The sequence below is a fragment of the Bradyrhizobium sp. LB13.1 genome (assembly GCF_054056815.1).
The window spans coordinates 3826338-3883457 of record NZ_JBSRYQ010000001.1; the positions used below are offsets into that span (position 1 = coordinate 3826338).

Annotated in this window: 46 protein-coding genes and 10 pseudogenes (1 of these 56 cut by a window edge); 27 read left to right on the forward strand and 29 right to left on the reverse strand. The window is 64.2% G+C overall.

Annotated features, from left to right (window positions below; translation table 11 throughout):
* From fabG to gmk, 6 genes and pseudogenes are all read left to right on the forward strand, one after another.
* Positions 1 to 65, forward strand: the 3' portion of a protein-coding gene (gene fabG, locus ACVWYI_RS18000) for a 3-oxoacyl-[acyl-carrier-protein] reductase (RefSeq protein ID WP_247346302.1). The gene continues 673 nt to the left of window position 1, outside the view; only the last 65 of its 738 coding nucleotides appear in the window; its start codon lies beyond the left edge, outside the window; the stop codon is at positions 63 to 65.
* 311 nt (positions 66 to 376) lie between these two features.
* On the forward strand, positions 377 to 616 hold the full coding sequence (locus ACVWYI_RS18005; protein WP_006020277.1) for an acyl carrier protein: 240 nt from the start codon (positions 377 to 379) through the stop codon (positions 614 to 616).
* A 108-nt stretch (positions 617 to 724) separates the two neighbouring features.
* The gene (fabF, locus tag ACVWYI_RS18010; protein WP_354103636.1) at positions 725 to 1990 is read left to right on the forward strand and encodes a beta-ketoacyl-ACP synthase II; all 1266 of its coding nucleotides are present in this window, start codon (positions 725 to 727) and stop codon (positions 1988 to 1990) included.
* Between the two features lie 126 nt (positions 1991 to 2116).
* Positions 2117 to 3392: pseudogene (gene mltG / locus ACVWYI_RS18015) on the forward strand (endolytic transglycosylase MltG).
* A gap of 117 nt (positions 3393 to 3509) precedes the next feature.
* Positions 3510 to 4397, forward strand: coding sequence for a YicC/YloC family endoribonuclease (locus tag ACVWYI_RS18020; RefSeq protein ID WP_247346310.1), 888 nt, complete (start codon positions 3510 to 3512; stop codon positions 4395 to 4397).
* A 3-nt stretch (positions 4398 to 4400) separates the two neighbouring features.
* Entirely contained in the window at positions 4401 to 5060 is a 660-nt protein-coding gene (gene gmk / locus ACVWYI_RS18025; RefSeq protein WP_247346312.1) for a guanylate kinase, read from the forward strand.
* Here the strand turns inward: gmk and ACVWYI_RS18030 are convergent.
* From ACVWYI_RS18030 to ACVWYI_RS18040, 3 genes are all read right to left on the reverse strand, one after another.
* A complete protein-coding gene (locus ACVWYI_RS18030) occupies positions 4993 to 6186 on the reverse strand; it encodes a hypothetical protein (protein ID WP_456662782.1) in 1194 nt (397 codons plus the stop codon). The two genes, gmk and ACVWYI_RS18030, sit on opposite strands and share 68 nt — an antisense overlap.
* 938 nt (positions 6187 to 7124) lie before the next feature.
* The gene (locus ACVWYI_RS18035; RefSeq protein WP_456662783.1) at positions 7125 to 7736 is read right to left on the reverse strand and encodes a dioxygenase family protein; all 612 of its coding nucleotides are present in this window, start codon (positions 7734 to 7736) and stop codon (positions 7125 to 7127) included.
* Positions 7736 to 8716, reverse strand: coding sequence for a Bug family tripartite tricarboxylate transporter substrate binding protein (locus tag ACVWYI_RS18040; RefSeq protein WP_456662784.1), 981 nt, complete (start codon positions 8714 to 8716; stop codon positions 7736 to 7738). The genes ACVWYI_RS18035 and ACVWYI_RS18040 overlap by 1 nt, the downstream gene beginning before the upstream one ends.
* Positions 8717 to 8829: 113 nt before the next feature.
* Here ACVWYI_RS18040 and ACVWYI_RS18045 point away from each other — a divergent pair, with 113 nt between their 5' ends.
* Positions 8830 to 9798 (forward strand): LysR family transcriptional regulator, encoded by a 969-nt coding sequence (locus ACVWYI_RS18045; RefSeq protein WP_456662785.1) that lies wholly within the window; start codon positions 8830 to 8832, stop codon positions 9796 to 9798.
* Between the two features lie 95 nt (positions 9799 to 9893).
* Positions 9894 to 10058 carry a low affinity iron permease family protein gene (locus ACVWYI_RS18050; RefSeq protein ID WP_247346323.1) on the forward strand — a complete coding sequence of 55 codons (165 nt, stop codon included), beginning with the start codon at positions 9894 to 9896 and terminating at the stop codon, positions 10056 to 10058.
* 29 nt (positions 10059 to 10087) lie between these two features.
* Here the strand turns inward: ACVWYI_RS18050 and ACVWYI_RS18055 are convergent, their stop codons facing one another.
* Positions 10088 to 10351, reverse strand: coding sequence for a helix-turn-helix domain-containing protein (locus tag ACVWYI_RS18055; RefSeq protein WP_456662786.1), 264 nt, complete (start codon positions 10349 to 10351; stop codon positions 10088 to 10090).
* 166 nt (positions 10352 to 10517) lie between these two features.
* Between ACVWYI_RS18055 and ACVWYI_RS18060 the strand changes: the two genes are divergently transcribed.
* Together ACVWYI_RS18060 and ACVWYI_RS18065 are read left to right on the forward strand one after the other, a co-directional pair.
* Complete coding sequence (locus ACVWYI_RS18060) at positions 10518 to 10661, forward strand: hypothetical protein (RefSeq protein WP_456662787.1); 144 nt, start codon at positions 10518 to 10520, stop codon at positions 10659 to 10661.
* Positions 10662 to 10831: 170 nt separating this feature from the next.
* A complete protein-coding gene (locus ACVWYI_RS18065) occupies positions 10832 to 11569 on the forward strand; it encodes a Crp/Fnr family transcriptional regulator (protein WP_456662788.1) in 738 nt (245 codons plus the stop codon).
* Here the strand turns inward: ACVWYI_RS18065 and ACVWYI_RS18070 are convergent.
* The 10 genes and pseudogenes from ACVWYI_RS18070 to lptF all read right to left on the reverse strand — a co-directional run bounded on the left by ACVWYI_RS18070 (position 11548) and on the right by lptF (position 21975).
* Positions 11548 to 12300 (reverse strand): Crp/Fnr family transcriptional regulator, encoded by a 753-nt coding sequence (locus ACVWYI_RS18070; protein WP_456662789.1) that lies wholly within the window; start codon positions 12298 to 12300, stop codon positions 11548 to 11550. The genes ACVWYI_RS18065 and ACVWYI_RS18070 overlap by 22 nt on opposite strands.
* Positions 12301 to 12634: 334 nt before the next feature.
* On the reverse strand, positions 12635 to 12871 hold the full coding sequence (locus tag ACVWYI_RS18075; protein WP_456662790.1) for a hypothetical protein: 237 nt from the start codon (positions 12869 to 12871) through the stop codon (positions 12635 to 12637).
* A gap of 75 nt (positions 12872 to 12946) precedes the next feature.
* Positions 12947 to 13108, reverse strand: coding sequence for a Flp family type IVb pilin (locus ACVWYI_RS18080; RefSeq protein ID WP_456664539.1), 162 nt, complete (start codon positions 13106 to 13108; stop codon positions 12947 to 12949).
* Positions 13109 to 13276: 168 nt separating this feature from the next.
* The gene (locus ACVWYI_RS18085) at positions 13277 to 14335 is read right to left on the reverse strand and encodes an alcohol dehydrogenase (RefSeq protein WP_456662791.1); all 1059 of its coding nucleotides are present in this window, start codon (positions 14333 to 14335) and stop codon (positions 13277 to 13279) included.
* Positions 14336 to 14359: 24 nt separating this feature from the next.
* Complete coding sequence (gene rsmA / locus ACVWYI_RS18090) at positions 14360 to 15214, reverse strand: 16S rRNA (adenine(1518)-N(6)/adenine(1519)-N(6))-dimethyltransferase RsmA (RefSeq protein WP_456650298.1); 855 nt, start codon at positions 15212 to 15214, stop codon at positions 14360 to 14362.
* On the reverse strand, positions 15211 to 16227 hold the full coding sequence (gene pdxA / locus ACVWYI_RS18095; protein WP_456662792.1) for a 4-hydroxythreonine-4-phosphate dehydrogenase PdxA: 1017 nt from the start codon (positions 16225 to 16227) through the stop codon (positions 15211 to 15213). The genes rsmA and pdxA overlap by 4 nt, the downstream gene beginning before the upstream one ends.
* The gene (locus tag ACVWYI_RS18100; RefSeq protein ID WP_456662793.1) at positions 16227 to 17153 is read right to left on the reverse strand and encodes a peptidylprolyl isomerase; all 927 of its coding nucleotides are present in this window, start codon (positions 17151 to 17153) and stop codon (positions 16227 to 16229) included. Before ACVWYI_RS18100 ends, pdxA begins: the two co-directional genes overlap by 1 nt.
* A 68-nt stretch (positions 17154 to 17221) precedes the next feature.
* A pseudogene (locus ACVWYI_RS18105) lies at positions 17222 to 19712 on the reverse strand (LPS-assembly protein LptD).
* Complete coding sequence (lptG, locus tag ACVWYI_RS18110; RefSeq protein WP_247443439.1) at positions 19712 to 20809, reverse strand: LPS export ABC transporter permease LptG; 1098 nt, start codon at positions 20807 to 20809, stop codon at positions 19712 to 19714. The pseudogene ACVWYI_RS18105 and the gene lptG overlap by 1 nt, the downstream one beginning before the upstream one ends.
* Positions 20806 to 21975 carry an LPS export ABC transporter permease LptF gene (gene lptF / locus ACVWYI_RS18115; protein ID WP_247346345.1) on the reverse strand — a complete coding sequence of 390 codons (1170 nt, stop codon included), beginning with the start codon at positions 21973 to 21975 and terminating at the stop codon, positions 20806 to 20808. The genes lptG and lptF overlap by 4 nt, the downstream gene beginning before the upstream one ends.
* A 339-nt stretch (positions 21976 to 22314) precedes the next feature.
* On the opposite strand from lptF, the gene ACVWYI_RS18120 reads away from it, so the two are divergent.
* The 3 genes from ACVWYI_RS18120 (at position 22315) to ACVWYI_RS18130 (ending at position 24931) form a co-directional block, all read left to right on the forward strand.
* Positions 22315 to 23814 (forward strand): leucyl aminopeptidase, encoded by a 1500-nt coding sequence (locus ACVWYI_RS18120; protein WP_456662794.1) that lies wholly within the window; start codon positions 22315 to 22317, stop codon positions 23812 to 23814.
* A gap of 6 nt (positions 23815 to 23820) precedes the next feature.
* A complete protein-coding gene (locus ACVWYI_RS18125) occupies positions 23821 to 24273 on the forward strand; it encodes a DNA polymerase III subunit chi (protein ID WP_456662795.1) in 453 nt (150 codons plus the stop codon).
* A 166-nt stretch (positions 24274 to 24439) separates the two neighbouring features.
* Positions 24440 to 24931 (forward strand): hypothetical protein, encoded by a 492-nt coding sequence (locus tag ACVWYI_RS18130; RefSeq protein WP_247443507.1) that lies wholly within the window; start codon positions 24440 to 24442, stop codon positions 24929 to 24931.
* Positions 24932 to 25339: 408 nt separating this feature from the next.
* Here ACVWYI_RS18130 and ACVWYI_RS18135 read toward each other — a convergent pair.
* Positions 25340 to 25651: pseudogene (locus ACVWYI_RS18135) on the reverse strand (class I SAM-dependent methyltransferase); the annotation flags it as partial.
* A gap of 198 nt (positions 25652 to 25849) precedes the next feature.
* Here ACVWYI_RS18135 and ACVWYI_RS18140 point away from each other — a divergent pair.
* From ACVWYI_RS18140 to ACVWYI_RS18150, 3 genes and pseudogenes are all read left to right on the forward strand, one after another.
* Positions 25850 to 28699 (forward strand): beta strand repeat-containing protein, encoded by a 2850-nt coding sequence (locus ACVWYI_RS18140; protein ID WP_456662796.1) that lies wholly within the window; start codon positions 25850 to 25852, stop codon positions 28697 to 28699.
* Between the two features lie 29 nt (positions 28700 to 28728).
* A pseudogene (locus ACVWYI_RS18145) lies at positions 28729 to 30862 on the forward strand (type I secretion system permease/ATPase).
* On the forward strand, positions 30849 to 32303 hold the full coding sequence (locus ACVWYI_RS18150; protein ID WP_456662797.1) for an HlyD family type I secretion periplasmic adaptor subunit: 1455 nt from the start codon (positions 30849 to 30851) through the stop codon (positions 32301 to 32303). Before ACVWYI_RS18145 ends, ACVWYI_RS18150 begins: the two are co-directional and overlap by 14 nt.
* A 100-nt stretch (positions 32304 to 32403) precedes the next feature.
* Here the strand turns inward: ACVWYI_RS18150 and ACVWYI_RS18155 are convergent, their stop codons facing one another.
* The 3 genes from ACVWYI_RS18155 to ACVWYI_RS18165 form a co-directional block, all read right to left on the reverse strand.
* Positions 32404 to 34269, reverse strand: coding sequence for an ABC-F family ATP-binding cassette domain-containing protein (locus ACVWYI_RS18155; RefSeq protein ID WP_456662798.1), 1866 nt, complete (start codon positions 34267 to 34269; stop codon positions 32404 to 32406).
* Positions 34270 to 34326: 57 nt separating this feature from the next.
* Positions 34327 to 34500, reverse strand: a complete 174-nt coding sequence (locus tag ACVWYI_RS18160) for a hypothetical protein (RefSeq protein WP_354103624.1) — start codon at positions 34498 to 34500, stop codon at positions 34327 to 34329.
* A 220-nt stretch (positions 34501 to 34720) separates the two neighbouring features.
* The gene (locus ACVWYI_RS18165; RefSeq protein WP_247443447.1) at positions 34721 to 34975 is read right to left on the reverse strand and encodes a sulfur globule protein precursor; all 255 of its coding nucleotides are present in this window, start codon (positions 34973 to 34975) and stop codon (positions 34721 to 34723) included.
* Between the two features lie 310 nt (positions 34976 to 35285).
* Between ACVWYI_RS18165 and ndk the strand changes: the two genes are divergently transcribed.
* Positions 35286 to 35708 (forward strand): nucleoside-diphosphate kinase, encoded by a 423-nt coding sequence (gene ndk, locus ACVWYI_RS18170; protein ID WP_106943663.1) that lies wholly within the window; start codon positions 35286 to 35288, stop codon positions 35706 to 35708.
* 44 nt (positions 35709 to 35752) lie between these two features.
* Positions 35753 to 36613 (forward strand): TerC family protein, encoded by an 861-nt coding sequence (locus tag ACVWYI_RS18175; RefSeq protein ID WP_456662799.1) that lies wholly within the window; start codon positions 35753 to 35755, stop codon positions 36611 to 36613.
* A 42-nt stretch (positions 36614 to 36655) separates the two neighbouring features.
* Here ACVWYI_RS18175 and ppx read toward each other — a convergent pair whose 3' ends face one another.
* The 4 genes from ppx to ACVWYI_RS18195 form a co-directional block, all read right to left on the reverse strand.
* Positions 36656 to 38158: an exopolyphosphatase gene (gene ppx / locus ACVWYI_RS18180; RefSeq protein WP_456662800.1), complete on the reverse strand. Its 1503-nt coding sequence runs from the start codon at positions 38156 to 38158 to the stop codon at positions 36656 to 36658.
* Between the two features lie 15 nt (positions 38159 to 38173).
* On the reverse strand, positions 38174 to 40366 hold the full coding sequence (locus ACVWYI_RS18185; protein ID WP_456664540.1) for an RNA degradosome polyphosphate kinase: 2193 nt from the start codon (positions 40364 to 40366) through the stop codon (positions 38174 to 38176).
* Between the two features lie 129 nt (positions 40367 to 40495).
* The gene (locus ACVWYI_RS18190) at positions 40496 to 41173 is read right to left on the reverse strand and encodes a P-loop NTPase family protein (RefSeq protein ID WP_247346372.1); all 678 of its coding nucleotides are present in this window, start codon (positions 41171 to 41173) and stop codon (positions 40496 to 40498) included.
* A 92-nt stretch (positions 41174 to 41265) separates the two neighbouring features.
* Positions 41266 to 41808 carry a CDP-alcohol phosphatidyltransferase family protein gene (locus tag ACVWYI_RS18195; RefSeq protein ID WP_247346374.1) on the reverse strand — a complete coding sequence of 181 codons (543 nt, stop codon included), beginning with the start codon at positions 41806 to 41808 and terminating at the stop codon, positions 41266 to 41268.
* A 155-nt stretch (positions 41809 to 41963) separates the two neighbouring features.
* On the opposite strand from ACVWYI_RS18195, the gene purM reads away from it, so the two are divergent.
* Both purM and purN read left to right on the forward strand, forming a co-directional pair.
* A complete protein-coding gene (gene purM / locus ACVWYI_RS18200) occupies positions 41964 to 43037 on the forward strand; it encodes a phosphoribosylformylglycinamidine cyclo-ligase (protein ID WP_456662801.1) in 1074 nt (357 codons plus the stop codon).
* Positions 43037 to 43691 (forward strand): annotated as a pseudogene (purN, locus tag ACVWYI_RS18205) (phosphoribosylglycinamide formyltransferase). Before purM ends, purN begins: the two are co-directional and overlap by 1 nt.
* Before the next feature lie 87 nt (positions 43692 to 43778).
* On the opposite strand, the gene ACVWYI_RS18210 reads toward purN, so the two are convergent.
* Complete coding sequence (locus ACVWYI_RS18210) at positions 43779 to 43985, reverse strand: cold-shock protein (RefSeq protein WP_148752975.1); 207 nt, start codon at positions 43983 to 43985, stop codon at positions 43779 to 43781.
* Positions 43986 to 44363: 378 nt separating this feature from the next.
* On the opposite strand from ACVWYI_RS18210, the pseudogene ACVWYI_RS18215 reads away from it, so the two are divergent.
* A pseudogene (locus ACVWYI_RS18215) lies at positions 44364 to 45517 on the forward strand (autotransporter outer membrane beta-barrel domain-containing protein).
* A gap of 77 nt (positions 45518 to 45594) precedes the next feature.
* On the opposite strand, the gene ACVWYI_RS18220 reads toward ACVWYI_RS18215, so the two are convergent.
* Positions 45595 to 46635: a LysR family transcriptional regulator gene (locus ACVWYI_RS18220; RefSeq protein ID WP_456662802.1), complete on the reverse strand. Its 1041-nt coding sequence runs from the start codon at positions 46633 to 46635 to the stop codon at positions 45595 to 45597.
* 71 nt (positions 46636 to 46706) lie between these two features.
* On the opposite strand from ACVWYI_RS18220, the pseudogene ACVWYI_RS18225 reads away from it, so the two are divergent.
* The 5 genes and pseudogenes from ACVWYI_RS18225 (at position 46707) to ACVWYI_RS18245 (ending at position 50280) form a co-directional block, all read left to right on the forward strand.
* Positions 46707 to 47328: pseudogene (locus ACVWYI_RS18225) on the forward strand (hypothetical protein).
* A complete protein-coding gene (locus tag ACVWYI_RS18230; RefSeq protein ID WP_247443457.1) occupies positions 47315 to 47935 on the forward strand; it encodes a GNAT family N-acetyltransferase in 621 nt (206 codons plus the stop codon). The pseudogene ACVWYI_RS18225 and the gene ACVWYI_RS18230 overlap by 14 nt, the downstream one beginning before the upstream one ends.
* A gap of 25 nt (positions 47936 to 47960) precedes the next feature.
* Complete coding sequence (locus ACVWYI_RS18235; protein WP_456662803.1) at positions 47961 to 48524, forward strand: isochorismatase family protein; 564 nt, start codon at positions 47961 to 47963, stop codon at positions 48522 to 48524.
* Between the two features lie 30 nt (positions 48525 to 48554).
* On the forward strand, positions 48555 to 48725 hold the full coding sequence (locus ACVWYI_RS18240) for a hypothetical protein (RefSeq protein WP_247346393.1): 171 nt from the start codon (positions 48555 to 48557) through the stop codon (positions 48723 to 48725).
* Positions 48726 to 48897: 172 nt separating this feature from the next.
* Positions 48898 to 50280, forward strand: a complete 1383-nt coding sequence (locus tag ACVWYI_RS18245) for an aspartate aminotransferase family protein (protein WP_247346405.1) — start codon at positions 48898 to 48900, stop codon at positions 50278 to 50280.
* A gap of 175 nt (positions 50281 to 50455) precedes the next feature.
* Here the strand turns inward: ACVWYI_RS18245 and rnd are convergent.
* The 4 genes and pseudogenes from rnd to ACVWYI_RS18265 all read right to left on the reverse strand — a co-directional run bounded on the left by rnd (position 50456) and on the right by ACVWYI_RS18265 (position 54439).
* Positions 50456 to 51609, reverse strand: a pseudogene (gene rnd / locus ACVWYI_RS18250) (ribonuclease D).
* Positions 51610 to 51975: 366 nt separating this feature from the next.
* A pseudogene (locus tag ACVWYI_RS18255) lies at positions 51976 to 52086 on the reverse strand (LysR family transcriptional regulator); the annotation flags it as partial.
* Positions 52087 to 52131: 45 nt separating this feature from the next.
* Positions 52132 to 52883: pseudogene (locus ACVWYI_RS18260) on the reverse strand (IS5 family transposase).
* Between the two features lie 80 nt (positions 52884 to 52963).
* Positions 52964 to 54439 (reverse strand): protein adenylyltransferase SelO, encoded by a 1476-nt coding sequence (locus tag ACVWYI_RS18265; protein ID WP_456662804.1) that lies wholly within the window; start codon positions 54437 to 54439, stop codon positions 52964 to 52966.
* Positions 54440 to 54635: 196 nt separating this feature from the next.
* Here ACVWYI_RS18265 and aspS point away from each other — a divergent pair, with 196 nt between their 5' ends.
* Positions 54636 to 56408 (forward strand): aspartate--tRNA ligase, encoded by a 1773-nt coding sequence (gene aspS / locus ACVWYI_RS18270; protein WP_247443463.1) that lies wholly within the window; start codon positions 54636 to 54638, stop codon positions 56406 to 56408.
* A gap of 43 nt (positions 56409 to 56451) precedes the next feature.
* Here aspS and ACVWYI_RS18275 read toward each other — a convergent pair whose 3' ends face one another.
* Entirely contained in the window at positions 56452 to 57075 is a 624-nt protein-coding gene (locus ACVWYI_RS18275) for a hypothetical protein (RefSeq protein ID WP_456662805.1), read from the reverse strand.
* Positions 57076 to 57120 lie beyond the last annotated feature (45 nt).

Genomic DNA, 57120 nt, shown 5'->3' on the forward strand with positions numbered 1-57120 from the left:
CGAACGAAGCGGCCTACGTGACCGGCCAAACCATCCACGTCAACGGCGGCATGGCCATGATCTGACGCCTGATGCCGCTCCGCCCCCCTCAGGCGGCGCCGGATACGGCAAACGGCCGTTTCCGGAGCGAAATGAGGCTTGTAGTCAAGGCAATTGAAGTATGATAACCGGACCTTCAACGGATGGGCAAAGAACGCCATTGCAGGTTTTTGAAACCCTGTATATTGGCGATGCGGAGCCTTGGCCGTCATTCGCCGGGCCTGCATCGGTTAGGATGGGGCCAAATCAAAGTTTGTAAGCGAAGGCAGTCAACGACCACGACGGCTCGTATCGTCCCGGGGGGTCGGGTCTACAGGGAACAACACGAGGTTATGCAATGAGTGAGATTGGCGAGCGGGTTAAGAAGATCGTGGTCGAACACCTTGGTGTTGAACCCGAGAAGGTTGTCGACGCTGCGAGCTTCATCGACGACCTCGGCGCCGACAGTCTGGACACCGTCGAGCTGGTGATGGCATTCGAAGAAGAATTCGGCTGCGAGATTCCGGACGACGCCGCGGAGACGATTCTCACCGTCGGCGACGCCACGAAGTTTCTCGAGAAGAACGCGAAGAGCTAAGGCTCTTCATTTTCGCGGGGAAAACATTGAAACCGGACGGGCCGCCCAACAGCGGTCAGCCGGTTTCTTGTTATTGGCCGTGAATGTTTCGATGCGGAGTTTTCGGATATGAGGCGGGTTGTCGTCACGGGTCTTGGCATGGTTTCGCCACTCGGCTGCGGTGTCGAGCCGACCTGGAAGCGCATCCTCAACGGCGAAAGCGGCGCACGCAGGATCGAGAGCTTCGATGTCTCCGATCTTCAGACCAAATACGCCTGCACCGTCGTGCGCGGCGACGGGACGAACGACACTTTCGATCCCGATATCTGGATGGAGCCGAAGGACCAGCGCAAGGTCGACGACTTCATCATCTTCGGCATGGCCGCGGCCGGCCAGGCGCTCGACGATGCCAATTGGCATCCCGCGACCGAAGAGGACAAATGCGCGACCGGCACAATGATCGGTTCCGGCATCGGCGGCCTCAACGGCATCGCGGACACCGCGATCCTCCTGAAGGAACGCGGGCCGCGCCGGGTGTCGCCGTTCTTCATTCCGGGCCGCCTGATCAATCTCGCCTCCGGCTATGTCTCGATCAAGCACGGGCTGAAGGGGCCGAACCACTCGGTGGTCACGGCCTGCTCGACTGGTGCACATGCGGTCGGCGATGCCGCCCGCCTGATTGCGCTCGGCGATGCCGACGTCATGGTCGCCGGCGGTGCCGAATCGCCGATCGGCCGCATCGGCATTGCTGGCTTCAACGCCGCGCGTGCGCTCTCCACCGGCTTCAACGAGACGCCCGAGAAGGCCTCGCGTCCCTATGACAAGGACCGCGACGGCTTTGTGATGGGCGAGGGTGCCGGCGTTCTGGTCCTGGAAGAGCTCGAGCACGCCCGGCGCCGCGGCGCGAAGATCTATGCCGAGGTGGTCGGCTACGGTCTCTCCGGCGATGCCTATCATATCACCTCGCCATCGCCCGATGGCGATGGCGGCTTCCGCAGCATGGCGGCAGCGCTCAAGCGCGCCGGCCTCACGCCGTCCGATCTCGATTACATCAACGCGCACGGCACCTCGACACCGCTCGGCGACGAGATCGAGCTCGGTGCGGTGGAGCGCCTGCTCGGCAACGCCGCCTCCAAGGTCGCGATGTCCTCGACCAAATCGTCGACCGGCCATCTTCTCGGTGCAGCCGGCGCGATCGAGGCGATCTTCGCCATTCTCGCGATTCGCGATAATGTCGTGCCGCCGACCATCAATCTGGACAATCCATCGGTCGAGACTGCGATTGATCTCGTGCCGCATAAGTCGAAGAAGCGCGAGGTCAACGTCGCGTTGTCGAATTCTTTCGGTTTTGGCGGTACCAACGCGTCGGTAATCTTTCGGCGTCCGGTCCACTAGTTTGTGTTTTCGACGAATCCACCGATTTGCCGTATTCGGCGATAGTCATACAAGTGGGCGCGTGTACTTGGCCGGACAAGCGATTGTCAGGCCGCATTTGAAACCGGCAGGATTCAGGTTGCTTCGATGAGTGAAAGGCCGCCCATTTCGCCCCGGAGTCCGCGGGCAGCGCTTGAGCCCGAGCAGGTCCCGCCGCCGCCGAAGCGATCGGACCGCGCGCGCAATCCCTTCGTGATCGTCGGCAACGGCATCATCACCCTGCTGCTGATCGCGATGATCGGCGCGGGCGGCGTGTACTATTACGGCCGGCAGGTGCTCGAGGCGCCGGGACCGCTGAAGGACGACAAGATCGTCAACATCCCGCAGCGCGCCGGCAAGCGCGACATCGCCGAGACGTTGAACCGGGAAGGCGTGACCGACGTCAATCCGTGGGTATTCATCGCCAGTGTCGCTGCGCTGAAGGCGAGTTCGGATCTCAAGCCCGGTGAGTATTCGTTCCAGAAAAACGCATCCTTGCGCGACGTCGTCGCCACCATCGTCGAAGGCAAAGTGGTGCAGCATGCCGTGACGGTACCGGAGGGCCTGACCTCCGAGCAAATCGTGGCGCGGCTGTCCGACAACGACATCTTCACCGGCAGCGTGCGTGAGCTGCCGCGCGAAGGCACGCTGTTGCCAGAGACCTACAAATTCCCGCGCGGGACGCCACGTGATCAGGTGGTCCAGCGTATGCAGCAGGCGCACAAGCGCGTGCTGACCGAGATCTGGGAGCGCCGCAATCAGGACATTCCGGTCAAGAGTCCGGAGCAACTGGTGACGCTGGCCTCGATCGTCGAAAAGGAAACGGGCAAGCCCGACGAGCGCAGCCGCGTCGCCGCGGTGTTCGTCAACCGCCTGAAGCAGCGGATCAAGCTGCAGTCCGATCCCACGATCATCTATGGCCTCGTCGGCGGCAAGGGCACGCTCGGCCGTCCGATCAAGCGCAGCGAGATCACGCAGCCCTCGCCCTACAACACCTATGTGATAGAGGGCCTGCCGCCGGGGCCGATCTCCAATCCCGGCCGAGCCTCGCTCGAGGCCGCCGCCAACCCGGCCCGCACCCGCGGACCTCTATTTCGTCGCCGACGGGACCGGCGGGCATGCGTTCACCGAGACCTACGACGCGCATCAGAAAAACGTCGCCAAGTTGCGCGCGATGGAAAAGCAGATCCAGAACGACACGGTCGAGCCGGCCGAGGACGCGCAGCCGCCGGCCGCCGCCGCGCCCGGCGCCGCCGATACGCCGACGGCGACCACGCCAGCCCGCCCCAACCAGCAGAAAAAGCCGCCGGCCGCTCGCCCCGCAGGACCGGCGCCGGCCCGGCAAGGCGCGGTGCAGCCCTCGCCCCCGGTGGTCCAGCGCTAGACCTGCGCGCAGACCTGCCTACGGGACTTTGCGCATTCCACTTTCCTGCAAAATAGTCTTAAGATTCGCGCGGCTTGATGGCCCCGCGAATCCCGTGCTTCTGGAGAAATTGACCTGATGGCGTTGTCGTCCATGACCGGCTTTGCCCGAAGCCACGGCGCGAGCGGGCCGTATACGTTCGAATGGGAATTGAAGTCGGTCAACGCCAAGGGCTTTGACCTGCGCGTGCGGCTGCCGCAGGGGTTTGACGAGCTGGAGGCCCACGCCAAGAAACGCGCCGCCGAGCTGCTCTCGCGCGGCACCGTCTACGCCAATCTGACCGTCAAGCGCGCCAATGCCGCCACCACGGTCCGCGTCAACGACGACGTGCTGAACGCCGTCCTGAAGGCCGCCGCCGTGATCGCCGGCAAGGTCGATGCAGTCGCACCAAGCGTCGACGGGCTTTTGTCCATCAAGGGTGTCATTGAGGTCGCCGAGCCCGAGGGCGACGAGGAGGAGGACAAGGCCGCGCGCGCCGCGGCCGCCGACGCCTTCGACAAGGCGCTCGCCGAACTCGTCGGGATGCGCAAGCGCGAAGGGACTTCGCTGGGGCAGATACTGATCCAGCGGGTGGACGAGGTCGAGCAGCTTGCGAAAAAGGCCGAGGCCGCGCCCGGCCGCAAGCCCGAGGCGATCAAGGCCAGGCTCGCCGAGCAGATCGCGACGCTGCTCGACACTTCAGACCGTTTCGATTCCGACCGCCTGATGCAGGAGGCGATCCTGATCGCGACCAGGGCCGACATCCGCGAGGAGCTCGACCGCATCGCCTCGCACATCGCGCAGGCGCGCGAGCTGATCGGCAAGGGCGGCCCGGTGGGGCGCAAGCTCGACTTCCTGGCGCAGGAGTTTCACCGCGAGGTCAACACCTGCTGCTCGAAGTCGAACGACATCGAGCTGACCAATACGGGGCTCGCCATGAAGAACGTGGTCGAGCAGTTCCGCGAGCAGGTCCAGAATCTGGAGTGATCGATGACGATTGGCGGTCACGGAACTGACGGTGTCGAGCGGCGTGGATTGATGTTCGTGCTGTCCTCGCCGTCGGGCGCGGGCAAGACGACGCTGTCGCGCATGCTGATTGCGGAGACTCCAGGTCTCCAGATGTCGGTGTCCGCGACAACACGGCCGATGCGGCCGGGCGAGGTCGATGGGAAGGACTATTTCTTCGTCGATCAAAAACGCTTCGAAACGATGGTGCAGGCTGGTGAGCTACTGGAATCGGCTCACGTCTTCGGGAATCGTTATGGCACACCGCGAGGTCCGGTCGATGCTGCGCTAGCGTCTGGGAACGATGTGTTGTTTGACATCGATTGGCAAGGGACCCAGCAACTCCGCGATCGTTCAGGAAAGGATGTCGTTAGCGTTTTTATCCTTCCGCCGTCGGTTGCTGCACTTGAGCAGCGCCTGCATACGCGTGCGCAGGATTCAGATGAGGTCATCCGCGGCCGCATGAAAAAAGCGGGCGACGAAATGAGCCACTTCGACGCTTACGACTATATCGTTGTCAACGACAACATTGGCCTCGCATTCGAGGCTGTGCGTTCGATCCTTCGCGCCGAGCAGCTTAAGCGCGAACGCCAGGTCGGACTTGAAGGCTTCGTGCGGGGTCTACGTAATCAGCTCGAGAAATAGCTGGTTGCCTCAGCCGCGGCCCTTCCTGCGCCAGCCGTTCCAGCATCGCCGTGATCACGTCGACGTCGACAGCGTCCTCGATTTGCACACCATCATCGCGAACGGCCGGCTCTTCGTCAGTGACGTCGTTGGCCGCGAGCCGCGGCGTTGCGGCCTCGATCTCGAATTCTCCGTTGAACATGTCGGCGTCGTCGAACGCTGCGGCCTCGTCGCGGGCCTGCGGTGCTCGTGCGTGGATCACATCGATCTCGCGATCGATCGCGGCGAGCTGTGCCGTCTTGAGCGGCCCGGCCTGCGGACGCACGGCATCGAAATCGACCGGGCGCGGCTGCTGCGCGCGCGGCGCGCCGGCCGGCGCTGCGTTGAGCCAGGGCGCGCGGCCGTCGTCGTGATCGTGCGGCTCAAAATTGTCCCAGTTGACGCGGCGATGGTCGGCGGCCTGGACGCGTCCGCGTCCGCCGGCGAACCGATAGATGATGCTGGCGAGGATGCCGGCAAGTGCCAGCGCGCCGCCGATCGCGAGCAGCAGCATCTGGAGTGAGCCGGTCGGCTTGTCGGCGGAGCTGTCGGCCGCAGCCAGAGCCATCGGAGCAGGGGATTTCGCCGGCTTCGCGCTCGGCTGCGCGGCAGCCGCGACAGGGGCGGGCGATGGCTGCACTGCGGGCGTGACGGACGCCGCGGAGGCATCGGGCCAGCGCGCGTCGACGGCGGGCTGCTGCGCGTTGGTGTCAGCGGAGGGGCTCGCAGCTTGTTGCATCGGCGCCGCCGGCGTCTTCGGCGCGGCAATGCTCTGCGGGGTCAGATATTCGGCGCGCGCATCCTGCACCGGGTGTTGCTGCGGCGCGGCTGAATCTGCTGTCGGCGTATCGGCCGCAACCCGTGCGGTTTGTGTGGCCTTGCCGCCTTCGGCGCGCAGATACCAGCACTGCCGCTTGGTCCCGCGCTCGAGGCGATAGTGCCAATGCTGGCCCTGCGGCGCGGCGCCCTTTGGCGAGGCAAGGCAGTCGCTCGCGGCATTTGCCGTGCTCGGTGCCGTCGGTGCATTCTGCGATACGGCGGCCAAAGGCGCGCCGGCAATGATGCTGCCCGCGAGGGCGGATATGAACTTTGCGGTGCGGTTGCCCATCCTGGTCTCCCGATTACGCCTGACGCAACTCGTTACCTTCCCTTTGTCGTCAAAGACTTGGGTGGCAATGAGCCGCGAATCCGGAGAGGATGTGGCTTGAATCGGGCCTGCGCGGCATTCGTTCCGCCGCGGAATCAGGTTTTTTCGCTGCGACTGCTTGCTCAAGGTCTCGGTTCCGCCGCAGCCGTCCGAGCGGCGGAAGGTTCCGGAGCCGCCGCAGGCACCGAGGGGCGGGAGCCGGGAAGGGAGCATGGTTGCGTGTTCCCGCGGCAGGTTTTGCCCGAGTCTTGCTTTTGTTCATCGCCCAATGGAGGCCAAAGGGCGCAGGGAAGGCCGGGCGCCGGCGGCACCCGTTGGTCCGTGCGCGACAAGAGTGCACACGGGGTGGACCGATGGGGTGGCCGATCGCCCGGCCTTCCCTGCGCGGATGGTTTTAACGGTGTCCTTCGTGCTCTCCCCGGGGAGCGATGCACTATTGCCCCCGTCGTCCCGCCGATGACTGATGCGCACGCCCGGTCGGGCCGCCACATCACCGCTGGGACTTGACGCACAGACCCCGGGCGTCAGGACCACACGACTTCTCCGTCCGCGGACGGACCCGCCTGATCATCAGGGGCTCGCGTGTGCTCACCCCTGACAACCGACCAGCCCGCTCTCCAGCGCCGTGTCGTACCGCGTCGCGTGAGGACTCACGGTTGCCCGCCCTGTCATCACGCTGCCCGCGCCGTCGCTGCCGCGTCCACCGCCACCCGGCCCGCATGTCGTGACGATCGCGAACGCCCCTTTGGCAGGGCCAGGATGACCGTCGTATGCCATAAATCCGAAATTCGGAAAAGTGAAATCTTTTTGAAGTGAGGGCTTGACGGGGTGTTTTGCCCGACGCGTCAGCCCGGTCGCGAATGACCCAAATCGGGCTTGGAGCCACCTGAAACCGCTTGTCATCCGCTGGCAAGAACAATGTCAAAATGCGCGACCAACGCATGCCTCTCAAGGCGTGATGGCGAATCTTGCAGAGTAACGATCAACCTTTCCGGATGCGGAGCCGCATTGAGCCAGCGGTCGGTCACGTTTTCTCCTTCGCCAGCGAAATACAGCTGGGTTACCAGGCAATCGAACCGCCCCTCGACGGCGAGGTGAATGTGCGGTGGCCTGACGTCGCCTTCTGCCGTCGGATAGCGACCCGGTTTGACCGTACGAAAGCTGTAGTGCCCGGCCGCATCCGTTGTGAGACGCGCGAAGCCTTTGAAATTGGGATCGAGCGGCGCTGGGTTGATGTCACTCGGATGACGATATTTCCCCGCTGCGTTGGCTTGCCAGATGTCGATGCGTACATGCGGCACCGGCGCTCCCCGACGCGTGAGCACACGTCCGCTGACATGGATGAGCTGGCCCAGTGCCTCAGCGGTGCTGCCGCTTGGACGCGCCAGATCGGTTGCCAGATCGGGGCACTGCGAGACCGGATAGAACGGGCCGACAATCTGCGGCGGCGTGATCGCCAATGCTGCTGCATCGCGGCCACTCGTTTGGGTTTTGGATGTGGTCTGGCTCATCAAGGTAGCTTGATATCCGCATCCTTCACGACCTTGGCCCAGTGGGCGATGTCAGTCCGGATTCCCTCACCAAATTCTGCAGCGGTGCCACCCACGGCCACGGCTCCTATTTTGTCGAGCGCGGCGTGGATCTTCGGTTCGACAAGGACCTTGTTAATTGCCTTGTTGAGCTGCGACGTTATTTCTGCAGCCGTACCACGCTTGGCTGCAAAGCCGATCCAATCGGCTGTCACCAGATCGGGAAGGCCTGCCTCGACCACAGTGGGAACGTTGCCCAGGGCAGCGATCCTGGTGGGGGCTGTGACGGCAAGCGCTCGCAACTTGCCGGTCGCAATGAGGTCAATAACTGGAAGCGTGGTGACAAACATGTATTGGACGTTGCCGCTCATCAGATCGGTGATTGCTTGGGAGAACTGCTGGTAGGGCACGTGGGTGGCGTGCACGCCCGCCTGCAATGCAAACATTTCGCCGATGAGATGCGACGGAGTGCCGAAGCCGGCGGAACAGAAATTGAGCTTCCCCGGCTTGCTCTTGAGCAGCGCCACCAGATCGGACAGCGAGCCGACCGGCAAGGAAGGCGTTGTAACGAGCACAGTGTAGGATTTCGATATCTTGATCACCGGATCGAAATCCACATCCGGCCGTACATCCGCCTTCGGAAGCAGAGACGGAGTGACTGTCATCGGAAGGCTCATGGTCAGCAGTGCATAACCGTCCGCCGGACGGCCGCTCACGTCGTTCATGGCAATGGTCTGCAACCCACCCGGGCGATCTTCCACCACAAGCCGCCAGCCTTCATTGGCCGCGAGCCCGTCGGCGACCATGCGGCTGATAATGTCGGGCGGTGTGCCCGCACCGGTAGGGACGACAATCCGTATGAGATTGGACGGATAAGGTTGCGCGACGACCTTCCCGGGCAGCAACAATCCCGCGAGGCTTCCGAGCAAGAAGGTGCGACGGGCTACATAAATGTTCGACATGGCTGCTCCAATCCTTGGCGGTGGAGGTGACCGCGGATTGGAGCTTGTCCTGCAGACCTATATATGAAAAGTTCTATTTTCCGATACTTCTATTCCATTTTAGAAAGGATAGCATGCTCAATGCATCCCAGATTAGCCATCGGATCAAGCTGCGGCAGCTGAACGTGTTTATCGCCGTCGTGGAATACGGGAGCATGGCGAAAGCGGCCGAGCACCTTGCCATTTCACAGCCTGTCATATCCAAGATGATCGCGAGCCTGGAGCAAACGATCGGCCTTCCGCTCCTAGAGCGCAGCCGGCTCGGTGTTGAGCCCACGCTTTATGGCAAGGCCTTACTCAAGCGTAGCATTGCGTTGTGCAACGATTTGCGGAGCGGCGTGGACGAGCTGCAATCGCTCGCTGATCCCGCGATGGGTGAATTGCGCATTGGCAGCACCGAGCCCGTGATGGCTGGATTACTGCCCGCCATTATTGACCGGCTGTCCCGGCAATACCCGAGGCTCGCGCTTCACATCATCGAGGGCGAACCGCCTGAGCTTCAGGATCGCCATCTGCGCAATCACGACATCGACCTCATGATAGGGCGCCTGCCGAGCTCGACGCCGGCTGCCGATACCGATGTTGAGGTGCTGTTGCACGAAAGCGGTGTCGTTGTTGCAGGCTTGCACAGTCCGTGGGTGCGGCGGCGCAAGATCCGCCTCGACGAGCTGGTCAACGAGCGTTGGTGCCTGCCGCCGCGCGAAAGTTTTCCGGGCGGCTGGATTGCCAACGCATTTCACGCCTCCGGACTGGAGGTGCCACGTGCCAGCGTAACCGTGTATTCGATCCTTATGCAGTCGGCGTTGCTTTCGTCGGAACGATTCCTGAGTTTCCTTCCGGCATCGATGTTGCACTTCAGCGCGAAGCGGCTGTCGATGAAGGTCTTACCCGTCGAAATGCCTATTCAGATGTGGCCGGTAGGGATCGTTGCGCTTAATGGCAGAACGCCAAACCCTGCTCAGCGGCTGCTCGTCGAGTGCGCTCGAGAGGTAGCGAAGCCGCTCGCAGGTAAGCGAAACGCCTCGCCCAATCGACGAAATTGACCGATTGTTCTTCTGCTTCTGCCACATCGCGTCGCCTGGGCGCGCTGGGCAACGGGCTTGAATGGCACTCGTTCGCGACGCTGGCGACATGGGGCATGACGCTGGTGATCCAGCGGACCGAGCACCGCGATACCCAGGCGACTCACGCCAAGCTCGACGAGCTGCTCAAGGCCAGCGGCCGCGCCGATCTGATGAAGGTCGATGACAAAGACGCCGAGCGGGTCGAGAAGGAGCGGGAGGAGATTCGACGGAGCGGGTAGCGCGTGCGGCGCCCCAGCTGGCGGCGCATTCACCCGCCTCGGTCAGGCCAGATAATCCGGCGTGAAATCCGCGAGCGTGCGGAGTTGGTCGGGTTGCAGCAGCTCGATCTCGCTTCCTCCCAGGCAATCAATCGGCGCTGTCTCAGTTCCTGGATGGTACGATTGACGTGGACGATCGACAATCCGCTGGCATCGGCAACGTGCCGCTGCTTCATCGGCATCTGGAAGCAGCCTTCCGCCGCACGCCCAACCGTCTCCAGTCGTGTCGCCAGCTCGCAGATCAGGTGCGCCACCCTGGAGAGCGCCGCCTGCCCACCGAGACGCGCGACCCACTGCCGCGCGCTCGCCGTCAGAGAGGTCCGCGATCGCCTGGAGCCGCTGGATGAATTTGGCGTGGGGTGTGTTGGCCGTGGGTGCAGTCATTCGTCCTTCGATGCTGGCGCGGAACGGAACTCGCGGATGGCGCGGGCCAATTCCCAGTCCGACATCGGCCGGCTCGGCTCCTCGTGCGCGGCCTCCCGCGAGATGTTCCTGATCCTGCCCGAAGCTTTGCTTGGGCCCCAGCTCAGCAATCCGCAAATGCGCTCCAGTACGGTCGTGTAACTCATGAGAGGAGGCGGCCCATTCCGCATTCGGGATTGATGAGAGTCAGGATCCAGACCGTTGCCGACGCACTTAGCAACCAGTCCCGTCGATGCGAGTTCTAGTCCGCGAGATTCTTGCCAGATGTATCAATTGATACAGTGGGCACCTTTTTTTCGCGGACCCTGTGCATGGAAAAAGCATATGACGTGCTGATCCGGAACCTGTGCGAGCACACCGCGCTCGCGCTGGAGGACATCGCCGAGATCCGCGCGCTCACCTTCATGCTGCGCGAGGTCGCGCCGAACGAAGATTTCATCCGTCAGGGCGATGAGCCCGAACATTCGGCACTGGTCGTCACAGGCATGATCGCGCGCTACCATCTGCTCGGCAGCGGGCGGCGGCAATATCTTGCGTTCCATCTGGCCGGCGACCTGCCCGATGCGCAGGGTCTGTTCATCGACCAGATGGATCACGGCTTGAGTGCGTTGGGGCCAGCCTCGATCGCCTTTATTCCGCATCGCCAATTGTTCGCTGCCTTCCGGCGGCGGCCGACCTTTGCTCTGGCGGTCTGGCGCGAAACGCTGCGCGATGCCTCGATATTTCGCGAGGCCATCACCAACAACAGTGCGCGGCCGATGCAGGCGCGCATGGCGCACCTGTTCTGCGAGCTGTTCTACCGCGCCCGCGCGGCGCAGCTCGTCCGCGGCAATCGCTGCCGTCTGCCGATCAGCTTGGCGCAGCTCGGCGAGACGTTGGGCATGGCGATCGCGACGGTGAACCGGACGCTCGCCGACCTCAGGCGGAGTGGGACCATGGACTTGCGCGACAGCGAGCTGATCGTCCTGAAATGGCGCGAATTGCAGCGGCTCGGAGACTTCAGTCCGATCTATCTACACCTCAAGCGTCAGTCGCCGCCGCCAGCGTGAGGCCGCAAAGTGTCAGCCGTCGGCAGATGGCGCCCGCCCAGCACTTCGTCGAAATGCTTCTTCACCCAATCGTTGCAACGGCAGGCTCTGGCTTCGAGCGCCGGCGCGTCGAGGATCAGGATGGCGCCACGGCGGGTCGCGAGGATCCGCCTCGCCTTGAACATCTGGATGACGCGGCTGGCATAGCTGCGGGACACGCCGAGCATGCCGGCGAGCTGCTCGTGGGTGAGGGGGATCTGGGGGCCGCCGATGTGCTCCTGTGCCGAGATGATCCACTTGGCGGCACGCTGCTCGATCGAATGGGCGGCGTTGCAGGCCGCGGTCTGGAGCAGCTGCGCGAACTGGCAGTCGGCATAGCGCGAGAACACCTGATGGAGCGTGGCCGACCTCTGCTGGGTCTGCTCGAGCGAGCGCAGCGGCAGCCGCATCAGGGTGCCGCCCAGTTTCACGACGATGCGCGAATAGGCGAGCGAGGCGCTGCGGCCGGCGGCAATGCCCACCGCGCCCTCGTGCCCCACCAGCAGGCTTTCGACCTCGCGATCGTCCTCGACCGGCACCGCGAACGACACCAGAGTGGAGCCGCAAGGAAAATGAACCGCCGTCATCTCGTCGCCGGCGTGATGCAGGATGTGGCTTGCCTCGAGTTCGACCGGCTGGAGGTGAGGCGCGAGCAGCTCGAAATCCGGATAACTGAGCCGCTGGAGAAGATCGTTCTGGGGCCGACCGGTCACATGACTTGCTCTGGCCGGGAATCGGCACCAGCCAGAACCCTACGTTTCCGTGACAGGGCCGACGGTTCCAAAGTGCACACAAGGCGTTTTTCGGGCGTTGAAAAGTTGGCCTCTGGCTTGCGGAATCCGGAAGTCGGCGGGGCCGCGTGGCGCGGCCGAACCGGAGGCATTCAACTTCATGAACTCTTGTGCAGGAGTGCACACAGCAGGCACGCGGATCGGCGTAGCGTCCTCGCTGCGGAGCGACGCACCCCGCGCGCTCCGCCCGACGGACCGCCGGCCTATACCTGTACGCCGCCGGGGCCGGCAACCCCGAGGGCGGCGGCGACGTTCGTCACCCGAAGCGGGCTTCGCAGTCGTGCGCGGACCGGCCTTTGGCTGCATGCGCGCGATAGGCATCGATCGCCTTGTTGGCGAGCATCAACTGGCGGCGTTCGCCAGTCCTGAGCTGGGCTTCGATGGCGTCGAGAAGGACGTTCGCGGACTCGTCCGGAGGGCCGAGCTCTCCGCTCTGCTCCAGGAAGCTCCAGGCGATGAAGAATGCGCTTTCGACGGTGCAACGAATGGACATGCGCTGCCAACGCAAGGCGGCCGCCGACGTTCCGCGCCCAAGGCGAGGTGCCGCGAACTAACGCGGGTGTCCGCGTTAGTTCAGCGAGGTGCGGATCGCGCTGAACTTCTTGTTCAGTGTCGAGCCGAGGTTGTTGACGACGGCGATGATCGCGAGCGCGATGCCGGCGGCGATCAGGCCGTACTCGATCGCGGTGGCGCCGGATTCGCCGGCGAGGAGGCGGCGAATGGTCTGCATGGTCTTGCGAGAATTGTCTTGCGAGAATTCCAGGAAAGAGCTGGCGAGGACCATATCCGCGGGCGGTGGGTTCCCCAATTCGGAACCGCACCTTGCGTCAATCGCGATCATCAAAGCGGGGCGCCGGGAGATCGATCCCGCCGCCACGGCCGCTCGATCCTTGCGTCGCTAATTCTTCAGCACGATGCGGCCGACCACCTTGCCGGCGCGCAATTCGTCGATCCATGTCTGGACGTCGCCCATCGGCTCCTCGCGCATCGGCGTCGGCTTGATCTTGCCGGCGCGGGCGAGCGCCATCAGCTCCTGGGCCTCGGTGAGCGTGCCGACCATGAAGCCCTCGATGGTCATGCGCTTGTAGACCCACTGCACCATCGGCAGCGTGAATTGGCCGCCCATCAGGCCGGAGACCACGATCTTGCCGCCGCGCGCGACGACGGCGACCGCGAAGGCCATCGACTTCTCGTTGCCGGCGAAATCGACGATCTCGTCGAAGCCGCCCTCGGTCTCCTTGAGGATGCGCTTGACCACATCGGGCTCGGCCGGATCGTAAGCCACCGCCGCGCCGTTCTTCAACGCGGTCTCGCGCGCGGCGCTGCTGAGGTCGGCGACCGTGATCGGCTGCTTGAACATGGCCTCTGCAAAGGAAAGGCCCATCATGCCGACACCGCCGAGGCCGATCAACAGGAGGTTGCGCTGGCGCGGACGGTCGACCAGGCGCTTGAGCGCACCGTAGGCGGTGACGCCGGAGCACATCAGGGTCGCAGCCTGGTTGACGGGCAGGGGGTCGTAGTCGAGCAGATATTTCGCGTCGGGCACCAGCACATGGGTGGCGAAGCCACCGTCGATGGAGACGCCGAGAAAGCGTTGCTTGGCGCAGAGGTTCTCGTCGCCATTGGCGCAGTCGCGGCACTGGCCGCAGCCGATCCACGGAAACACCGCCTTCTTGTGACCTAGGAGGCCGGTCGCTACCTCCGGACCAACTTCGTCGACCACGCCGGCGATCTCGTGGCCGAGCGTGAAGGGCAGCGTCATGCCGCGCGTGGTGTCGAGCTTCTTGCCGCCGCCGAGATCGGCATAACCGTCCTGGATGTGCAGATCGGAGTGGCAGAGGCCGCAGCGCTCGATGCGCACCAGCACCTCGCGCCCTGTCGGCTTTGGCGTGTCAACGATGGTCTCGCACAGCGGCGCATCGAACTTGACCAGGGACTGCCGACGCATCAACGCCATATTTCTTCCTCCAGAATTTCTGTCTTAGTTTTCGTTTCGTATATCCGCCAATTCACGCGCCATGGCAACAAAGCCGGAAATCGGAATGGTCTCCGCGCGCCGCGTCGCATCGACGCCGGCCGCTGCGGCGAGCCGCGCGGGATCGGCGCCGAGCGACTTCAGGCTCTGGCGCAGCATCTTGCGGCGTTGGCCGAAGGCGGCGGCCGCGACCTGTTCGAGCAGCTTGCGGTCGCAGGCGAGAGGCTGTTCGCGCGGTGTCAGCCGCACGACCGAAGACGTGACCTTCGGCGGCGGCACGAAGGCGGACGGCGCGATGTCGAACAGGATCTTGGTCTCGCAGCGCCAGTTGGCGAGCACGCCGAGGCGGCCAAAGGCCTCCTCGTCCTCGCGCGCCACGATGCGTTCGCCGACCTCGCGCTGGAACATCAAGACCATCATGTCGTACCAGGGCGGCCAGGGCTCGGTGGTGAGCCAGCCGATCAGAAGGTGGGTCGCGATGTTGTAGGGCAGGTTGGCGACGATCTTTGCTCGTTCGCCTGATAGCAGCGGGCGCGGGTCGAAGGTCGTGGCGTCGCCATGCACGATCTCCAGACGGCCGGGATAGCGCGCGGAAATATCCTGCAAGGCAGGAATCGCACGCTCGTCATGCTCGATGGCGATGACGCGTCTGGCGCCGAGCGCGAGCAGCGCGCGCGTTAGTCCGCCCGGGCCGGGACCGATCTCCACGATGGTGGAGTCCTCGAGCGGAGCCGCCGCACGGGCGATGCGCGCGGTGAGATTGAGGTCGAGGAGGAAATTCTGGCCGAGCGATTTGCGTGCCGACAAATCGTGCTGGCGAATGACCTCGCGAAGCGGCGGGAGGTCGTCGATCGCGCTCATCGGATTTTCGCAGCCGCCATCCGGCTCGCAAGCCTCAACGCCGCGATCAGGCTTGCCGGATTGGCTTTGCCGGTGCCGGCGATGTCGAAGGCGGTGCCGTGGTCGGGCGAGGTGCGGATGAAGGGCAGGCCGAGCGTGACGTTGACCGCGTCGTCGAATGCCACCGTCTTGATCGGGATCAGCGCCTGGTCGTGGTACATGCAGACGGCGCAGTCATAGCTGTTTCGCGCGGCTTCGTGAAACATGGTGTCGGCAGGAAGCGGTCCCTTCGCCTCGATGCCCTCGCTGCGCAACGCCTTGAGCGCCGGCGCGATCACGGTCTGCTCCTCGTGGCCGAGCGAACCGTCCTCGCCCGCATGCGGATTGAGGCCGGAGATCGCGATGCGCGGATTTGAGATACCGAAGCGGGATTTCAGTTCGGTTGCGACGATGCGCACGGTCGAGACGATCAGCTCGCTGGTGAGCTGGGCCAGCGCATCGCGCAAGGAGACGTGGATGGTCACGGGCACTACGGCGAGCTGCGGCGACCACAGCATCATCACCGGCTGCGGCACGCGGCCGTCTTCCGCGGCGAGCTCGGCGAGGAATTCGGTGTGGCCGGGATGGCGGAAGCCGGCGCGGTAGAGCACGCTCTTGGCGATCGGGTTGGTGACGACGGCGCCGGCGCGACCCTCGCGGACGTCAGTGACCGCCTGGCGGATCGAGGCGAGCGCGGCCGGGGCGCTCGATGCGTCGGGCTTGCCGGGCTCGGCGCTCGCGGGCTCGCCGGTCGCAACCACGGGCAGGGCCTCGGCGAAGACGGATAAGGCCCCGCCGGCGCTCACCGAGGCGATCCTGACGTCGGCGCCGAGCGCCTCGGCGCGGCGGGCGATCAGCGCCTCGTCGCCGAGTAGGTAGAAGGCGGGCAGGTCCAGTTCGCGGCGCTTGAGCCAGGCTGCGATGGCGATGTCGGGGCCGATGCCGGCAGGCTCTCCCAGCGTCAGGGCGAGGGGCTTGGCTGGCTGCCTGGCCATCAGCGGTTGCGATATTCGATCATTGCGGCCCTGCGGAGGTCATCGAGATAGGTCTTCTGGGTCTTCTCGTACTTCTCCTGATACATCTTCTCGCGGACCTCGCGCTTCTTCGGCGTGTCGATCATGGTCGGCTTGCGCGAGCACAGCACCACCATCTCGATGCCCGCCTTGGTCGCCTCGGGCGCGGTCAGGTGGCCGATCGGCGTGTCGTCGAGCACCTTGCGCAGCGCCTCGGGCAGCTCCGCCGTGGTCTTGGTGACGGTGTCGCGGATGGTGGCGTTCGGCGTGGAACGGAACAAGGAATTGGCTTCTTCGCAGCTTCCGACGCGCGAGCGATATTGCTCGGCTTCCTTGTGCCGCGTCTCCAGGAATGCCGGCGACGAGCCGCGCGGCACGATCAGCACGATCGGCTGCATCTTGTATTCGGTGCCCTCGATCTGAAGCTTGTCGCCGGTCTGGGCCTGCACGGCCTGCGCGACGTCCTTCTCGCCGACCATCAGCTTCTCCTTGAAGCGGCCGCGCACGAGGCTTGTCCAGACCATCTCGGCCTTCATGCGGGTCTTCAGGGTTTCGGGGCGGACGCCCTTGATCTCGAGCGATTTGGTGAGCTGGTCCGGCGAGATGCGCATGCGCTGCGCCATGCCCTCGTAGGACTGGTTGATGTCGGAGACGCCGGGGTCGACGCCGTATTTCTTGCCTTCCTTCAGCTTCACCCGGTCGTCGATCAGCTCGTTGATGACGTCCTGACGGGCCGGCATCTTCTGCGTCGTCAGCTGGTCGAGCTTGGAGCGCTGCTCGATGTCGAAGTCGGTGATCGGATCGCCGTTGACCATCACGACGATGTTCTGCGCGCGCAAGGGCGTGCCGGCCAGGAGCAGGGCGGCGAGAACTAGGAGCAGGCGGAAGACAGGCAATGGCATCATCATATTTGTCGCTCGCATGTCAGCCGCGGTGATCCTGCGATCGGGAACACGCGGCCGTCACTTCAAACCGTTCACTGGAGGCCGCCGCCGGAACTGCTGGCCGTCGATGTATTCGCCAGCGTGCGCAGGCCGATCTGGAACATGATCGCGTGGTTCAGCACGGGCGGCGTCGAGCCCGCGGAATAGCTATACGCAGTTACGTAGTTCAAGCCGAGCACAAAACAATCGTCGACATAGCCGGCACCGAGCACATACTGGTTGATCTTGTTGGCCTCCAGGTCCCAGCGCGCCGAGCCCGTGACCACCCAATTGGCCGCGACCTTGATCGAGCCCGACGTCAGGATGCCCTCGCGGCGGGTCAGATAGCCGAGTTCCGGCTGCGCCGCGTAATTGCCGTACAGCATGCTGATCGACCAGCGATTGAAGTTGGCGCGGCCTTCCGCCTCGAAGCGCTGGACGTTCCAGGTCTGCTCGTCCATGCGGGAGCGGACGCTGAACGTATAGGTGCTGTTGGGCGAGTAGGCGGCGCTCGCCACATAGTCGGAACGCGGCCTTTGCAGGCCGGAATCCACGCCGGTATTGATGGAGTCCTGGACTGCGAAGGAGTTCATGCCGAACAGCTGGTAGGACTGGCCGAACAGCACCTTGACGGCGCCGCCCTTGTCGAATTGCGTGGTGGACTGCACGCCGACATTGGCGCGGCCGCCGCCCTCGACGCGGTCGTAGCCGGAAAACTTGTCGACGCTGAACAGGTTCGAGGCGTCGAACACCATGCTCTGGGCGTCCTCGTTGGGGAGCTTGCCGGCATAGGTCTCGTTCGGCCGGATGATGACCTGCGCGATCGGTTCGATGGTGGTCGAGCCCCAGGGCTGAATGTTGATGAAGGGGTAGCGGTATTCGAGACCGACAGTCGGCATCAGGCGGAATGCCTGGGTGTCGCCGACGGGAAGATAGTTCGACACGCCCGGCTGGTTCGAGACCGAGGAGTTGATCGCATCGGCGCGGAGAATGGCGAACGGAGTCCAGATTTCACCGAACGGATCGGTGTAGGATTTGCGCCACTGCGCTTCGGCCGTCAGGCGGGTGTAGGTGCCCGGGAAGCCGCGTAGCAGGCACTGCGACGGCGTGCGGGCGAGCGGATCGGCCGACGTCGTCGTGCACAGGCTGTTGGTGTTGGCGAGCGTCGTGATCGGATCGAACACGGCGGTGTCACGCGACAGGTTCACGAAATTGGTCTTGTAGCTGAACTCGCCGCCGAACACCGGATAGTTCAGCACGTTCGAGTAATCGATCACGGGGTAGACGACCGGGACCTGGCTCTGGTTGCCCGAGTAACTCAGCCAGTACATCGTGCGCGCGTCGAAGAAGCTGCGATTGCCGACACCGGTCAGATAAAGCTGCGAGAGCGCATCCGTCGGCAGATACAGGAACGAGCCCAACGGATCGCGATATTGCGACAACCGGTAGTCCGAGAAGAAATAATAGTCGGACATGAGGACGCCGTCCCAGCCCCAGACCCACTTGTCGTTCAGCGCGAACTGACCCTTGGTGTCGACGGCGCCGCGGAACTGCTTGTCGCCGGGCTGGCCGGCGAGCGCGCTCGGATCGAGCTGGTCGATGCCGTAGACGCGGATCTGATAGGCGCCGTCCATCAGGCGCTGGCGGAACTCGGCCTGGAATAGCACGCCCTGCTTGGACGTGATGCGCGGGTTGAAGGTCGCGTCCATGTCGGGCGCGATCGCCCAGTAGAACGGAACCTCGACGCCGTAGCCGAACGGCGTGTTCGACGTGAAGCCCGGCATCAGGAAGCCGGACTTGCGCTTCACGGTCGGGTCGGGCGTCGAGAAATAGGGCATATAGGCGATCGGCACGCCGAAGAATTCGAGCTGCGCCGTCTCGAAATACAGCATCTTCTCCTGCTGGTCGTGGATGATGCGCGCACCCCTTGACCTGCCACAGCGGCGGCTTCTTCGGATCGTCCTTGCACGGCGCGCAGGCGGTGTAGACGCCGTTCTCGAACACCGTGTAGTTGCCGCTGGAGCGATCGGAGCGGCTCGCCGCCATGCGGGTCTGGTCGGCCGTGTCCACGCGCAGCGAATCGACGAAACCGTCACGGTAATCGTCGGAAAGATCCAGGATCTCGGCATAGGTGATCTTGCCGTCGGCATCCGTCATGCGGATGTTGCCTTCGGCATGGAGCCGCTTGGTCTTCTGGTCGTAGATGACCTTGTCGGCCTCGACGCTGGTGCCGTTATAGAACAGCTGGACGTTACCGACCGCGGAGACGCGCGAATTGTTGTAGTCGTAGTCGACCTCGGTTGCCTGAACCAGCATCTGGTTGTCGTTGGCGACCTTCGGCGGCTTCGGACGCGGCGGCAGCGGATTGTAGGTGAAGCCCTGGGCGGAGGCCGGCGCCACGACGGCAACGTCGATCAGGCCACCGAGCGATGCCACGGCGGCGAAAGCAAGCAGGAACCTGCGAATGGACAAGCCAAACCCGTTCGCGCGCACCAATGTGCGCCGCGTCCAACGAGACACGGGTCCTTGGTGGACGGCCGTCACTATCCGTCCTCCTGATACAGCAAGGCCAAAAAGCCGGTGAGGCCGCCCACCACCACGGGCAACCACGCCGCAGCGATCGGATGCATCAACTCAGCCTTGCTCAAATCTTCAGTCACTTTCGACAAAACGTAGAGCAGAAAGCCTGCGCCCACGCCACTCAAAACCATCTTCTGTACGCCGCCCATCCGGAAGAAGCGCAACGACACGGAGGCCGCCAGCATCACCATTGCTGCAAGCAAAAACGGCTGCGCCAGAAGCTTCTGATACTGGAGTCGGTATCCGGCTGTCGCGAAGCCCGAGCTTTCGGAGGAGCGGATGTAGCTCGGTAGTTGCCAAAAGGACACAGTCTCGGGTGTGGAAAAACTGTTGCGGACCTGTGCCTCGGTCAGCGTCGTCGGAATCTCCAGGCTGGCCTGGTCGATCGGCGGCGAATCCAGCGAGAAGCGGCGGACGCCCTTGAACAGCCAACGGCCGGACTCGAGCGTCGCCTCGCGCGCCTCGACGCGTTCCTTGAAGTGCTGCTCCGTGTCGAACCGGAACAGCGTGAGCCCCGTGAGCCGGACGCCCTGCTGCTCGCTGCGCGCCGCGTTGATGATGGTCTGGCCGTCATTGGTGACCTGATTGAGCCAGAAACCGGAGGCGTCCTGAATGCCGCCGCCGGGCGCAGAGCCGAACAGCTCGGCTTCCATGCGCTTGGAGAGTTCGCGCAGATTGGCCGACATCGGATTGTAGGCGACGGTGGCGATCACTCCGATCAGCAGCGCACTGCCGAGCGCCGGCGAGATGAATTGCCATGCGGAGACGCCGGCGGCGCGCGCGACCACGAGCTCGAGCCGGCGGGAGAGGGCGAGATAGCAGGTCATGGCGCCGATCAGCATGCAGAACGGCGTCAGCTTCTCCAACAGCTGCGGCACGCGGAACAGCGAGGTCTCTGCCACCATGACCGCGGAGGCGGATGCAAGGCCCGAGGTCTTGCGCACCATCTCGATGTAGTCGACCAGCACCAGCAGCAGGAAAATGCTGGCGAACACGCCGAGCGCTGCGACCACGAAACGGCCGGCGAAATAGCGCCCGAGTGTGTTGGTGAGCATGCTCATGCGGTAGCCGGCCGTCCGAACAGCCGCGCGATGCGCGCGTTCGACCTGTTGATGGCCTCCATGAGGCGCGGCGGCGGTTCGACCACGAGGCCGCCGATGATGATCGCCAGCCCGATGCCGATGGCACCAAAGACCATCGCATATTGGACCAGCACCGCGCCCGGCGATTTCACGGCCACCACCGAGCAGGCGAAGCCGGCCATGCGCAGGCCGAACACGGCGAGGATCGAGGAGCCGATCGAGAAATTGCGGCTCTGGCGGGTGGTGCGTGGCGCCCCCAGGAACGCAAAGGTCAGCACGGCAAAGGCGAACGGATAGATCGGCGCCAACAGGCTGTCATGCAAGGCCGAGCGGAACTGGCCGGGAATCTGCTTGTAGACGGGGTCGTCTTCTGACGGCGAGAGCAGCTCCCAGAGATAACGCTCGCGGATGCCGAGGGCGACGTCGCGGCCCTGGCCCGAGAACTTCGACATGTCGAAGCCGTAGCGGCCGAACGCCACCAGCGCGGGATCGCGCTTGCCGGCCTCGAAGCGCTGGAGATTGCCGGTCTCCAGCACCAGGAACGATCCGGTGTCGTTCTTCACGACTTCGCCGTGCTCGGCGACGATCGAGACGCGCTCGTTCGGATCGCGGCGGTCGTCGATGAATATGCCGGCGAGGATGCCGCCGGGCTGACGTTCGCGAATCCGGATCGTCAGGTTCTTGTCGAGCTGGGCGAAGCGGCCGGGCTGGAGGATGTTTGTGAGCACGTCGGCAGTGATCTCGGCGTCCCACTGCTTGATCCGCCGCATGCCGTCGGGGGCGAGATAGGCCGCGATGAAGGCGACCAGCAGCGCCACCACGCAGGTGGCGTAGAAGAACGGATAGAACAGCCGGAACGGCGAGAAGCCGGCGGCATTCATCACGATGATCTCGGAATCGGTCGCGAGCTTGTTCAGCGTATGCGAGATCGCGATCATCAGCGCGATCGGCGAGATGATCAGGACCAGCGCGGGCACGACGAGGCTGGTGATGCCGAGGAAGGTCAGGATGGTCTGACCCTGGCTCGTCATCAGGTCGATGCCGCGCAACGCCTGCGTAATCCAGATCACGCCCGTCAGGCTGACCAGGACCAGCGCAAACGACGCGAGCGTCGTGCGGAAGATATACCTGTCGATTGACCCCATGCGCTACCGCACGAATCCCACCAAGTCCCCAACGTCGGCCGTAATTTCGGCTGTCCAACCAATCCCCGCGAGGGGATCCCCAAGGTCGGCCAACCGTCTCTTCCAGCAGCTTACTCTCTCACTACCATCCCTTTGATCCGTCAACAAAATGGCCGCCCCGTGGCACCCTCAACATATGGTTAACATTTCCCTCGTTGTGGCCTCGCGGCCACGGGGGTGCTTGGCATCTGCCGGGCCCCTAGCCCATAGTACGGCAGACTCAGTGAATCGCCGTTCAGCTCCGGCCCGTGGCCGGGACCGCCGATCGGCAAAAAGCCCCATGTTTTGGAGGAGTTACCTATGTCCGATGCCATCAAGGTCGGCATTGTCCCGTTGTCTACCGCCGTCCGTGGCATTGTGGTCGTGTTCTGCGACGACGGTCTGAAGCTCGGCCCGGCGACCGTCAAGGCGCTCGGCGGGGCCATCGAACTCGTGAAGAGGGCCGCCTCCGCCGCCGCCTTCAAAGGCAAAAGCGGCGCCGCGCTGGACATCCTGGCGCCGGAGGGGGTGAAGGCCACCCGGCTGATCGTGATCGGTGCCGGCAAGGTGGCCGGCCTGAAGGCGAACGACTTCCTCAAATTCGGCGGCGTGGCGGCGAGCAAGCTTCCCGCCGGAGCGGCGGCCATGACCATCATGGCGGAACTGCCCAATGGCGCCATGACGAGCGAGCAGGCGGTTGCGATCGCCTCGGGCCTGCGGCTGCGCAGCTACAAGTTCGACCGCTACAAGACCAAGAAGAAGGACGGTGAGGAGGACGGCTCCAGCGCCGACATCTCGCTTGCCGTTAGCGATGCCGCCGCCGCGAAGAAGGCGTTTGCATCGGCCGGTGCGATCGTGGACGGCGTGATCATTGCGCGCGACCTCGTCAACGAGCCGCCGAACGTTCTTTTTCCCGAGGAGTTCGCGCGCCGCGCAGGCTTGGTCCGCAAGCTCGGCGTCAAGATCGAGGTACTCGACGTCAAGGCGATGGACAAGCTCGGCATGGGCGCGCTGCTCGGCGTCGGCCAGGGCTCGTCGCGCCCGAGCCGGACTGTGATCATGCGCTGGGACGGCGGCAAGAAGGGTGAGGCACCGGTTGCCTTCGTCGGCAAGGGCGTCTGCTTCGACACCGGCGGCATTTCGATCAAGCCGGCCGGCAGCATGGAGGACATGAAGGGCGATATGGGAGGCGCGGCCTGCGTCGTCGGCCTGATGCATGCGCTCGCGGCACGCAAGGCCAAGGTCAACGTCGTCGGCGCCATCGGCCTCGTCGAGAACATGCCCGATGGCAACGCCCAACGCCCGGGCGACATCGTCACCTCGATGTCGGGCCAGACCATCGAGATCATCAACACCGACGCGGAAGGCCGCCTGGTGCTTGCCGATGTGCTCTGGTACGTCGCCAAGAAAACCAAGCCGAAATTCATGGTGGATCTGGCGACGCTGACCGGTGCGATCGTGGTCGCGCTCGGCACCGACCATGCCGGCATGTTCTCCAACAATGACGAGCTTGCCGAGCGGCTGCTGGCGGCCGGCATCGAGAGCGGCGAAAAGGTCTGGCGCCTGCCGCTCGGCCCCGAATACGACAAGCTGATTGATTCCCAGTTCGCCGACATGAAGAACACCGGCGGCCGCCACGGCGGCTCGATCACCGCGGCGCAGTTCCTCCAGCGTTTTGTCGACGGCACGCCCTGGGCGCATCTCGACATCGCCGGCACCGCCATGGGCGCGCCGAAAACCGACATCAACCAGAGCTGGGGAAGCGGCTATGGCGTCCGTCTGCTCGACCGTCTGGTCGCCGACCATTACGAGCGCAAATGACCCAAGATGACTGAAGTGCTGTTCTATCATCTGCAAAACATGACGGTGGAGAACGTGTTGCCGCCGCTTCTCGAGAAATCGCTCGAGCGCGGCTGGCGCGTCGTGGTGCAGTCGAATTCGCCGGAGCGCGCCGATGCGCTCGACGCGCACTTGTGGACCTACCGCGACGATTCCTTCTTGCCGCACGCGACATGGCGGGCGAGCGACGCCGCCGATCAGCCGATCGTGCTGGCGGTCGAGGAGGACAATCCGAACGGCGCCAATGTCCGCTTCCTCGTCGACAACGCCGCCCTGCCGCAGGACGCCCAGGGCTATGAGCGCATGGTGCTGCTGTTCAACGGCGACGATCCGGACGCGCTTGCATTTGCCCGCAGCGCCTGGACGGATTGCAAGGCGCGGGGATTTGATGTCACCTATTGGCAGGCCGACGAACGGGGCCGGTGGCAGAAGCGGAATTAGCGGTCGCGCGCAATTAATGATAATTTGCACTTTTCGGACGATGATGGCTTTGGTCACCTTCGTGCCGCAAAGTGATGTTGGGACAAACGCTTAGGGTCGATCCTTCACACGGGGAATTTAGTTTATCGTGCGACATCAAAAGCTTCCCGGCTCGCTCATAGTTGCGTTGGCTGCCGTAGCCCCGCTGGTCGCGGGCTGCTCTGGGACCGATGTGTTCTCCAGGGACGCCCAGTGGTTCAACACGCCCAGCCGCATGTTCATCCGGAACATCTCGATTGAGTCGCCGCCGCTGACCCCCGACAGGGCGGTTGGGGCCGAGGATCTGGTCAGTGCAGACGGAGGCTGTGCCGGCATGGCGCCGCAGCCCGGGCCGGCCGATGCCAATGCGTCCACGACGGCGCCGGCGCCCATGGGCGGCACCGTTGCGCTCGGCCACACCGAATGCGACGTGGTGCGCGGCATCGGCGCGCCCTCGAACGTCAACCTCTCCGCTGATGCCGCCGGCAGGCGCGTCGCGGTCGTGACGTGGACGACCGGTCCGCGCGCGGGCATCTACACCTTCACGGCCGGCCGCCTGTCCTCGATCGAGGGCACGCCGGAGGCACCGGTTGTGCCGAAGGCTGCCAAGCCGAAGCCGAAGAAGAAATCGGCGGCGTAACACGGGTCGCCTTCTGCCCTGAAGCTGGTTGCGGCTGTCGATGCGATCAGCCGCCCATGGTCGTCCCCATCGCCAAGCGGCTTTGCATCCCTTGGCCTGTAGCCGGCGTTTGAGTTCCGCGCTCCCTGTCTCCGACAGCCTTCCCAATACGCCGGTCGGGCTGCTGACGACCATCGACAGCCAGTAGTCATCGAAATTCGCAAACGTTCGCTCGACGACCAGTTCGCGAGTTTCGACATCGCGGATGCCGAGCTTCGCCCAAAGCGCCTTGAGTGCCTCGTATCGCGATACATCCGCACTCAGTGGGCGCTGTGCAGGTTTGCCGAGAGCGTCCATCTCCTCCCATAAGGGCTGCGTGGGCGAGCCACTCCGCAAGATATCCCAGGTGTAGGATGCGACCATGCGGACCATTTCCGAGGCACCTTTGTGCGCGTCCGGGACGAAGAACAGCACCAGCGCCACCACCGCGACGTCGAAGCGGTTGACGTCGTAGGGAAGTGCCATCGCATCGCCAATCGAAAACTCGACCTGCTTTGCTGATAATTTCCGGCGTGCAGTCGCAATCTGTCCGTCGGACGGATCGATCGCGCAAACGGACGAAGGGGCGGACTTCGCAACAAGGAGCTCAGTGAACGCGCCCTTGCCGCAACCGACATCCACCCAGGTCAAACTGCGCGCTTGTCTCGAGCCGCGGTTCTTCCGCGCGCGTTTGAAAATCACGGGGGCGTTACGCGTGATCCGTGATCAGGCCATTCGTGATGAGAGAGCCTTCGCATCCGCTGTCGAAAACTGCCCCGAAGCAAATCTGGACGAAATCTCCAGAATAATCACGCGCGTCTCAAGCAACGGTTCAAGAATGTCATGTTCGCGGCTGTTACGTGGAGGGGTGGGGCTAGATCGACCGAAGGATCATTTTGAATGTCTACTACCTCTGTTTTTTCCCCGGTTACGGGCCAACTCACCATTTTCGGCGATAGCGCCAATAACGGCGTCGTGATCAGCCGCAATAACGCAGGCCGCATTCTCATCAATAACGGGTCTGTGACGCCAATCGGTGGCGCCCCCACCGTCGCCAACACCAGCGAGATCGACATCTTTGGTCAAGGCGGCGACGACACGATCACCGTCAACGAATGCCATGGCCCGATGCCCGCGGTGCACATTTTCGGCGGTGACGGCAATGACAGGATCACGGGCGGCTCGGGGGCCGACCTTCTGTTTGGTCAGGCCGGCAACGATGTGATCAACGGCGGCGGCGGCAACGATCTGCTGTTCGGCGGCGCGGGTAACGACACGCTGGACGGCGGCAGCGGCGACAACCAGTTGTTTGGCGAGACCGGCGACGATCTCATGATCTGGAATCCCGGTGGCGGCACCAACCTGTTCGAGGGCGGTGAGGGCAATGATACGGCTAAGGTCAACGGAAGCAACGGCGACGAGACGTTCACGATCACGGCGAACGGCACGCGGGTGCGGTTCGACGGGACGGGCGCGGCGCCATTTTCGCTCGACATCGGCACGACGGAGAATCTCGTCCTGCACGCCGGCGGCGGCGACGATGTCATCACCGCGGGCAACGGGCTCGGCAGCCTGATTTCGCTGACGCTCGATGGCGGCGCCGGCAACGACAGGATTACCGGCGGCGACGGCAACGATCTCCTGATCGGCGGTAGCGGCGACGACATCGTCAATGGCGGACGCGGCAACGACGTTGCCGAGCTTGGATCGGGCGACGATACCTTCATCTGGAATCCCGGCGACGGCAGCGACACGGTCGAGGGCGGATCGGGCAACGACAAGCTGTTGTTCAACGGTGCCAATATCAACGAGACCATCAACATATCGGCCAATGGCGGTCGGGTGCGCTTCACCCGCGACGTTGCAAACATCACGATGGACCTCAACAGCATCGAGCAGATCGAATTCGATGCGCGCGGCGGCGCTGACAACATCCTTGTCGGCGATCTCACCGGCACCGGCGTCAAGCAGGTCCTAGTCGATCTCGGAGCTACGCCCGGAGGGACGCAAGGCGACGGTGCGGCTGATACGGTGACCGTCAGCGGCACCGGCGGCAATCAGCACATCGAAGTCACAGCCACGGGCACAACGGTAACCGTCAGGGGGATGCCGGAGGTCGTGACGATCGCAAATGCAGAGGCTGCCAACGACCGGCTGGTGATCCAGGCGCTCGGCGGCAACGATGTCATTGATGCATCCCTGCTCGCGGCGGCGATCGGGCTGACCATCGACGGCGGCGCGGGCAACGACACCATCACCGGCAGTCAGGGGGCCGACACCCTGATCGGGGGCGATGGCAACGACAACGTCACCGGCGGCCGCGGCAACGACGTGGCTCTCCTCGGCGCGGGCGACGACATCTTCACGTGGAATCCCGGCGACGGCAGCGACACCGTCTTCGGTGACGCGGGAACGGACACGCTGGTGTTCAACGGCTCGAATGTCGCCGAGAACATGTCGATCTCGGCGAACGGCGGCCATGCGCTGCTCACCCGCGACGTCGCCGCCATCGTCATGGATCTCGATGGCATCGAGCGCGTGCAGATCGCGGCGGCCGGCGGCGCCGACAATCTCACCGTCAACGACCTGACCGGGACCGGCATCGCGCTGGTCGCCATCGACCTCAGTGCCGGCCCCGGCAGCCAGAGCGGGGACGGTGCGGCGGACCGCGTGACCGTGAACGGCAGCGCCGGTGATGATCATATCACGGTTGCCACCAGCGGCGGATCGATCGTGGTCAACGGCCTCGCGGCGCAGGTGACGATCGCGCACGCGGATTCCGGTGACGTGTTCAGTGTCAACGGCGGAGGCGGCAACGACGTCATCAATGCTTCCGCGATCAGGGCGGGACAGCTGTTCAGCCTCAACATCAACGGCGGCGATGGCAACGACACCATCACCGGCAGCGCCGGCAATGATATCGTCAATGGCGGACGCGGCAACGACGTGGCCAGTCTTGGCGCGGGTGACGACACCTTCGTCTGGAATCCCGGCGACAGCAGCGACACCGTCGAAGGCGGCAACGGCACCGACACGCTGGCGTTCAACGGCGCCAACATCAACGAGAACATCAACATCTCGGCCAACGGTGGCCGGGTGCTGTTCACGCGCGACGTTGCTGCCATCGCGATGGACCTGAACGGCGTCGAACATGTCGACTTCAACGCCCTCGGCGGTGCCGACAACATCACCGTCAATGACCTCTCCGGGACGGGCGTGAACGAGGTCAATCTCGACCTCGGCGCCAATGACGGCGCCGCCGATACGGTGACCATCAACGCGACCGGCGGCAACGATGTCATCACGGTGACCGAGCACGACGGCATCATCACGGTCTCGGGGCTTGGCCAGGACATCAACATCACCGATGCCGGCGTCGGCGACAGGATCGTCATCAACGGCCTCGATGGGGACGACGTCATCACGGCCTCCGGTTTGCACGGCGGCATCCAACTCGTTGCCAACGGCGGCAATGGCGACGACATCCTGATCGGCAGCCCCGGCAACGACACGCTTACTGGGGGCGCGGGTGACGACGTGCTGATCGGTGGCGGGGGCTTCGACGTTCTCGATGGCGGCAGCGGAAACAACGTCGTCATTCAGGGCGGCGCGGCGATGGCGGCCGCGATGCTGCTCAACCAGGCCATGGCGGCCAGCTTCGTCCCGGCAGGTGACGGCCACGGCGAGATGCCGTTGCCCGATCCGCACGCTGGCCAAAACCAGACGCTCGCTCCGCCGCAGCACGCCTGACGTTAGCCGCTGCGGCCTGGAGAACGCTCATGACGACGAACGCTGGCGTGGCCGATACGGGGCTCGACGCTCTGCTGACGCTTCTGCATTTGAAGGGCGTTGCGGCCGATCGCGACCAGCTCAGGCACCGGACGGGAGCGGCAGTCTTCGGCGCAGCGGACATCGTCCGCTGCGCCAGGTCTCTCGGACTGAAAGCACGAACCTATCGAACGCAGTGGAGCCGTTTGCCGGACAGCCCGCTGCCTGCGATTGCGATGCTGCGCGACGGTAGCTTCATGGTCATCGCCAAAGCTTCCCCCGACCAGGTGCTGGTGCAGTCGCCGGGGGTGCAGCGGCCTGTATTGATGGAGCGCGACGAGCTGTGCGCGAACTGGGACGGCGGGTTGATCCTGATGGCGCGGCGCGCCGGGCTATCCGACCTTGGCCGCCACTTCGACATCACCTGGTTCATCGGCGCGATCGGCAAATACCGGCGACTGCTCGGCGAGGTGGTGGCTGCCTCGTTCTTCCTCCAGCTCTTTGCATTGGTCTCACCGCTGTTCTTCCAGGTCGTGATCGACAAGGTACTGGTTCACCGCTCGCTGTCCACGCTCGACGTTCTCGTCATTGGCCTCGTGGTCGTCTCCCTGTTCGACACCGTGCTCGGAATCCTGCGCAACTATCTGTTCTCACACACCACCAACCGCATCGATGTCGAACTCGGCGCGCGCCTGTTCCACCATCTGCTGGCGCTGCCGATGGCCTGGTTTCAGGCCCGGCGTGTCGGCGATTCCGTGGCCCGTGTCCGCGAGCTCGAGAACATCCGCAATTTCATCACCAGCTCCTCGCTGACGCTTCTCATCGACCTGTTCTTCACCTCGGTGTTCCTGGCGGTGATGTTCGCCTATTCGCCGGTTGATGAGCTGCATCGTGCTGGCATCGTTCCCGTTCTACATCGCGATTTCGGCGGTGGCGACGCCGCTGTTCCGCCGCAGGCTGGACGAGAAATTCCGCCGCGGCGCCGAGAACCAGGCGTTCCTGGTCGAGAGCGTCAGCGGCATCGAAACGCTGAAGGCAATGGCGGTCGAACCGCAGATGCAGCGCCGCTGGGAAGAGCAACTCGCCGGCTATGTCTCCGCCAGTTTTGGCGTCACCAGCCTCGGCCACACGGCGAGCCAGCTGGTGCAATTCGTCAGCAAAATCGTCACTGCCGCGATCCTCTATGTCGGCGCGCGACTCGTGATCGGGGACGCATTGACGGTCGGCGAGCTCGTGGCCTTCAACATTTTCGCAGGGAGAGTTTCGGCCCCGGTGCTGCGGCTGGCCCAGGTCTGGCAGGATTTTCATCAGGCGCGGCTGTCGATCGCGCGGCTCGGCGATATCCTCAACAGCGCGGCGGAGCCGGCTCACTCCGCGGCACGCGCGGGGCTGCCGCCGCTCCGGGGCAATGTCAGGTTCGAGCACGTGGGCTTTCGGTACCGGCTCGACGGGCCGGAAATCCTGCACGACGTCTCGTTCGATATTCCGGCAGGCCAAACCGTCGGCATCGTGGGATCATCGGGCTCGGGCAAGAGCACGTTTGCAAAACTGGTGCAGCGGCTCTATGTGCCGCAAGGCGGCCGCGTGCTGATCGACGGCATGGATCTGGTGATGACCGACCCGGCCTGGCTGCGGCGGCAGATCGGCGTGGTGCTCCAGGACAACATGCTGTTCAACCGCTCGGTGCGCGACAATATCGCGCTGGCCGATCCGACTCTGCCGATGACGCGCATCATGGACGCTGCAAAGCTTGCGGGCGCGCATGATTTCATTCTGGAGCTTCCTGAGGGCTACGACACGGTGGTCGGCGAGCGCGGCTCGACGCTCTCCGGCGGACAGCGCCAGCGCATCGCGATCGCCCGCGCGCTGGTGACCAATCCGCGTATCCTGATCTTCGACGAGGCGACCAGCGCGCTCGACTATGAGAGCGAGCGGATCATCCACGACAACATGAAGGAGATCGCCAGCGGCCGTACGGTCCTGATCATCGCCCACCGCCTGTCCACCGTCCGCGGCGCCGACCGCATCTTCACGCTGGAGCGAGGCCGGCTGGTCGAGGACGGCACGCACGACGGCTTGATCAAGACCGGCGGCCGTTACGCGGCGCTGCATCGTCTTCAGGGAGGGATCTATGAGGTCGGCTAGGGCTGTGCCGGCTGCGCGGCCGCAGCAGACGGTGGTTCCTTTCCGGAAAGCGAAAGAGCGACGCGCCGAGGAAATCGCCTTCCTGCCGGCGGCGTTGGAGATCACCGAAACACCGCCGTCGCCAACCGGCCGCGCCATCGGCATGGCCCTGATGCTGCTTGTCTGTGCGGTGCTCGCATGGTCGGCATGGGGCACGATCGACATTGTCGCTTCCGCAACCGGGAAGGTCGTTTCGAGCGGGCGAAGCAAGGTGGTGCAACCGTTCGAGACCGGCGTGGTACGAGCCATCCACGTGCAGGATGGGCAGGCGGTCAAATCAGGCGATTTGCTGATCGAGCTTGATCCGACCGTCAACGCCGCGGAGCGCGATCGTCTTCATGACGATCTCATGGCTGAACGGCTCAATATCGCGCGCCTTCGTGCGGCGCTGACAGCTGGCGAGGAGGCTTCTGCCGATCTGTCCCCGCCCGCGGACGCCGATCCGATGCTGATCGCGACGCAGCGGCAGCTTCTCGCCAATCAGGTCAGCGAGAACAGGGCCAAGCTCGCGGCGCTTGCGCGCCAGGAGGCGCAGAAGGACGCCGAGCATCAGACGATCGCGGCCACGATTCATAAGCTCGACTCGCTGCTCCCGGTCACGCAGCAACGTGTCGAGATCCGCAAGACGCTGATGGAGAAGGAGATCGGCTCGAAGCTGACCTACTACGAGACCCTTCAGCTCCAGATCGAGCAGCAGGAGGAGCTCCGCGTCCAAAGCAGCCGCTTGAAGGAGGCCGAGTCCGCCGTTGCCGCGATCCGGGAAACCCATAACCAGGCCGTGGCCGAGTACAGGAAGAACCTGTCCGACGAACTCGCCAAGAGCGAGCAGAAAGCCAACGGCGTCGCGCGCGATCTGATCAAGGCGCAGCAGAGGACGAGGCTTCAGCAACTGACGTCGCCGGTCGACGGCGTCGTGCAGCAGCTTGCGATCCACACCGTCGGCGGCGTGGTCACGCCCGCGCAATCGCTGCTGGTGATCGTGCCATCAGATACGCGGCTCGAGATCGAGGCGATGATCTCCAACCGCGATATCGGCTTTGTCGAGGCCGGGCAGGGCGCCGCCGTCAAGATCGACACCTTCAATTTCACCCGCTACGGCTTGTTGGAAGGCCGGGTGCTGAGCGTCTCGCATGATGCCATCATTCACGACCGTCCACCGGAGCGCGGAAGCGACCGCCCGCTCGGGACGCCGCGCGACAGCAGTGAGCCCAACGGGCAGGAGCTGAGCTACAGCGCACGCATCTCGCTGGATCGCACGCAGATGCAGGTGGACGACCGCCTCGTCAGCCTGGCGCCGGGCATGGCGGTGACGGTGGAGATCAGAACCGGCTCGCGCACCATCCTGAGCTATTTGTTGTCGCCGCTGCAGCGCTACCGGCACGACATCATGCGGGAGCGGTAGTTCCGACGCCGCTGCCGACGACCGCTGAGCGCCCATGATCACGGCAACCGGCCAGTTTGCCGACTGAGCCATTTCCTGCAAGCGCGGGTAGGCGAAGACGTTACCCCGCGGCCTCGTCAAACTGCGTGCTCGCCTCCAACCACTGCTCCTCGGCGCGCGCCAGCGCGTCGGCGGCGTTGGCGCGTGCCTTTGACAGTTGCGCGGCCTGCTTGGGATCGCGGGTGAAGATGTCGGGGAGGGCGAGCGCCGTGTCGATCTTGGTGATGATCTCGCTGACGCGGGCGATCTCGGACTCGGCTTCCGCGATGCGCTTCTTCAGCGGGCCGCGGTTGTCCGACCTCGGACGCTGCGGCTTCTCGCTTGCCGCGCTGCGCTCGCGCGGGGCGGGCTCGCCGTTGCGCGCGGACAGCACCAGGCGGCGATATTCGTCGAGGTCGCCGTCGTAGTTGGTCACGGTGCGGTCGGCGACGATCCAGAGCCGGTCGGCGCAGGCCTCGATCAGATAGCGATCGTGCGAGACCATGATAACGGCGCCGGGGAATTCGTTGATGGCTTCGGCGAGCGCGGCGCGGCTGTCGATGTCGAGATGGTTGGTCGGCTCGTCCAGGATGATCATGTTGGGGCCGAAGAAGGTCGCGAGTCCCAGCAGAAGCCGCGCCTTCTCGCCGCCCGACAGTTTTCCAACCTTGGTGTCGGCCGCCTTGCCGGAAAAACCGATCGCGCCGGCGCGGGCGCGCACCTTGGCCTCGGGCGCTTCGCCGCCCATCAGCTTGCGGACGTGGTCGTAGGCGGAGCCGTCCTCGTTCAATTCGTCGAGCTGGTGCTGCGCGAAATAGGCGATCGACAGCTTGTCCGCGCGCGTCACCTTGCCCGAGAATGGCGCGAGGCGGCCGGCGAGCAGTTTGACCAGTGTCGATTTGCCGTTGCCGTTGGAGCCGAGCAGCGCAATGCGGTCGTCATTGTCGATCCGCAAGGTGACGCGGCCCAGCACCGGCGTTGCCGGATCGTAGCCGACCGCGGCGTTGTCGACGGCGATGATCGGCGGCGACAGGATTTTCTCGGGCGCCGGAAAGCTGATCTCGCGCACATCCTGGGTGACCAGCGCCGTGATTGGCTTCAGCCGCTCCAGCATTTTGACGCGTGATTGGGCCTGCCGGGCTTTCGAGGCCTTGGCCTTGAAGCGATCGACGAAGGCTTGCAGGCGCGCGCGTTCGGCTTCCTGGCGCTTGACCTGCTTGGCATCGAGCATCTCGCGCATGGCGCGCTGCTCCTCGAAGGAGGAGTAGGTGCCTTTGTAAAGCGTGAGCTTGCTGCGCTCCAGATGCAGGATCTGGTCGACCGAGCTTTCCAGGAGATCGCGGTCATGGCTGATCACGATCACGGTGCGCGGATAATGCGCGAGGTGATCCTCCAGCCACAGCGTGCCTTCGAGGTCGAGATAGTTGGTGGGCTCGTCGAGCAGCAACAGGTCGGGAGCCGCGAACAGTGTTGCGGCGAGCGCGACGCGCATGCGCCAGCCGCCGGAGAATTCAGCGCAGGGGCGGAGCTGGTCGGTGGCCGAGAAGCCCAGGCCGGAGAGGATCGCGGCCGCGCGCGACGGGGCGGAATGCGCGTCGATGTCGACCAACCGGGTCTGGATCTCGGCGATCCGGTGCGGATCGGTCGCGCTCTCGGCCTCGGTAAGCAAAGCGTCGCGTTCGAGGTCGGCCTTGAGCACCACGGAGATCAGGCTTTCGGGGCCGTTCGGGGCTTCCTGCGCGAGGCTGCCGACGCGCCAGCGGGGCGGCAATGTGACCGTGCCGTGCTCGGCCGCGAGCTCGCCGCGGATCACCTTGAACAGGGTCGATTTGCCGGTGCCGTTGCGACCGACCATGCCGACGCGGGATCCGGGCGTGATCTGCACGGAACTCTGGTCAATCAGAAGGCGTCCGGCGAGGCGGATGGAGAGGTCGGTGATCGCAAGCATGCGGCCTTGTCACCGCACCCGGGACCAAACGCAACCCGTTTTTCCGTGAGGTTGAAGTCAGTGCGAATCGCGGTCGCGCTGCTTCAGCTCGTTGAGGAGCTGCTCGAGGTGCGTCGGGAGCCTGGCTTCGGGGCGCAGGCTCTGCCGGAGCCGTTCACCCACGGCATCGGAGATCGCGCGGCTGGTGCGCCGGTCGATTTGTTCGCCGTCATTGGCAGAAAGGCCGGCCATCGCAGGGTTCCGTGTTTTCAAAGAAGCGATACGGTATCAAGTCCTTGGCCCCCAAATGGTTTCGCCACTCGCGGAGATTGCCCGTCATTCTAGCAAAAATTGTATGAAGCGGCGCAATGCCCCAACCCGAATACAAAGCCCCGGCGCAGGGGAACGCCGGGACTTCGCTCGAAAGGTACCTGGGGGGCTTGGGTACTCTTTTGGGAAGGTGCTGTCGGGCTCAGTAGCAGCGGTTGGTCAGGCGCCAGCGGGGGCCCCAGGGAGTCGGGACCAGCCGCCGCACATAGCAGCCGCCGCCATAACCGTAGGAGACGGGGCCGCCGGCATAGAAGCGCGGTCCACCCCAGCCGTGATGCCAGCCACCACCGCCGCCGTGGCCCCAGCCGCCATGCCAGTGAGCGGACGCGGAGGTCGGCGCCAGCGCGGCACCCAGCGCGACCGCGGCAACAGCGGCAAGCGAAAGTTTCCTCAACATGGTGATCTCCTCAAAATTGCCGGCGCGGGGCTATCGCGTCGATGGAAAGGCCGCCGAAACGGTCTGCCTGATCATCAGGTTTCGGTTTCGATAGACCTGACGTTACGCCGGCGAAGCTGAACCGAATCCTGACGGGGGCTTCAGATTGGGTTCATCTGGGTGAAATTGTTGTAAGCCATGCTGGAATCGGCCGTTCGCTCCTGCGGCGAAGCGCCTGTGAGACATTCGGGCGGTCGCTTGCCGTCCGGCGAAGGCGCCGATATAAGCCCGGCAACTCCGAACCACCGCATTCTTCCCCAAGGACAAGATTATGGCCATCGAACGCACTTTCTCGATCATCAAGCCCGACGCCACCGCGCGTAACCTGACCGGTGCGGTTAACGCCGTGATCGAGAAGGCGGGCCTGCGCATCGTCGCGCAGAAGCGCATCCGCATGACCAAGGAGCAGGCCGAGACCTTCTATGCGGTCCACAAGGCGCGGCCGTTCTTCGGTGAGCTCGTGGAATTCATGACCTCGGGGCCCGTGGTGGTCCAGGTGCTGGAAGGCGAGGGCGCCGTCGCCAAGTACCGCGATGCGATGGGTGCCACCGATCCGTCCAAGGCGGCTGACGGCACCATCCGCAAGCTCTACGCAAAGTCGATCGGCGAAAACTCTGCGCACGGTTCGGACGCGCCGGAGACCGCCGCGATCGAGATCGCGCAGTTCTTCTCGGGCAACGAGATCGTCGGCTGATCCGTCAGCCGATAAGTTAAAGAGACACGGCGAAAGGACGTAGTGTGAACTGGCTCTGGCAGATCTTCGATCCCGCTACGATCGGGGCATTCTTCACCCAGTTTCGCAACGAGATGGCCGAACCGACCTTCTGGGTTGCGGTCGGCAAGATCATCTGGATCAACATCCTTTTGTCCGGCGACAATGCGCTGGTGATCGCGCTCGCCTGCCGCGGCCTCAAGCCGCGGCATCGGCTCTGGGGCATGATCTTCGGTGCTGGCGCAGCGGTGCTGCTGCGGATTATCTTCACGGGCATCGTCGCGAGCCTGATGGAGCTGGCGTACCTCAAGCTCGTCGGCGGTCTCGCGCTGATCGTGATTGCAGCCAAACTGCTGGTGCCGGAACAAGAGGACGAGGACGGCGTCAAGTCGGCCTCGCATCTGTGGCAGGCCGTGCAGATCGTCGTCGTCGCCGACATCGTCATGAGTCTGGACAACGTCATTGCGGTGGCTGCCGCCGCCAATGGCAGCGTGCCCTTGCTGGTGCTCGGTCTTGCCATCAGCGTGCCGCTGATCGTCGCCGGTGCGGCGCTGATCATGGCGCTGCTTACAAAGCTGCCGGTTCTGGTGTGGGCCGGCGCGGCGCTGCTCGGCTGGATCGCAGGCGAAGTGATTGCCACCGATCCCGCCATTGCGCCGCGGCTGCACACGCTGTTCGACGGTCCGTTCGGCGCCTCGCTGGACAACATGCTCGGCGCGTTGCGCATCCCGCCGCAGTTCGCCCATGGTGGCGGGGGCGGCGAATATTTTTGCGCGATCCTCGGCGTCGTCGTCGTGCTGGTCGTCGGCACCATCTGGCGCCGACGCAGCCTCAGCGCGGCCGCGCTGGAGTCCTCCGAGCGCCACGCCAAGGCTTCGGCGGAGTAGCCAAGGCATCGGCTGAGTAAAAGGCTTCGGCTGAGTAATTCTCTAGCGCCGGACGATCGAGCCGGCGCGGTTGATCAGCCGAGCGAGCGCGCGGAAGCGGCTGCCGACGCGGTCCGCGACGAGATCGCCAAGGCGATGCTCGAACACCAGCAACAGCTTGCGGCCCACGCTGCGGAAATGCGTCGCGGGCAAGACGCCCGGACGCGCCGCCGAGATCAGATGCGCGACGCGGAAGGCCGCGCCCAGCAGGCGGGCGCGTTCAAGCTGCGCCGCCGTCAGCAACTCCTGCATGGCGACGGGCGGCTGGTTCTCTTCACTCAGGCCGGCGTAGCGATAGAACACGGACAGGCCGACGAACGCGCGTTCGGTGTGGGTGATGGCGCCGAAATTGCCGTTGACGACCAGGCTCAGCGTCTGCTCGCCGCGATGATCGGGATGCACGCGCCAGCCGATGTCGGACAGCAGGCACGCGGCGTGGCGCAGGCGGCGGTCCTCCTCGGTCTCGTGCAGCTTCACCACGCGTGCGAGGCGGTCGGTCCAGGCAATCAGCTCGCGGGCGTGCTTCGCCGAACGCGACAGCAGCTGGTTCAGCTCCTCCGCCGCGCAAATCAGCCCGTCCTTGTTGCGCTCGGTTTCCGACAGCTTCTCGTGCAGCAGGCCCTCGCGCACGCCGAAGGTCGAGAACACGATCGTCTTCGGCTTCGCCACGCGGATGATGTGCTCGAGCACCAGCGCTGCATAGGTCAGGAGAGGGCGACGCGCATCCGCGACGATCTCGATGTCGGCGAGCATGTCGACAGCCGCAAGACGACGCAGACGACGCGAGAAGTCGAGCGCCTCGGCAGCCGAAATCGAATAGCCGTGCATCACCTGGAGCGGATAGCCGCTCTGGATGATGTGGATGCGCGCGAGCGCGCGCCAGGTGCCGCCGACCGCGTAGAAGCTCCGGCCGCTACCTGCCTTGAGTTGCGGCACCCCGTCGAGCGCCTCGCGGACGATGCGGTCGGCGCGTTTGAGAGATTTATGCGCGAGATCCTGCAGCGCGAGGCCGCCGAGCGGCAGCGTCACGCCGCTGCGCACGCTGTTCTTGCGCACGTCGATCAGTTCGAGCGAACCGCCGCCGAGGTCGCCGACGATGCCGTCGGGGTGATGGATGCCGGAGATCACGCCCAGCGCCGACAACCGCGCCTCGCGCGGGCCCGACAGGATCTCGATCTTCACCGCGCAGATGCGCTCGGCTTTGGCGATGAAGTCGGGGCCGTTGGAGGCATCGCGGCAGGCGGCGGTCGCAATCGCAAACACCCGTCCGACCTGCATCACCCGGCACAGCGCACGGAAGCGCTTGAGCGAGGTCAGCGCCTTGTCGACGGCGTCGGGTGCGAGCAGGCCCGTGCTCTGCACCTCGCGCCCGAGGCCGCACAGCGTCTTCTCGTTGAAGATCGGAATGAGGCTCCGCGTCAGTCCCTCGTACACGACGAGGCGGACCGAGTTGGAGCCGATATCGATGACCGCGACGCTCGAGCCGCGCTTGCGCGGCCGCTTCACGTCAGAGATCCCGGATCAGGATTGATGACGTTCATTACGGCGCGTGAGGCGGCGCGGCGAGGATTCCTTGAGCGACTTACCACGGCCAGACAGACTCGGATTTGTCATGAAGTAGTTGTGGGCGTTGAAAGGCTCCTCGCCCTTCGCGGTCTTCATACGCGTTGAGGACCCGTCCGGCAACAATTGCCAGCTCTGCTCGTTGTCCTTGAGATTCGCGACCATGATCTGTTCGAGAACCTGCTGATGCACCGTGGGATTTTGCAGCGGACACAGCACCTCGACGCGGCGGTCGAGGTTGCGCGGCATCATGTCGGCCGAGGAGATATACACAGCCGCTTTCGCGCTCGGCAGGCCCTGGCCCATGCCGAAGCAGTAGATTCGGCCGTGTTCCAGGAAGCGTCCGATGATCGACTTGACGCGGATGTTCTCCGACAGGCCGGGGATGCCGGGCCGCAGGCAACAGATGCCGCGCACCACGAGCTCGACCTGCACGCCCGCCTGTGAGGCCTCGTAGAGTGCGTCGATGATGTCGGGGTCGACCAGCGCGTTCATCTTCATCCAGACCGCACCGGGCCGGCCGTGCCGCGTGTGCGCGGTCTCGCCCTGGATGTGCTCGATGATGCGCTTGCGCAAGGTCAGCGGCGACACCGCCATCTTTTCCAGATCGCTCGGCGCCGCATAGCCGGTGATGAAGTTGAACACGCGCGCAGCGTCGCGGCCGATGGTCGGCTCCGAGGTGAAGTAGGAGAGGTCGGTGTAGATGCGCGCGGTCACCGGGTGGTAATTGCCGGTGCCGGTGTGGACGTAGGTTGTCAGGCTGCCGCCCTCGCGGCGCACCACCATCGACAGCTTCGCGTGCGTCTTCAGTTCGAGGAAGCCATAGACGACCTGGACGCCGGCGCGTTCGAGATCGCGCGCCCAGCGGATGTTGGCCTCTTCGTCGAAGCGCGCCTTCAGCTCGATCAGCGCGGTGACGGATTTGCCGGCTTCGGCGGCTTCCACAAGCGCGCGCACGATCGGCGAGTTGCTGGAGGTGCGATAGAGCGTCTGCTTGATGGCGACGACGTCGGGGTCGCGCGTCGCCTGCTGGAGAAACTGCACCACCACGTCGAAGGATTCGTAGGGATGATGGACGACGAGGTCCTTCTGCCGGATCGCCGCGAAGATGTCGCCGCCGTGCTCGCGCACGCGCTCGGGATGGCGCGGGACGTAAGGGGTGAATTCGAGATCGGGCCGGTCGAGGCGGGTGAGCTGCGAGAGCTCGTTCATGGCCAGTACGCCGTCGACCAGCAACACCTCGTCGTCGGCGGCCGATAGCGCATGCTGCACGAAGCTGCGCAGCTGCTCCGGCATCTTGGCGTCGATCTCGAGCCGGATCACCGACCCGCGGCGGCGGCGCTTCAGCGCGGTCTCGAATAGGCGGACGAGATCCTCGGCCTCTTCCTCGATCTCGAGCTCGGAGTCGCGGATGATGCGGAAAGCGCCCTGGCCTTGAAGATTGTAGCCGGGGAACAGGCGGTTGATGAACAGCGCGGTGGCCTGCTCCAGCGAGATCAGCCGGACGACCTTGCCGTCAGCCGGCAGGCGGATGAAGCGGTCGATCTTGCCGGGCATGCGGATCAGCGCGTTCATCTGCTTGCCGTCGGCGGCGCGCGTGAGTTGGAGCGCGATGGTGAAGCCGAGGCTCGGAATGAACGGGAAGGGGTGGGCCGGGTCGATCGCGAGCGGTGTCAGCAGCGGAAACACGTTGCTGAGGAAGTAGTCCTCGACCCAGGTTCGCTCCGCCTTGGTGACCTCCTTGCCCTCGACCAGAACGATGCCCTCGTTGGCCAACGTGCCGCGCAGGTCGCGCCAGATCGCCTGCTGGTCGGAGGCCAGTTGCGAGACGGTCCGGTTGATAAGCGCGAGCTGCTCGGACGGCGTCAGGCCGTCGGGGCTGCGTTCGGCAATGCCCTCGCGCACCTGGGCCTTGATGCCGGCGACGCGGACCATGAAGAACTCGTCGAGATTATTCGCTGAAATCGACAGGAATCGCACCCGCTCCAGCATGGGGTGGCTGGCATTGACCGATTCCTCCAGGACGCGGCGGTTGAAGTGCAGCCAGGAGAGCTCGCGATTGATGAACCGCTCGGGGCTCGATGCGATCGCCGGATGGCCCTCGGCTTCCGGAGCTTTTTCTTTAACTTCAACAGCTTGCGCAGAGTCCATCAGAAATCGATCCATCCAGTTCGCCCAAATTTGCGACTTATGCGCAAAACCGTCGGGAGCATGTGTTAGAGCGATGACGTTTCGATGACATTGATGTTCCGCTGCCGGGCCGCGTCAAGCCCGCCTTGGTCAGACATCCCGCAAGAGCTCGGCGGCCAGGGCCCGGGTGACGGGACGGCCGAGGCGCAGGGCCTCGCTGTCCAGCAGCTCCACGGCCTGCCGGGCGGCGGCCGAGGACCGCTCCAGGCGGGTGGCGAGGTAGCTGACCACGCTCTCGTCCACGGCGAGCTGGCGGTCGGCGCAGAACTTGACGATCAGGCCGCGGAAGAGCTGGTCGTCAGGCGGCAGCAGCGCGATGACAGGCACGGCGCGCAGCCGCGAGCGCAGGTCGGGAAGCTCGATCTCGAGCGATGCCGGCATCTGGCGCCCGGCGAAGAGGACGTAGGCCTCGTCCTCGCGGGCCAGGTTCATCAGATGGAACAAGGCGCGCTCGTCAAATTCCCTGGCCTTGGGATCCTCGACCACCAGCGCGCCGGTGACGAGCGCACCCGGGACGGCTTCGGCGGTCAGCGCATTGGCGGTGGTCGAACGGGCGCCCGAAGCTTCGGCCCAGATCGCGGCGAGATGGCTCTTGCCGCTCCCTTCCGGGCCGGCCAGCCACATGATCCGGTTCGGCCATTCCGGCCAGGCGTCGATGAGGGCAACACCGGCGGCGTTGGCGGGGCCTTCGAGGAAATTGTCCCGGCTCAGGCTCTCCGCATGCGGAAGCGAAAACGCCAATTGTCGGGGATGAACGCGGCCTGGCACGCTTGCTTTGCTCCGTGCCGGCGTGCCGGCCTCGTTTGAGGAGATGCGACTTAATCGAGCGGAGCTGGCCTTTTGCGGAGCCGCATCCCAACTCATTTGGCCTCGATAGTGCTCATGTGCCGTAACCACTCGACAAGATAGAGCGACACCGAGGAGAGCGTGAAGACCGTGACGAGGCCCATCAGGATTATATCATAAGGACCGGCTTTGAAGCCGAAGGCGAGGGCGGCCAGCACCAGCGCCGCGAATGCCACCTGGGCCACAGTGTTGAGCTTGGATACCCTCGAGGGCTTCATCTCGACAGGGCGGTCGAACAGCCACGAAACGATCACGGCGGCGACGATCATGATGTCGCGCGAGACCACCAGGATGACGATCCAGCGCGGAATCGCACCCCAGATGCCCAGGGCCATGTAGATCGAGACCAGCAGCGCCTTGTCGGCGAGCGGGTCGAGCAAGGCGCCGAGCTCGCTCGTCATGTTGAAGCGCTTGGCAAGGAAGCCGTCGACCGCGTCGCTGATACCCGCGATCAGGAAGACGGCGAACGCCACCTCCATTTGGCTCGACACGATGGCCCAGACGATGATCGGGACCAACATGATGCGGCCCAGGGTAATGATATTCGGAATACTCACGAAAGCGCTTCCCGGCACCCGGTCTGACCTCGAATCCGGCCCTTAGAGGCTGAACCGGTTGATATCTCTACATAGTATACGAAGGCGCGCCATGCGAGCCATTGCGCGTCCCCGGAATTCGACGTAACCAGCCGCAAACCCACTGGAAATCGGGCATGACCGACCGCAAAAACGGCCTCACTTACGCCGATTCAGGCGTCGATATCGACGCGGGCAACCGCCTGGTCGACCTGATCAAGCCGATGGTGCGCGCCACCGCGCGGCCCGGCGCCGACGCCGAAATCGGCGGATTCGGCGGCCTGTTCGACCTCAAGGCGGCCGGCTTCAAGGACCCCATCCTGGTGGCCGCGACCGACGGCGTCGGCACCAAGGTCAAGATCGCGATCGAGACCGGCCTGCATGGCGGGATTGGCATCGACCTCGTCGCCATGAGCGTCAACGACCTTGTGGTGCAGGGCGCCGAGCCGCTGTTCTTCCTGGATTATTTTGCCTGCGGCAAGCTCGATCCGGAGGCGACCGCCTCGATCGTCGCCGGTGTCGCCGAAGGCTGCCGCGAATCCCTCTGCGCCCTGATCGGCGGCGAGACGGCCGAGATGCCCGGCCTCTACAAGGACGGCGATTACGATCTCGGCGGCTTTGCCGTCGGCGCCGCGGAGCGTGGCACGCTGTTGCCGCGCAAGGACATCGCCGCCGGCGATGCCGTGATCGGGCTCGCCTCGTCGGGCGTGCACTCCAACGGTTTCTCGCTGGTGCGCAAGATCGTGGAACAATCCGGCCTCGGCTTCGAGGCGCAGGCGCCGTTCTCGCCCGTCATGACGCTCGGCGGCGCATTGCTGACGCCGACGCGGCTCTACGTCAAATCCTGCCTCCGCGCGATCCGCGAGACCGGTGCGGTGAAGGGGCTTGCCCATATCACCGGCGGCGGCTTCACCGACAACATTCCGCGCGTGCTGCCGAACCATCTCGGCGCCGGGATCGATCTGGCGCGTCTGCCAGTGCTGCCGGTGTTCAAATGGCTGGCCGCGCAGGCCGGTATCGCCGAGCTCGAAATGCTGCGGACCTTCAATTGCGGGATCGGCATGATCGCGATCGTCGAGCCGGACAAGGTGAACGAGGTCATGCAGGTCTTCACTGAGGCCGGTGAGACCGTGGCACAGCTCGGCACCGTGATCCCGGCCGAAGGCGAGCACCGCGTCGTCTATAACGGCCACCTCGACCTGGCGCTGTGATGAAGCGCCGCGTTGCCATCCTGATATCGGGGCGCGGCTCCAACATGGCCGCGCTGATCAAGGGCGCGGCTGCACCGGATTTTCCGGCGGAGATTTCCCTGGTCATCTCGAACAAGGCCGATGCGCTGGGGCTGGAAACAGCCAAAGCGCGCGACGTGAAGACGCTGGTGATCGAAAGCAAGCCGTTCGGCAAGGACCGCGCCGGCTTCGAGACGGTGCTGCAGGCAGCGCTTGATCAGCACGGCATCGAGCTGATCTGTCTCGGCGGCTTCATGCGCCTGTTCACGGCCGAATTCACCAAGGCCTGGTACGGGCGGATGCTCAACATCCATCCCTCGCTGCTGCCGTCTTTCCCCGGTCTCGACCCGCACGGCCAGGCCTTGCGCGCCGGCGTCAAGCTGTCTGGTGCGACGGTGCACTTCGTGATCCCCGAGACCGACGCCGGCCCCATCGTGATGCAGGGCGCGGTGCCTGTGAGCGACCACGATACCGGGGCCACGCTGTCGGAGCGCATCCTCGAGATCGAGCACCGCATCTATCCTGAGGCGCTGCGGGCTGCTCGCGGCCGGCAAGATCCGGATCGAGGGCGACGTCTGCAAGACGGCGGGCGGCGGGCCGTCGGAGAATTTTTTGATTGCGCCGGTGGCGAATTGAAGCGCTGTCGCGTTTCGTCGTCATAAATAAAAACCCCCGGCGGAGCCGGGGGCAACGTCATGATCTCTCGCGCAAAATCGAGAGAAATCAGGAAACCTTGAGGTTCTCCGCGGATGCTTTGCCGCGGTTCTCCACGAGGTCGTATTCAACCGCTTGGTTTTCGTTGAGGGTGGAAAGTCCCGCACGCTCGACGGCGGAGATATGGACGAACACGTCCTTGTCGCTGCCGTTCGGCTTGATGAACCCATAGCCCTTGGTCGGGTTGAACCATTTGACGGTGCCCTTTTGCGGCATCCTCAGTCTCCTCCGCTAGATACAAAAAAGACGCGGCCGCTTTTTTCGCGTGCCACGCCACAAACGGGCTTCCGGAAGTCTGTTCGAGTCTTGAATCTCAATGTCGCGAAACGCACAGCCGAGCGCCAATTCCGATTGTGTCCGATATTGCAACATGAAAATCGCGCGTTAGCAAGCCGTGCGCGAATTTCAGGCCAGGGCCGGGCGAACAGGATTGCAATTTGCGATCTGTGGCCGTGGAACCACAATCCCGGGCAATAGCCTCGGCCATAGCGTGCCAACCCGTTGACCCTCCGTGACAGTTCGGAACAAATCGCCGCACGCGCCGCAGCTTGTGTTGCATTCCAGCGCGCCGCCACTCGCTTCGGGAAGGTCGTCATGTGCTGCACCTCGCAGCTCTCCGGGACACGGCAGACGATCGGGCTGGACCGCGTCCGCCGGATTGCGACGGCGATCGCCATGGCCTTTACATTCGTCGTGATGGTATCGGCCGCGACGCCCGGCTTCGCGCAAAGTCCGACGCCCACGCCGACCCCAACGCCGTTGCCGTCACCGGTTCCGATGCCGACCTCGACCAATTACGACCAGTCGGCCGGCAACAGCGCGCTCTCGATCTCGGCTCGAATTTCCTGGAACGGCTCGGCAACCAGGCATCTGGCGGCGTCAACCGGGCATTTCGGACCAATCCGGGCGGCGGCGGCGCGTCGACGGCCACGGAGGATCCGCGCTACCGCACCTGGTTCGAGGGCTACGGCATCTCGGTTCGGACCGATGCGCAGGGCGATTTCGTCGGCGACAAGCGCAAGACGGTTGGCGGGGTCGCAGGCTTTGGCGCGCGGCTCGCGCCGGGTGTCAATATCGGCTTCTCCGTCGACCAGAGCCACACCGACATCGACGTGCCGCTTGCGCTTCAATCCGCAACGCTGGACCTCACACAGCTCGGTTTCAACGGCTCCGTCGACAAGGGCCCATGGACCTGGGCCTTCGCGGTGGTGCACGGTTTTGGCAAGGTCCGTTCCAGCCGGGATACCGACCTGGGCTTTGCGACTGCGGGTTATCGCGCGGCAATCGACGGCGCGCTGACCGAGATCAGCTACTACTGGACCCAGGACCAGATGCGCATCGTGCCCAAGGGGGCGCTGGAATATGTCCGCGCCACCAGCGCCGCGTTCCAGGAGGCCGGCGGCCTCGATCCCCTCAATGTCGGCTCGACGGCGCTCTCACGCGCGCGCGTCATGATCGGGGCCGAGATCGGGCGCTACTTCATCTTCGACCAGATGATCCTGGACCTGTCCGCCTACGGCAAGTTCATCGACAATTTTTATCAGAACCTGGGATCGGTGCAGGTGAGCCTCGGGACCCAGAGCATTATCGTGCCCGGCATCGGCGAGAGCCGCTACGGCATGGATGCCGGCGCCTCCGCCTCGCTCAGCCTGACCAACACTGCGCGGCTCTACGTCAATTACGACGGCAAATTCCGCAACGAGCTGACGTCGCACCAGGGCACGCTCGGCTTCGAATATCGGTGGTGAGGCGAAGCCTGCCTGCGTCCGCCCAGAGCGATCCGGAAGAGTGCGGAGCGGTTGTTTGAAAAGGTCATGCCCAAGCTTCAGGTCGGCGTTGCCGCGATATATCCCGTCAATCCAAAGCCCTCGCGCGCGGCCGTCATCATCGGCACCAGCGCGTTCGGGTGGATGAACTCGTCGCGGAAACAGGGATGCATCTTGGGATCGAAGATTTTCTTCAGCCAGTCGACCACGATCTTGTGGCGCTCGGAGGTGCGGAACTCCTTGTGGTAAGTGAGCCAGAGATCGGCGTGGTGGCTGACGCCGAGATCGACGGGAACGAGCGGGGCGCCGAGCGCGATCGAGACCGTCGGCAGGAACCCGATGCCGGCGCCGCGCTCAACCGCATAGAGCACGCCGACCGACGAGTTGGTCTTGATCCCGACGATGCCTTCGAGCGACTTCAGTCCGAGCACGCGGGCGTAGGCGCCGTCATCGACCTGCGGCGCGTTCTGCTTGATGATGCGGTGGTTCTTCAGCTCGGTCAGGCCCGCCGGGACGCCGTAGAGGTTTTCGTACTCCTTGGAGACGAACGGATAGATGTGCAGACGGCCGAGCTTGGCGACGATCAGATCCGGATTGGTCGGCGGCTCGAGCTGGATCGCGATATCGGATTCGAGCCGCGCGACGTCGGCCTGCTCCATCGCGCAGCGCAGGTCGACGGTGATCTTGCGATAGGTCTTCTGGAAGTCGATCAGTCGCGGCAGGATCCAGAAATTGCCGGGGCCTTCCGTCACCGCGACGCGCACGGTGCCTGACATGTCGTTCGACGATCGCGAGGCACGCCGGAGGACGTTGAAGGCATGACGCTCCATCAGCGCCACGTCGGCGATCATGGCGCTGCCTTCGTCGCTGAGCGTGAGCCCGCTCTGGTCGCGCAGGAACAGCTTGCAGTCGATGCTCTCTTCGAGCCGGTCGATCCTGCGCATGAGGGTCGTGGAGGTGAGCCCGAGCTCCTCAGCGGCGTTGCGGAAGCTTTTATATTTTGCGCAAGCTAAAAACAATTTCAAATCGTCCCAGGACGCATCCAGGGCTTCTTCACGGTGCTGCATCATAGCAGCACCCCGGTGCAATAACTGCTGCATACTCCTGATCCCCAGCCGCTAAGCTCTTCGCGATAGCGGGGCACGAAAGCCGCGGACGATAAAGGGGTGACATGGGTATGGAAAGGGGCTCGTTTGCCGCAAGGCATGATTTCGACGCGCTGCCGCTCAGTCCGGATGTCGAGGTCCGTTGCGCCCAATTTTCCGAAATTGCCGCGCTTTCGCAGATGGCGCACCGGCTGGTGCCGGGCGTTCGGATCGGGACGGCTGAGCTTGCAAGATACTTCACCTTCGATCCCGAGAGCATCCTGACTTTCAGCCGGAAGGGCAACCTCGTCGGCGGCATGGCCTTCCTGTTTCTGAACGAACGCGGCCACGATGCGCTGCTGCTCGACGAGATCTGTCTCACCGCGCCGGAAACGCGCGATCTCGCTTCTGCGAAGGAGGACGTTTCTGCCATCTACATCTGGGCGATCGCGGCGACAGGGCGCGGCGTCGCCGTTCGGTCTCGGCAAGGCCGCGGCTCATCTAAGACAGCTAAGGTTTCGTAACGCGGATTGCTATGCGCAGCCGTCAACCGTGGCCGGACGCGACATCATGAAGGCGACCGGCTTCGAGCCTGTTCCGAGCTTCCAACCCGACCTCTGGTGCTACGAGCGCCCCTGGCATCGACAACCCATGCGCATGCCCGGCGCGATCATCCAAGCAAGGAGTTTTGCAGATGCACGGTACTAGGATTCCTCTCGCGAAGCCCGACTCCCGCGCCATCACCATTCGCCTCGCACGCGATCTCAGCGATCTCATGCTGGTCACCTCGATCCGCTCAGCCGTCTATCTCGCCGAGCAGGATTGCCCGTTCGATGAGGAGTTCGACGGCAACGACATGGTCGCCGCGCATTTCATCGGCTATGTCGGCAACGAGCCTGCCGGCTGTCTGCGGGTGCGGTTCTTCGGCGATTTCGCCAAGGTGGAACGGCTTGCGGTGCGGCATCAATATCGGCGCTCGCGCGTCTCGTTCAAGCTGGTGCAGGCGAGCGTCGACTATGTGAAGCGCAAGGGCTTTCGCAAGATCTACGGCCAGGCGCAGGACCGACTGGTCGATTTCTGGGCCCATTTCGGCGCCAAGCCGCTCGGCCACAATCGCAAGGTCACCTTCTCCGACTTCTCCTACACGGAGATGCTGCTGGAGATCGAACCGGGTCCGGACGCGATTACGCTGGACAGCGATCCCTATGTGATCATCCGTCCCGAGGGCGATTGGGACCGGCCGGGCGTGCTCGACGCCTCGGCTGGACGAGCCGTGACGTCGCCGCTGCGGGACGTCGCGCTCGCTGGCCGTTGAAACCAGTGCAGCTGCGCGCAAGATCATGCTGGCTTCCATCACCGACGATCCGCCAATCCTGGTCTGCGCGGATCTCCAGATCGAATATCTGACCCCTGGACGTCGCCACGTCATCCTCGACGGCGAGGTTGCGACGGCGCGCTGCCTGGAACTGCTGACGCTGTGGCGCGACAATCTCTGGCCGGTGATGCATTTGAAGCGCATCGCTCAGGCAGCCTGGTTCAATCCGGCATCCAGGCTGACCGATTGGATCGTGGACGCGAAGCCGCGGCCGGGAGAAATGACGTTCGAGCACCCGCTGCCGTCGGCCTACAGTTCGTCGCGGTTCGTGGACTACATGTCCAATATCCGCAATGTGCGTTGCGTGCTCGCAGGCTTTTCCCTGGACGAAACCATCCTGGCCACCGCTGTCGACGGGTTTCACCGCAGCCATCGCTACCAGGTGGCCGCCGATGCGGTGGCCTGCCGCCAGCCGGGAACTGGCGACGCCGCCGCCTACAAGCATGCGGTAGTGAATGTGATCGGGAATTTTGCTACAATCCAGTCCAGCGCCGAACTGATCAGAGCCAGCGGCGCCGTTGCGGTGTAGACGGCCGCGATCGGCGGATGGAGTGGGACATTGTCACGGGGAGATCAGCTCAAGGAGCTGGCAAGCGACCTGTCGCATGCCGCCGAGGCGGCGCGCCGTCTTGGTTTGTCCACGACGGTATATCTGCTGTCGATGGCGCTGGTGGAAGTGCGGGAAGCCACTGCCGCCGATGGCGATGGGAATGACGACGGCGCGGCGTGAGCGCTGCCCCGTGCAGCTGCCCGATGTGCGGCTTTGTGCAACGCTGCTGAGCGCTTGCCGCCGACGAATTGGCGTTGCAAGTTTTGCGTTGCCGCAATAGCCAAGTGACTGGATCATCGAGTGATGACGCTGGCCGCGCCGGCGACGTGACGGCTTTCAAGGATTCTCGCAAATGTCCATGCTGCCCAATTCGCAAGAGGCCCGGGATGTGGCCTACCAGCTCCATTCCTACACCAACGCGCGCGCCCATCAGCAGGCCGGTCCCCTGGTGATCGAACGCGGCGAGGGTCCTTACGTGTTCGACGCGTCGGGCAAGCGCTATTTCGAGGCGATGGCAGGCCTGTGGAGCGTCGGGCTCGGCTTCAACGAGAAGCGGCTGGTCGAGGCCGCGCACAAGCAGATGCTGGCGCTGCCGTTCTACCATACGTTCTCCGCCAAATCGCACGGGCCCTCGATCGATCTCGCCGAGAAGCTGGTGGCGCTCGCGCCGGTGCCCATGAGCAAGGTGTTCTTCACCAATTCCGGCTCGGAGGCGAACGACACCGTCCTGAAGCTGATCGCCTATCGCTCCAACGCGCTCGGCCAGCCGCAGCGCAAGAAGGTGATAAGCCGGATGCGCGCCTATCACGGCGTCACCATCGCGTCCGCCAGCCTGACCGGCCTGCCGAACAACCACCGCTCATTCGACCTGCCGCTGCCGAACATCCTGCACACGGGCTCGCCGCATTTCTACAAGGACGGCGCGCCCGGCGAGAGCGAGGAAGCCTTCGCGACACGGCGGGCCGAGGAACTCGATGCGCTGATCCAGAAGGAAGGCCCGGACACGATCGCGGCCTTCTTCGGCGAGCCGGTGATGGGGGCGGGCGGCGTCATCGTGCCGCCGGCGACCTATTGGGACAAGATCCAGAAGGTTTTGAACAAGTACGACATCCTGCTGGTCGCCGACGAGGTGATCTGCGGTTTTGGCCGCACCGGCAAGATGTTCGGCTGCGAGACCTATGGCATCAAGCCTGACGCGATCGTGGTCTCCAAGCAGATCACCTCGAGCTATTTCCCGCTGTCGGCAATCCTCCTGAACGAGCGCATGTTCGAGCCGATCGCGGACGAGAGCAACAAGATCGGCGTGCTCGGCCATGGCTTTACCGCGGGCGGTCATCCGGTCGGCTCGGCGATTGCGCTGGAGAATCTGAAGATCATCGAGGAGCGCGGCCTGGTCGCGCATGCCGCCGAGCTCGGCGGCTACATGCAAGCCAAGCTGCGCGAGCTCACCAGCCATCCGCTGGTCGGCGAGGTCCGCGGCGTCGGCATGATCGCGGCGATCGAATTGGTACTGGACAAGGGGCGCAAGACCGCAGCGGCGACGCCCGGCGCCGTTGGCGGCATGGCCAGCCGCATGCTGCAGGAGCGCGGCGTGATTTCGCGCAACATGCTGGACGCCATCGCCATCTGCCCGCCGCTGATCGTCACCAAGGCCCAGATCGACGAGCTGATCGCGGCGATCTCAGGCGTGCTGGATGACATGAAGCCGGAAGTGGCGAAACTGACGCCGGCGTAAGGCGTGTCGTTGCGGGCGGTCGACTTATACCCTCGGTGTCGTCCTGGCGAAGGCCAGGACCCATACCGCGTGATCTATCGAGAAGGGTGGTAGGAGTACCGAGCGAGGTGTCTTCACCAAACGCCTCCTTGGGATAGTGGGTCCTGGCCTTCGCCAGAACGAGATCGGGGAGGGCCTATTCCGCCCGCTGAACCCCGATCACGCGGCCTTTCTCGACCGCCAGCGCCAGCTCGCCGCGCTTCAGTTTCAGTGCGGCTTCGCCGAACAGTTCGCGGCGCCAGCCGCGTAGCGCCGGCACGTCGGCCTGGTCGTCGGCCGCGATCTCTTCGAGATCGTCGACGGTGGCAATCACCTTGCTGGCGACCGCATGGCGCTCCGCGGTCATCCGCAGCAGCACCTTCAACAGCTCCACGATCGCGGCGCCATTGTTGTTGTTGCGCGGCTTCTCCAGCTTCGGCAGCGTGGCAGGATCCCGCGCCAGCCCGCGCTCGACCGCGGCGACGATGTCCGCGCCCCATTTTGATTTCTCGAAACCCTTCGGCACGGAGCGCAAGTTTGCGAGCTTTTCGATCGTGTTCGGCGCGTGGGTCGCGATGTCGCTGACGGCCTCGTCGCGCAGCACGCGGCCGCGCGGCACGTCGCGGCTCTGCGCCTCCTGCTCGCGCCAGGCGGCGACCTCCATCAGGACCGCAAGGTCCTTGGGCTTGCGCACCCGCGTCTTGAGCCGTTCCCAGGCGCGTTCGGGGTGGAAGTCGTAGGTCTTCGGCGAGGTCAGGACCTCCATCTCGATGGAGACCCACTCGCTGCGGCGGCGCTTCTTCAGATCGGCATCGAGCGCGGCGAACACGTCACGCAGATGCGTGACGTCGGACACGGCGTAATGCATTTGCTCCTTGGTCAGCGGCCGGCGCGACCAGTCGGTGAAACGGTGGGTCTTGTCGGGCCGGTGGCCGGCGACCTTCTCGACCAGCGCGTCGTAGGCGATGCTGTCGCCGTAGCCGAGCACCATGGCCGCGACCTGCGTGTCGAACACCGGGTGCGGAATGATGTTGGCCTGGTGCCAGATGATCTCGATGTCCTGGCGGGCGGCGTGGAACACCTTCAGCACGCCCTCGTTGGCCATCAGCTCGAAGAACGGCTTGAGGTCGATGCCCTCGGCCAGGGTGTCGATGACGATCGCTTCCTCAGCGCTGGCCATCTGCACCACGCACAGCAGCGGGTAATAGGTGGTCTCGCGCAGGAACTCGGTATCGACTGTTATGACGGGGTGCTTGGCCAGCCGGCTGCAGGCAGCCGCAAGGTCAGCGGTGGTGGTGTAATCAAATCCATGAACGGCCCATGACAAGTCCATCAGCCGTTCTGCCGAAAGCGCTGTGATGTCAAGGGGCTCTAAGCGAATTCGAGCCTTGCATTTGGGCCGGAATCGCATTTTCCGACGATAATCCTATTCGTAACGGACCCGCCGCGAGGGTTTTCGGGCGCAAGGCAGTGCCACCACGACCACGCACATGGCGACCAGCGCCAGTCCCAGGAACTCGAAAACCAACAGATCCATGGCAAAACCCCTCGGAAACATTGCTAAACTTGTCCGGGGCGAATTGAGGGTCTGTTAATTCTCGTGGTTACCGGCGGCGGGCCGGGCCGGATGGTGGACGCGGGGTTAACGGGACTTGAGGCCCACGATCACGTCACGACCGCGGCGGCATCGGCGATCGCCTCAAGATCGTCGAGCCTCAGCCTGCCTGAAGGCATGATCTCGCGTGGAGGCCGGTCTGTTTGCGGAAACAGCCACGGCCGGACACGCCCCCGCATCATAGATTACGCCTTCGGCTAACTAGGGTCTGTTGGGATTCATCTGGAGTTTATCGCGGCCGCGGCCAGATAGATCATTGAAGTGAAGCTCTGGTCGGTCTTGTCGGCGCGCATTGCGATGCGCTTGAATTCCTTGAGCTTGCCGAAGAAGTTCTCGATGAGATGCCGCCATTTGTACATCTCCTTGTCGATGGCGAGAGGCTGTGCACGGCGCGGATGCTGGGAGATGACGACTTTGGCGCCACGCGCTTCGAGTTCGGCGATGATGGCGTTGCTATCGAAGGCCTTATCAGCGATCAGCGCGTTGAAGGCCAATCCCTCGATGAGCGGCGGCACGCCCACCGTATCGAAACGCTGTCCCGGCAGGAGCACGAAGCGCACGAGATTGCCGAGCGCATCGGTGAGCGCCAGAATTTTGGTGGTCATGCCGCCTTTCGAGCGGCCGATCGCCTGGCTTTGCGTCCCCCTTTTGCGCCCTGACCGTGGCGGTGGACCTTGACGATGGTGGCGTCGACCATGGCGTATTCCATGTCGGGATCGTCGGAGATGGCCTCGAACAGCCGCTTCCAGACATCCGCCTTCACCCAGTCGCGAAAGCGCGTGAATGTGCTATTCCAGTGGCCGAACATCGCCGGCAGATCCCGCCAGGGACTGCCGGTTCGGGCGATCCACAGAACGGCCTCGACAAACAGTCGGTTGTCCTTGCCGCTGCGGCCCGGATCTCCCGGCTTGCCAAGACAATGCGGCTCCATCTTCGCCCATTGGGCGTCAGTCAAAACGAATCGGTCCATCCCAAGCTTGAATCACAATCAAGCCCCGATGAGAATCCTGAATCCCAACAGACCCTAATCCACCTACGAATTGAACGTCCTCACGTCCCGCAGAACGTCTGCAACACCCGTTGGTCCGGCAGCGGCGGATCGGCGTAGGCCGCGTACTCGGGCTGGTCCTCGTAGGGCTTGGCCAGCACCTTCACCAATTCCTCGAACGGCGCGTAGTCGTCGTTGTTCACCGCGGCCTGGATCACGGTTTCGACGCGGTGGTTGCGGGGAATGAACATCGGGTTGACGGCGTGCATGGCGGCTTGCCGCTCGGTTGCGGGCTGCGGCTCCAGAGCCGTGCGCTCGTGCCAGCGCTTGGCCCACTCGTCGAAGGCTGTGGGGTCCGTGAACTGCGCGCGCGCGGCATCCGCAACGAGACTGCCTGCGGCGTCGCCCAGCTTGCGGAAGGTGAGGGTGAAATCAGCCTGGTTCTTCGCCATCGCATCCAGCAGGTCCTGGATCAGCGCCTCGTCGCCGTCGCGCTCGGTGAATAGCCCGATCTTCCGGCGCAGGCCTGCCTGATAGGCTTTGCTGAAGGTGTCCGGAAATGCGCCAAGGATCTCCTGCGCCTGCTCGATCGCCTTTTCCTGCTCTTCACCAAACAGCGGCAACAGGCATTCGGCCAGTCGGGTCAGATTCCACAACGCGATGCGCGGCTGGTTGGCATAGGCATAGCGGCCCATCTCATCGATCGAGGAAAACACCTGCGCGGGATTATAGGCGTCCATGAAGGCGCACGGACCGTAATCGATGGTCTCGCCGGAGACGGAGCTGTTGTCGGTGTTCATCACGCCGTGGATGAAGCCGACCAGCAGCCAGCGCGCGACGAGGTCGGCCTGGCGCGCGACGACACCGGCGAGCAGTGCGTGGTAGGGCCTATCGACGCCAAGCAGCTCCGGATAGTGCCTGGCGAGGACGTGGTCGGCGAGCTGGCGGATCGCGTCGGCGTCGCGGCGGACGGCAAAGAACTGGAAGGTGCCGACGCGGATGTGGCTCGAGGCCACGCGGGTCAGCACCGCGCCGGGCAGCGCGGTCTCGCGAATGACGTGCTCGCCGGTGACGACGGCGGCGAGCGAGCGGGTGGTCGGAATGCCCAGCGCGAACATCGCCTCGCTGACAATGTATTCGCGCAGCACCGGCCCGAGCGCGGCGCGGCCATCGCCGCGGCGGGAAAACGGGGTGGGGCCCGAGCCCTTGAGCTGGATGTCGCGGCGGATGCCGTCTTTGTCGATGACCTCGCCGAGCAGGACCGCCCGGCCGTCGCCGAGCTGTGGGACGAATTGCCCGAACTGGTGGCCGGCATAGGCCATGGCGATGGGATCGGCGCCTGCGGGAACCGTCTTGCCGGCCAGGATCTCGGCGCCCTCCGGCGTCTCCAAGACATCAGGGTCGAGTCCGAGCTGGAGCGCCAGCGGCCGGTTCAGCTTGATCAGCCGGGGCGCTGCCACCGGCGTCGGTGCGACCCGGGCGAAGAAGCTGTCCGGCAGCGTCGAATAGGAGTTCTGGAAGGGGAAATGAACCGTCATGGCCTCAAGATAGGCGTGGAACGCCTGATGGCAAAGGCTTGAGCCCAGATTGGCCAGAAATGGGCACTTCCAGCCGAAAACAGGGCGTTCCCTTGGTTGCCGCCTTGGGCCTCGTCGGGTAAACCCTGCCGCAACTTTGGACCGGCCGTTTTCGGCAGGTCCGATTCGATCCTCCGACATTGATTTTGGGACGACCATGCATCGCTACCGGTCACATACATGCGGCGCGCTCCGCGAGAATAACATCGGCGAGACGGTCCGCCTTTCAGGCTGGGTCCATCGCGTTCGCGACCATGGCGGCGTGCTGTTCATCGACCTGCGCGACCATTACGGCCTGACCCAATGCGTGGTCGACCCGGACTCGCCGGCGTTCTCGCAGGCTGAAAAGCTGCGCTCGGAATTCGTGGTACGGATGGACGGCAAGGCCCGTCGTCGCCCCGAAGGCACCGACAATGACGATCTGCCGACCGGCAAGATCGAGATCTATGTCAGCGAGATCGAAGTTCTGGGCCCGGCCGGCGACCTGCCGCTGCCGGTGTTCGGCGAGCAGGAATATCCCGAAGACATCCGCCTGAAGTACCGCTTCCTCGATTTGCGCCGCGAGAAGCTGCATCAGAACATCATGACGCGCGTCGAGATCATCAAGTCGATGCGCCGGCGCATGGAGGGGCAAGGCTTCTTCGAGTTCAACACCCCGATCCTGACCGCGTCCTCGCCGGAAGGCGCGCGCGACTTCCTGGTGCCCTCGCGCATCCATCCGGGAAAATTCTACGCGCTGCCGCAGGCGCCGCAGCAGTACAAGCAGCTCTTGATGATGTCGGGCTTCGACCGCTACTTCCAGATCGCGCCCTGTTTCCGCGACGAGGACCCGCGTGCCGACCGTCTGCCCGGCGAGTTCTACCAGCTCGACGTCGAGATGAGCTTTGTCACGCAGGAAGACGTCTTCGCGGTGATGGAGCCTGTCATCACCGGCGTGTTCGAGGAGTTCGCCAAGGGCAAGCCGGTGAGCAAGAACTGGCGTCGGATTCCGTTCGCCGAGTCGCTGCGAAAGTACGGCAGCGACAAGCCGGACCTGCGCAACCCCATCGAGATGCAGGACGTCTCCGAGCATTTTCGCGGCTCGGGTTTCAAGGTGTTTGCGCGCATGCTCGAAGACCCCAAGAATCAGGTCTGGGCGATGCCCGCGCCGGGCGGCGGCAGCCGTGCCTTCTGCGACCGCATGAATTCATGGGCGCAGGGCGAAGGCCAGCCGGGCCTCGGCTACATCATGTGGCGCGAGGGCGGCGAGGGTGCCGGTCCGCTCGCGAACAACATCGGGCCCGAGCGCACTGCTGCGATCCGCGCGCAGATCGGCACCAAGGAGGGCGATGCCGCCTTCTTCGTCGCCGGCGATCCCGACAAGTTCTGGAAGTTTTCAGGGCTGGCCCGCAACAAGGTCGGCGAGGAATTGAACCTCACCGACAAGGAGCGGTTCGAACTGGCCTGGATCGTCGACTTCCCGATGTACGAGTACAACGAGGAGGACAAGAAGGTCGACTTCTCGCACAACCCGTTCTCGATGCCGCAGGGCGGCTTGGAAACGTTGAAGTCGCAGGATCCGCTGACCATCAAGGCGTTCCAGTACGACATCACCTGCAACGGGTACGAGATTGCCTCGGGCGGCATCCGCAACCACGTGCCGGAAGCCATGGTGAAGGCGTTCGAGATCGCCGGCTATGGCGAGCAGGAAGTGGTCGATCGCTTCGGCGGCATGTACCGCGCTTTCCAGTACGGCGCGCCGCCGCATGGCGGCATGGCCGCGGGCGTTGACCGCATCGTGATGCTCTTGTGCGGCACCAACAATCTGCGCGAGATCTCGCTGTTCCCGATGAACCAGCAGGCCATGGATTTGCTGATGGGCGCGCCGTCGGACGCCAGCACCAAGCAGCTCCGCGATCTGCATGTGAAGGTGAGCCTGCCGCAGAAGTGAGGCTGTCTCCGCAATGACGCCGAGAGAGCTGCGCCTCGTTTCCCTACAGCCCCGTCGACGCCTCGATATTGAACTGCGCCAGCGTGCCCTCCGGGTCGGCATTGAAGAGCTGCATCAATTGCAGTAGCGGCACCTTCGCGCGCGGAGTGACCTTGATGACGAGCGTCTGGCCCGGCGTTTCGATGAAGCTTGCGACCGCATCCACCGCCGTGCCTGCCTCCGGATTGGCGGCGGCGATATCTGCTCGGTAGGCTTTGACGCTGTCGACGCGTGTCTGGCGCGCGGCGTCGCGGCTGACATTTCGCCCCCGTGCATTCTGCGTCACCGCGGAATCGACGAAACCATTGTCGCGCACTGAGAACTCGAGCGCGACAGCCTCAATCCGGGCCGCTTGACCCATCAGTTGGGCGGGATCGGTCGAAAACACTTCGCGTGGTACGTTGTTGAGCGCGATACGCAATTGCACTTTTGCGATCCCGATGTCGAGGGTCGCGGGCGTCAGAACGAAGCTGTTGGACTGTTCTGTCCACGCCGCGCCGAGATCGAGGTCGATCGCGAGCTTGTCGATCCCGCTGAGCATCAATGTAATCTGCTTCGAGGCGGATGGATCGGTGGGCATGACCATCTTGGCGACCGCATGTACCTTGCTCGGGATCGAGCCGATCATCTAGATATTTGACCGCGCGCCCCTGTTGATGGGGCCGCAATCGGA

Coding starts and splice junctions, on each gene's coding strand:
- ACVWYI_RS18160 (WP_354103624.1), bottom strand. CDS start 34,500: ATGGCCGGCCTTTCTGCCAATGACGGCGAACAAATCGACCGGCGCACC.
- ACVWYI_RS18140 (WP_456662796.1), top strand. CDS start 25,850: ATGTCTACTACCTCTGTTTTTTCCCCGGTTACGGGCCAACTCACCATT.
- rsmA (WP_456650298.1), bottom strand. CDS start 15,214: ATGAGCGCGATCGACGACCTCCCGCCGCTTCGCGAGGTCATTCGCCAG.
- ACVWYI_RS18080 (WP_456664539.1), bottom strand. CDS start 13,108: ATGCAGACCATTCGCCGCCTCCTCGCCGGCGAATCCGGCGCCACCGCG.
- ACVWYI_RS18050 (WP_247346323.1), top strand. CDS start 9,894: ATGACGCTGGTGATCCAGCGGACCGAGCACCGCGATACCCAGGCGACT.
- ACVWYI_RS18100 (WP_456662793.1), bottom strand. CDS start 17,153: ATGATGATGCCATTGCCTGTCTTCCGCCTGCTCCTAGTTCTCGCCGCC.
- gmk (WP_247346312.1), top strand. CDS start 4,401: ATGACGATTGGCGGTCACGGAACTGACGGTGTCGAGCGGCGTGGATTG.
- ACVWYI_RS18235 (WP_456662803.1), top strand. CDS start 47,961: ATGCTGGCTTCCATCACCGACGATCCGCCAATCCTGGTCTGCGCGGAT.
- ACVWYI_RS18150 (WP_456662797.1), top strand. CDS start 30,849: ATGAGGTCGGCTAGGGCTGTGCCGGCTGCGCGGCCGCAGCAGACGGTG.
- ACVWYI_RS18060 (WP_456662787.1), top strand. CDS start 10,518: ATGGCGCGGGCCAATTCCCAGTCCGACATCGGCCGGCTCGGCTCCTCG.
- ACVWYI_RS18065 (WP_456662788.1), top strand. CDS start 10,832: ATGGAAAAAGCATATGACGTGCTGATCCGGAACCTGTGCGAGCACACC.
- fabF (WP_354103636.1), top strand. CDS start 725: ATGAGGCGGGTTGTCGTCACGGGTCTTGGCATGGTTTCGCCACTCGGC.
- ACVWYI_RS18085 (WP_456662791.1), bottom strand. CDS start 14,335: ATGGCGTTGATGCGTCGGCAGTCCCTGGTCAAGTTCGATGCGCCGCTG.
- aspS (WP_247443463.1), top strand. CDS start 54,636: ATGCATCGCTACCGGTCACATACATGCGGCGCGCTCCGCGAGAATAAC.
- lptF (WP_247346345.1), bottom strand. CDS start 21,975: ATGGGGTCAATCGACAGGTATATCTTCCGCACGACGCTCGCGTCGTTT.
- ACVWYI_RS18045 (WP_456662785.1), top strand. CDS start 8,830: ATGCTCAATGCATCCCAGATTAGCCATCGGATCAAGCTGCGGCAGCTG.
- ACVWYI_RS18155 (WP_456662798.1), bottom strand. CDS start 34,269: ATGCTTGCGATCACCGACCTCTCCATCCGCCTCGCCGGACGCCTTCTG.
- ACVWYI_RS18040 (WP_456662784.1), bottom strand. CDS start 8,716: ATGTCGAACATTTATGTAGCCCGTCGCACCTTCTTGCTCGGAAGCCTC.
- ACVWYI_RS18120 (WP_456662794.1), top strand. CDS start 22,315: ATGTCCGATGCCATCAAGGTCGGCATTGTCCCGTTGTCTACCGCCGTC.
- ACVWYI_RS18125 (WP_456662795.1), top strand. CDS start 23,821: ATGACTGAAGTGCTGTTCTATCATCTGCAAAACATGACGGTGGAGAAC.
- ACVWYI_RS18220 (WP_456662802.1), bottom strand. CDS start 46,635: ATGCAGCAGTTATTGCACCGGGGTGCTGCTATGATGCAGCACCGTGAA.
- ACVWYI_RS18245 (WP_247346405.1), top strand. CDS start 48,898: ATGTCCATGCTGCCCAATTCGCAAGAGGCCCGGGATGTGGCCTACCAG.
- ACVWYI_RS18030 (WP_456662782.1), bottom strand. CDS start 6,186: ATGGGCAACCGCACCGCAAAGTTCATATCCGCCCTCGCGGGCAGCATC.
- lptG (WP_247443439.1), bottom strand. CDS start 20,809: ATGAGCATGCTCACCAACACACTCGGGCGCTATTTCGCCGGCCGTTTC.
- purM (WP_456662801.1), top strand. CDS start 41,964: ATGACCGACCGCAAAAACGGCCTCACTTACGCCGATTCAGGCGTCGAT.
- ACVWYI_RS18210 (WP_148752975.1), bottom strand. CDS start 43,985: ATGCCGCAAAAGGGCACCGTCAAATGGTTCAACCCGACCAAGGGCTAT.
- pdxA (WP_456662792.1), bottom strand. CDS start 16,227: ATGGCCAGGCAGCCAGCCAAGCCCCTCGCCCTGACGCTGGGAGAGCCT.
- ACVWYI_RS18035 (WP_456662783.1), bottom strand. CDS start 7,736: ATGAGCCAGACCACATCCAAAACCCAAACGAGTGGCCGCGATGCAGCA.
- ACVWYI_RS18265 (WP_456662804.1), bottom strand. CDS start 54,439: ATGACGGTTCATTTCCCCTTCCAGAACTCCTATTCGACGCTGCCGGAC.
- ndk (WP_106943663.1), top strand. CDS start 35,286: ATGGCCATCGAACGCACTTTCTCGATCATCAAGCCCGACGCCACCGCG.
- ACVWYI_RS18020 (WP_247346310.1), top strand. CDS start 3,510: ATGGCGTTGTCGTCCATGACCGGCTTTGCCCGAAGCCACGGCGCGAGC.
- ACVWYI_RS18005 (WP_006020277.1), top strand. CDS start 377: ATGAGTGAGATTGGCGAGCGGGTTAAGAAGATCGTGGTCGAACACCTT.
- ACVWYI_RS18185 (WP_456664540.1), bottom strand. CDS start 40,366: ATGGACTCTGCGCAAGCTGTTGAAGTTAAAGAAAAAGCTCCGGAAGCC.
- ACVWYI_RS18275 (WP_456662805.1), bottom strand. CDS start 57,075: ATGATCGGCTCGATCCCGAGCAAGGTACATGCGGTCGCCAAGATGGTC.
- ACVWYI_RS18230 (WP_247443457.1), top strand. CDS start 47,315: ATGCACGGTACTAGGATTCCTCTCGCGAAGCCCGACTCCCGCGCCATC.
- ACVWYI_RS18075 (WP_456662790.1), bottom strand. CDS start 12,871: ATGTCCATTCGTTGCACCGTCGAAAGCGCATTCTTCATCGCCTGGAGC.
- ACVWYI_RS18165 (WP_247443447.1), bottom strand. CDS start 34,975: ATGTTGAGGAAACTTTCGCTTGCCGCTGTTGCCGCGGTCGCGCTGGGT.